General features: G+C 59.2%; 47 protein-coding genes and 1 rRNA gene (2 of these 48 cut by a window edge). 27 read left to right on the forward strand and 21 right to left on the reverse strand.

Annotated features, from left to right (window positions below; all coding sequences use genetic code 11):
- Together CFII64_RS20360 and CFII64_RS20365 are read left to right on the forward strand one after the other, a co-directional pair.
- Positions 1 to 208: the 3' portion of a collagen-like triple helix repeat-containing protein gene (locus CFII64_RS20360; protein ID WP_020292723.1), read on the forward strand. Its footprint begins 1,565 nt before the window's first position; only the last 208 of its 1,773 coding nucleotides appear in the window; the start codon falls outside the window, past its left edge; it ends in the stop codon at positions 206 to 208.
- 122 nt (positions 209 to 330) lie between these two features.
- A complete protein-coding gene (locus CFII64_RS20365; RefSeq protein ID WP_020292724.1) occupies positions 331 to 2,010 on the forward strand; it encodes a ShlB/FhaC/HecB family hemolysin secretion/activation protein in 1,680 nt (559 codons plus the stop codon).
- Positions 2,011 to 2,034: 24 nt separating this feature from the next.
- On the opposite strand, the gene CFII64_RS20370 is transcribed toward CFII64_RS20365, so the two are convergent.
- Both CFII64_RS20370 and CFII64_RS20375 read right to left on the reverse strand, forming a co-directional pair.
- Positions 2,035 to 2,439, reverse strand: coding sequence for a response regulator (locus CFII64_RS20370; protein WP_020292725.1), 405 nt, complete (start codon positions 2,437 to 2,439; stop codon positions 2,035 to 2,037).
- Between the two features lie 56 nt (positions 2,440 to 2,495).
- Positions 2,496 to 2,690, reverse strand: a complete 195-nt coding sequence (locus tag CFII64_RS20375) for a Flp family type IVb pilin (protein WP_020292726.1) — start codon at positions 2,688 to 2,690, stop codon at positions 2,496 to 2,498.
- A gap of 301 nt (positions 2,691 to 2,991) precedes the next feature.
- Here CFII64_RS20375 and cpaB point away from each other — a divergent pair, with 301 nt between their 5' ends.
- The 8 genes from cpaB to CFII64_RS20415 all read left to right on the forward strand — a co-directional run bounded on the left by cpaB (position 2,992) and on the right by CFII64_RS20415 (position 10,495).
- A complete protein-coding gene (cpaB, locus tag CFII64_RS20380; protein ID WP_020292728.1) occupies positions 2,992 to 3,951 on the forward strand; it encodes a Flp pilus assembly protein CpaB in 960 nt (319 codons plus the stop codon).
- Positions 3,952 to 4,019: 68 nt separating this feature from the next.
- Positions 4,020 to 5,219: a type II and III secretion system protein family protein gene (locus CFII64_RS20385; protein ID WP_371106460.1), complete on the forward strand. Its 1,200-nt coding sequence runs from the start codon at positions 4,020 to 4,022 to the stop codon at positions 5,217 to 5,219.
- Positions 5,216 to 6,406 (forward strand): hypothetical protein, encoded by a 1,191-nt coding sequence (locus CFII64_RS20390; RefSeq protein ID WP_020292730.1) that lies wholly within the window; start codon positions 5,216 to 5,218, stop codon positions 6,404 to 6,406. The genes CFII64_RS20385 and CFII64_RS20390 overlap by 4 nt, the downstream gene beginning before the upstream one ends.
- Positions 6,406 to 7,662, forward strand: a complete 1,257-nt coding sequence (locus CFII64_RS20395; protein ID WP_020292731.1) for a CpaF family protein — start codon at positions 6,406 to 6,408, stop codon at positions 7,660 to 7,662. The genes CFII64_RS20390 and CFII64_RS20395 overlap by 1 nt, the downstream gene beginning before the upstream one ends.
- Positions 7,663 to 7,680: 18 nt before the next feature.
- Complete coding sequence (locus CFII64_RS20400; RefSeq protein ID WP_020292732.1) at positions 7,681 to 8,562, forward strand: type II secretion system F family protein; 882 nt, start codon at positions 7,681 to 7,683, stop codon at positions 8,560 to 8,562.
- Position 8,563: 1 nt separating this feature from the next.
- A complete protein-coding gene (locus tag CFII64_RS20405; RefSeq protein WP_020292733.1) occupies positions 8,564 to 9,448 on the forward strand; it encodes a type II secretion system F family protein in 885 nt (294 codons plus the stop codon).
- A gap of 43 nt (positions 9,449 to 9,491) precedes the next feature.
- Complete coding sequence (locus CFII64_RS20410) at positions 9,492 to 10,226, forward strand: tetratricopeptide repeat protein (RefSeq protein ID WP_020292734.1); 735 nt, start codon at positions 9,492 to 9,494, stop codon at positions 10,224 to 10,226.
- Positions 10,223 to 10,495 carry a DUF3613 domain-containing protein gene (locus tag CFII64_RS20415; RefSeq protein ID WP_020292735.1) on the forward strand — a complete coding sequence of 91 codons (273 nt, stop codon included), beginning with the start codon at positions 10,223 to 10,225 and terminating at the stop codon, positions 10,493 to 10,495. The genes CFII64_RS20410 and CFII64_RS20415 overlap by 4 nt, the downstream gene beginning before the upstream one ends.
- A 301-nt stretch (positions 10,496 to 10,796) precedes the next feature.
- On the opposite strand, the gene CFII64_RS20420 is transcribed toward CFII64_RS20415, so the two are convergent.
- Complete coding sequence (locus CFII64_RS20420; RefSeq protein WP_020292736.1) at positions 10,797 to 11,567, reverse strand: response regulator transcription factor; 771 nt, start codon at positions 11,565 to 11,567, stop codon at positions 10,797 to 10,799.
- A gap of 149 nt (positions 11,568 to 11,716) precedes the next feature.
- Positions 11,717 to 12,187: a prepilin peptidase gene (locus tag CFII64_RS20425; RefSeq protein WP_020292737.1), complete on the reverse strand. Its 471-nt coding sequence runs from the start codon at positions 12,185 to 12,187 to the stop codon at positions 11,717 to 11,719.
- Between the two features lie 73 nt (positions 12,188 to 12,260).
- On the opposite strand from CFII64_RS20425, the gene CFII64_RS20430 reads away from it, so the two are divergent.
- Together CFII64_RS20430 and CFII64_RS20435 are read left to right on the forward strand one after the other, a co-directional pair.
- Positions 12,261 to 12,716, forward strand: a complete 456-nt coding sequence (locus CFII64_RS20430) for a TadE/TadG family type IV pilus assembly protein (RefSeq protein ID WP_020292738.1) — start codon at positions 12,261 to 12,263, stop codon at positions 12,714 to 12,716.
- A complete protein-coding gene (locus CFII64_RS20435) occupies positions 12,706 to 15,468 on the forward strand; it encodes a PAS domain-containing sensor histidine kinase (protein ID WP_020292739.1) in 2,763 nt (920 codons plus the stop codon). Before CFII64_RS20430 ends, CFII64_RS20435 begins: the two co-directional genes overlap by 11 nt.
- Here CFII64_RS20435 and CFII64_RS20440 read toward each other — a convergent pair.
- Entirely contained in the window at positions 15,465 to 17,384 is a 1,920-nt protein-coding gene (locus CFII64_RS20440; protein ID WP_020292740.1) for a TadG family pilus assembly protein, read from the reverse strand. The genes CFII64_RS20435 and CFII64_RS20440 overlap by 4 nt on opposite strands.
- A gap of 203 nt (positions 17,385 to 17,587) precedes the next feature.
- On the opposite strand from CFII64_RS20440, the gene rpe reads away from it, so the two are divergent.
- The 4 genes from rpe to CFII64_RS29845 all read left to right on the forward strand — a co-directional run bounded on the left by rpe (position 17,588) and on the right by CFII64_RS29845 (position 21,140).
- The gene (gene rpe, locus CFII64_RS20445; protein WP_020292741.1) at positions 17,588 to 18,262 is read left to right on the forward strand and encodes a ribulose-phosphate 3-epimerase; all 675 of its coding nucleotides are present in this window, start codon (positions 17,588 to 17,590) and stop codon (positions 18,260 to 18,262) included.
- On the forward strand, positions 18,259 to 19,077 hold the full coding sequence (locus CFII64_RS20450; protein WP_020292742.1) for a phosphoglycolate phosphatase: 819 nt from the start codon (positions 18,259 to 18,261) through the stop codon (positions 19,075 to 19,077). Before rpe ends, CFII64_RS20450 begins: the two co-directional genes overlap by 4 nt.
- Before the next feature lie 70 nt (positions 19,078 to 19,147).
- Entirely contained in the window at positions 19,148 to 20,623 is a 1,476-nt protein-coding gene (gene trpE / locus CFII64_RS20455) for an anthranilate synthase component I (protein WP_020292743.1), read from the forward strand.
- 43 nt (positions 20,624 to 20,666) lie between these two features.
- Positions 20,667 to 21,140 (forward strand): hypothetical protein, encoded by a 474-nt coding sequence (locus tag CFII64_RS29845; RefSeq protein ID WP_156883235.1) that lies wholly within the window; start codon positions 20,667 to 20,669, stop codon positions 21,138 to 21,140.
- Between the two features lie 42 nt (positions 21,141 to 21,182).
- Here CFII64_RS29845 and estP read toward each other — a convergent pair whose 3' ends face one another.
- The 4 genes from estP to CFII64_RS20475 form a co-directional block, all read right to left on the reverse strand.
- Complete coding sequence (gene estP, locus CFII64_RS20460) at positions 21,183 to 23,108, reverse strand: esterase EstP (protein WP_020292744.1); 1,926 nt, start codon at positions 23,106 to 23,108, stop codon at positions 21,183 to 21,185.
- 120 nt (positions 23,109 to 23,228) lie between these two features.
- A complete protein-coding gene (locus CFII64_RS20465; RefSeq protein WP_020292745.1) occupies positions 23,229 to 23,999 on the reverse strand; it encodes an ABC transporter substrate-binding protein in 771 nt (256 codons plus the stop codon).
- Between the two features lie 56 nt (positions 24,000 to 24,055).
- Positions 24,056 to 24,910 (reverse strand): PfkB family carbohydrate kinase, encoded by an 855-nt coding sequence (locus tag CFII64_RS20470; RefSeq protein ID WP_020292746.1) that lies wholly within the window; start codon positions 24,908 to 24,910, stop codon positions 24,056 to 24,058.
- 2 nt (positions 24,911 to 24,912) lie between these two features.
- A complete protein-coding gene (locus CFII64_RS20475; protein ID WP_020292747.1) occupies positions 24,913 to 25,926 on the reverse strand; it encodes an SIS domain-containing protein in 1,014 nt (337 codons plus the stop codon).
- Between the two features lie 251 nt (positions 25,927 to 26,177).
- Here CFII64_RS20475 and CFII64_RS20480 point away from each other — a divergent pair, with 251 nt between their 5' ends.
- Positions 26,178 to 26,960, forward strand: coding sequence for a GntR family transcriptional regulator (locus CFII64_RS20480; protein WP_020292748.1), 783 nt, complete (start codon positions 26,178 to 26,180; stop codon positions 26,958 to 26,960).
- A 51-nt stretch (positions 26,961 to 27,011) separates the two neighbouring features.
- Here the strand turns inward: CFII64_RS20480 and CFII64_RS20485 are convergent, their stop codons facing one another.
- A complete protein-coding gene (locus CFII64_RS20485) occupies positions 27,012 to 31,841 on the reverse strand; it encodes a M10 family metallopeptidase C-terminal domain-containing protein (RefSeq protein WP_020292749.1) in 4,830 nt (1,609 codons plus the stop codon).
- A 94-nt stretch (positions 31,842 to 31,935) separates the two neighbouring features.
- Positions 31,936 to 32,190, reverse strand: a complete 255-nt coding sequence (locus CFII64_RS30170; protein ID WP_195759012.1) for a hypothetical protein — start codon at positions 32,188 to 32,190, stop codon at positions 31,936 to 31,938.
- A gap of 196 nt (positions 32,191 to 32,386) precedes the next feature.
- Between CFII64_RS30170 and CFII64_RS20490 the strand changes: the two genes are divergently transcribed.
- The 4 genes from CFII64_RS20490 to CFII64_RS20505 are packed head-to-tail and all read left to right on the forward strand — an operon-like array spanning position 32,387 to position 35,652.
- On the forward strand, positions 32,387 to 32,986 hold the full coding sequence (locus CFII64_RS20490; protein WP_020292751.1) for an aminodeoxychorismate/anthranilate synthase component II: 600 nt from the start codon (positions 32,387 to 32,389) through the stop codon (positions 32,984 to 32,986).
- A 22-nt stretch (positions 32,987 to 33,008) separates the two neighbouring features.
- Complete coding sequence (gene trpD / locus CFII64_RS20495) at positions 33,009 to 34,058, forward strand: anthranilate phosphoribosyltransferase (RefSeq protein ID WP_020292752.1); 1,050 nt, start codon at positions 33,009 to 33,011, stop codon at positions 34,056 to 34,058.
- Entirely contained in the window at positions 34,055 to 34,891 is an 837-nt protein-coding gene (gene trpC, locus CFII64_RS20500; RefSeq protein WP_020292753.1) for an indole-3-glycerol phosphate synthase TrpC, read from the forward strand. Before trpD ends, trpC begins: the two co-directional genes overlap by 4 nt.
- A 47-nt stretch (positions 34,892 to 34,938) precedes the next feature.
- The gene (locus tag CFII64_RS20505; protein WP_020292754.1) at positions 34,939 to 35,652 is read left to right on the forward strand and encodes a lipoate--protein ligase family protein; all 714 of its coding nucleotides are present in this window, start codon (positions 34,939 to 34,941) and stop codon (positions 35,650 to 35,652) included.
- A gap of 86 nt (positions 35,653 to 35,738) precedes the next feature.
- Here the strand turns inward: CFII64_RS20505 and crp are convergent, their stop codons facing one another.
- The gene (gene crp, locus CFII64_RS20510) at positions 35,739 to 36,383 is read right to left on the reverse strand and encodes a cAMP-activated global transcriptional regulator CRP (protein WP_020292755.1); all 645 of its coding nucleotides are present in this window, start codon (positions 36,381 to 36,383) and stop codon (positions 35,739 to 35,741) included.
- Positions 36,384 to 36,592: 209 nt separating this feature from the next.
- Here crp and CFII64_RS20515 point away from each other — a divergent pair, with 209 nt between their 5' ends.
- Both CFII64_RS20515 and speD read left to right on the forward strand, forming a co-directional pair.
- Positions 36,593 to 37,015 (forward strand): OsmC family protein, encoded by a 423-nt coding sequence (locus tag CFII64_RS20515; RefSeq protein WP_020292756.1) that lies wholly within the window; start codon positions 36,593 to 36,595, stop codon positions 37,013 to 37,015.
- Positions 37,016 to 37,298: 283 nt separating this feature from the next.
- The gene (gene speD, locus CFII64_RS20520) at positions 37,299 to 38,093 is read left to right on the forward strand and encodes an adenosylmethionine decarboxylase (RefSeq protein ID WP_020292757.1); all 795 of its coding nucleotides are present in this window, start codon (positions 37,299 to 37,301) and stop codon (positions 38,091 to 38,093) included.
- A gap of 71 nt (positions 38,094 to 38,164) precedes the next feature.
- Here speD and CFII64_RS20525 read toward each other — a convergent pair whose 3' ends face one another.
- The 7 genes from CFII64_RS20525 to hemJ all read right to left on the reverse strand — a co-directional run bounded on the left by CFII64_RS20525 (position 38,165) and on the right by hemJ (position 43,477).
- On the reverse strand, positions 38,165 to 38,857 hold the full coding sequence (locus CFII64_RS20525; protein WP_020292758.1) for a hypothetical protein: 693 nt from the start codon (positions 38,855 to 38,857) through the stop codon (positions 38,165 to 38,167).
- Positions 38,858 to 38,996: 139 nt separating this feature from the next.
- The gene (gene coq7, locus CFII64_RS20530; RefSeq protein ID WP_020292759.1) at positions 38,997 to 39,644 is read right to left on the reverse strand and encodes a 2-polyprenyl-3-methyl-6-methoxy-1,4-benzoquinone monooxygenase; all 648 of its coding nucleotides are present in this window, start codon (positions 39,642 to 39,644) and stop codon (positions 38,997 to 38,999) included.
- Between the two features lie 126 nt (positions 39,645 to 39,770).
- Complete coding sequence (locus CFII64_RS20535) at positions 39,771 to 40,109, reverse strand: histidine triad nucleotide-binding protein (RefSeq protein ID WP_020292760.1); 339 nt, start codon at positions 40,107 to 40,109, stop codon at positions 39,771 to 39,773.
- 104 nt (positions 40,110 to 40,213) lie between these two features.
- Positions 40,214 to 41,005 carry an SDR family oxidoreductase gene (locus tag CFII64_RS20540; protein ID WP_020292761.1) on the reverse strand — a complete coding sequence of 264 codons (792 nt, stop codon included), beginning with the start codon at positions 41,003 to 41,005 and terminating at the stop codon, positions 40,214 to 40,216.
- A 57-nt stretch (positions 41,006 to 41,062) separates the two neighbouring features.
- Positions 41,063 to 41,971, reverse strand: a complete 909-nt coding sequence (locus CFII64_RS20545; RefSeq protein WP_020292762.1) for a DUF805 domain-containing protein — start codon at positions 41,969 to 41,971, stop codon at positions 41,063 to 41,065.
- 76 nt (positions 41,972 to 42,047) lie between these two features.
- Positions 42,048 to 43,016: a nitronate monooxygenase family protein gene (locus CFII64_RS20550; protein ID WP_020292763.1), complete on the reverse strand. Its 969-nt coding sequence runs from the start codon at positions 43,014 to 43,016 to the stop codon at positions 42,048 to 42,050.
- A gap of 38 nt (positions 43,017 to 43,054) precedes the next feature.
- The gene (hemJ, locus tag CFII64_RS20555; RefSeq protein WP_020292764.1) at positions 43,055 to 43,477 is read right to left on the reverse strand and encodes a protoporphyrinogen oxidase HemJ; all 423 of its coding nucleotides are present in this window, start codon (positions 43,475 to 43,477) and stop codon (positions 43,055 to 43,057) included.
- A 134-nt stretch (positions 43,478 to 43,611) separates the two neighbouring features.
- Here hemJ and argC point away from each other — a divergent pair, with 134 nt between their 5' ends.
- Complete coding sequence (argC, locus tag CFII64_RS20560; protein ID WP_020292765.1) at positions 43,612 to 44,646, forward strand: N-acetyl-gamma-glutamyl-phosphate reductase; 1,035 nt, start codon at positions 43,612 to 43,614, stop codon at positions 44,644 to 44,646.
- Positions 44,647 to 44,814: 168 nt separating this feature from the next.
- Positions 44,815 to 45,165 (forward strand): iron-sulfur cluster insertion protein ErpA, encoded by a 351-nt coding sequence (erpA, locus tag CFII64_RS20565; protein WP_020292766.1) that lies wholly within the window; start codon positions 44,815 to 44,817, stop codon positions 45,163 to 45,165.
- Between the two features lie 59 nt (positions 45,166 to 45,224).
- Here erpA and CFII64_RS20570 read toward each other — a convergent pair whose 3' ends face one another.
- A complete protein-coding gene (locus tag CFII64_RS20570; RefSeq protein ID WP_020292767.1) occupies positions 45,225 to 46,319 on the reverse strand; it encodes an anhydro-N-acetylmuramic acid kinase in 1,095 nt (364 codons plus the stop codon).
- 3 nt (positions 46,320 to 46,322) lie between these two features.
- Positions 46,323 to 47,762 (reverse strand): peptidoglycan DD-metalloendopeptidase family protein, encoded by a 1,440-nt coding sequence (locus tag CFII64_RS20575; protein WP_020292768.1) that lies wholly within the window; start codon positions 47,760 to 47,762, stop codon positions 46,323 to 46,325.
- A 211-nt stretch (positions 47,763 to 47,973) separates the two neighbouring features.
- Here CFII64_RS20575 and tyrS point away from each other — a divergent pair, with 211 nt between their 5' ends.
- Together tyrS and CFII64_RS20585 are read left to right on the forward strand one after the other, a co-directional pair.
- Positions 47,974 to 49,173, forward strand: coding sequence for a tyrosine--tRNA ligase (gene tyrS / locus CFII64_RS20580; RefSeq protein ID WP_020292769.1), 1,200 nt, complete (start codon positions 47,974 to 47,976; stop codon positions 49,171 to 49,173).
- A 511-nt stretch (positions 49,174 to 49,684) separates the two neighbouring features.
- Positions 49,685 to 49,829: ribosomal RNA gene (locus CFII64_RS20585) — 16S ribosomal RNA — on the forward strand (it continues 1,394 nt past the right edge of the window).

A 49,829-nucleotide genomic window follows, 5' to 3' on the forward strand; every position in this document is an offset into this window, starting at 1 on the left:
CAGTCTGGGCAACAATGTAGTGGCAAGCAGCAATAACCCCGTGGCCAACGCGGTGGGTACGACCGTCAGCACGCTCGGCGCGACTGTGGCGCAAGTGGGTGGTCTGGTGGATGGCGGCAGCGCAACAGGCGGAGTGGGTGGTGTGCTCGGCGGTGTCACAGGCGCGTTAGGCGGTAGTCTGGGAGGAGGGTTGTTGAACCGTAAGTAAGCAGTGCACGGCTAGCAACTTTTCAAACAGCGCCTACGCTTGTTTCAGACAGGGGAGTCGGAATGATCCCCTGTCTTTTTTTGTCTGCAACGCCGCTGAAGTTTTGGCCATGGAGTGTCCTTATGCGTGCTTGTATTCCTGTAATTGTGCTTGGCGTTTCTATCAGTTCTGGCCTGGTCAATGCAGACCAACTTCCCAGCTTTCTCAACAGCAATGACGCGGAGCGTAATCTCCCGGTTCCCAATCTGCCCGCCGATGCTTATCGACCTGTAACTCCCGCATTACAAGTTCCAACACCCGCCGCGCCGCAAACTTCGCCGTTGATGATGGGCACCAAAGTGGCAGTGCGCAAAATCCGTATTGAAGGTGGCAGCGTTTACCCACTCGATGAACTGGGCGCGGCCTTCCAGCCGATGCTGGGTCATGAAACCACGATGGGTGAATTGATCGAGGCGACACGCACCGTCACCCAGCGTTATCAAAGCGATGGCTACTTGTTGTCCTACGCGTTTCTGCCGCCCCAGGATTTCGATCAGGGCGTGGTGCGCGTGGTGTTGGTCGAAGGCTACATTCGTGATTATCAGCTGGAGGGCGATGTGGGTCGGGTGTCGGCCTATCTGGAAAAGCTGGTGGACAAGATCAAGCGCGAGCGACCGTTGACCCGCAAGACGTTCGAGCGCTACACCGCGCTGATGAGTCGGGTTCCCGGTGTGACCCTGCAAGCCAAGGCACCGCCGCCGGGCACGACCGACGGCGCCACCACCTTGATCGCCAGCGCCACGCGCAAACCTTTCACCAGCAGCCTGAGCCTGACCGAGGACAATCGCGAAGGCACCCAGGCGTTATTGGGTGTCAGCAGCAATGCGCAGACGTCCATGGCCGAGCAGTTGAGTCTCAGTGGCCTGTTCCCGCCGGGAGAGGACAAGGAGCATTACTACCGGGTCGACTACAGCCAATACCTGAATACCGAAGGCACGCAGTTGAGTCTTTGGGGCGCACGCTATCGCAGTGATCCGGGAACCAATATTGCGCTGGAGAATGGTTTGCAGCTCAAGCAGCATCGCGAGAATGACCGGTTTTCCATCGGCTTCAGCCATCCGCTGATTGCCGCACAAAGTGAATGGCTGAGCGCGGGTGCGCGGCTGTATGCGGTCAACGATAAAACCCGTTATCAAGTGGTGGGTTTCCCAGTCAGCGTCGAAACCCGCACCGATATTCGCGCCCTGGCATTCGAAGGTGACTGGCGCAAATCCACCGCTCGCCAGCTGCGTATCTTGAGCGCCGGGCTGTACCAGGGCATCGACGGCCTGGGCGCGAAAACCACTGACGATCTGTATGACCTGGATTTCTTCCGCGCGCGTTTATCCGGAGTGCAGAGCGACAAATTTTTCGAGCAGTGGCAGGGTGTCGCCTCGGCCGCGTTGTACTGGAGCGACGACAGTTTGCCGGACAGCGAACGGGCGCAATTTGGCGGGCAGAATTTCGGTCGTGGCTACCCCTCCGATCAGGCTTCCGGCGACAAGGGTTGGGGCGTGGCGTATGAGGTCAACTACAGCTTCAATCGCGACGGCAAATGGCTGCGGGTGTTGCAGCCCTATGTCGTGATGGACGCCGCACGCACCTGGTTCAACGAGCTGCCGGTGAAGGATTCGAAAATGTCCTCGTTCGCCACCGGGCTGCGTTTTGGCGATGCGCGCTACTACAACATCGCACTGGAAGCCGCCAAGCCCATGTCCGACAAAGGCCTGGACACCTTCAACCGCAAGCCGCGTTATACCCTGAGTTTCAGTTATCAGTTGTGAAGGGGAGCCTCGCTCCAACAGAATCTACAACGCCTGCTGAACCCCGGATTCCGGAAACAGGCTGTCGAGGGTTTCCAGCAGGCGCAAGTGGTAGATGGGTTTGCGGAAGAGGTCCAGTACCTGCAGGCGCAGCAGGTCGCTGACGTCTTCCATGTCGGCGTGGCCTGAGGTGACGATGACCGGGAGGTCGCGGCGTGAGCTGTGTTCACGCAGCCTTCTGATCAGCGAAAGACCGCTTTCATCCGGCATGCGCAAATCGGTGATGACCAGGGCGATGTCTGGATGCCGGGTCAACTGCTGAAGGGCAAGGTTGACCGAGGACGCCGTGAAGCAGCGAAAGCCTTCGCCTTCGAGCAGCTCGGCGAGTTCTTCGTTGGCGTCCTCTTCATCATCCACCAGAAGCAATTGTTGGCGGGTTGGGTGGGTCATCCGCAGCACCTTGCATCAGCAGCTTGCTGAATGATCATCAATAAATCGGCAGCCAGCTAAGCGACTGCTGTTCCACCCATGGCCACGAGAATCTGATTGAAGATGATCTTCACGCGAGCCCCGATGTTGGTCATGAACAGCACTGCAACCACCGCGACCATGGCCGCGACAATGGCGTATTCCAGTGCAGAAGCGGCCTCTTTGCTGCTCAGAAACAATCTGATTTTCAATATAACGTAGGTAAGAAACATCTGACTTCTCCTCGCACTGTTCCAGTGCTGGTAATACATAAGTCGTTGGGACAATCCGTCGCAAATACAGCATTGCCCCAGATGCCAAAACCCACAACCGTATCTAAGTATTAATCACAAAGTTATATATCCAAGCCGCGCCGGGCTCGATATACAGCTGTATGAAATTTCGACGGAATCATGGCGCTTTTAAAGAGCTGCGCTACCGTCAATAGCAAATGGTTGAATGTTCATAACTACCTGATTGCGAAGTTGACTCGTTGTTTGGAAGTCGTCATGCAACATCAAGGAGAAGGCCGTCATGAACAGTCGCTTTACCATGGCGCTCGCGGTGTTTTTTCTGTTGGGAGCGTTGATGGCCGGGTATTGGGGTTTGGTCGTGAGTGGGCAGCCGGCAGCGTTGCCGGTTCAGCCGCCGGTCATGGATACACCCGTTGTTTCCGCGCCTGCGCCGCCGCCCGTCGCCACTGAAGATCCGACCCGTCAGCCCGTTGTGGTGCTGGTGCGCGACGTGCCGGCCTATACGCCCATCCAGGCGGACGATCTTGTGATTGAGCGCCTGAAAGTCGCGCCGTCGGGCAGTCTCGGCGCTATGGATGACGTGGTCGGTCGCAGCGCCTGGCGCACGCTGAGCGCTGGCAGCTGGCTCAGCGAAAGCAGTTTTGAAGCGGGCGGGGCGCTGGCGCGGATGATTCGTGTCGACGAGCGCGCGCTGGCGCTGACAGTGGACGAAGTCATTGGCGCAGGCGGGCAATTGAGCCCCGGCGATTATGTCGATGTGTTGCTGTATCTGCCTCAGGATACGGCCAATCCGGACCGCTCCAGCCAGTTGGCCGTGCCGGCGCTGCGCGTGTTGAGCGTCGGCGAGGTGCTCGGCCCGACCCGCGATGGCAAGCCTGCGCAAAACCTCAGCGCCGACCAACGACTCCAGCTCGAACAGCGCAAGAACGTCGCCCGCAACGTCGTGGTCGCGGTGCCGCAATCATTGTTGAGTCGTTTGATGCTGGCAACGCAAACCGGCGTGCTGCGCCTCGCCGTACGCAGCGCCGACGAAAAAAATCTCGAGCAGTACTGGGCCAGCGATGACAGCTCGGCGGCACCTGCGGCGGTGCGGCTGGATTCGGCGCGGCGTGAGCTTTTGTCGTTCACGCAACTGAGCCAGAGCGGTCCGGCACGCGTCTCGGGTGCAGCGTCCGGCCCGCGTCCGGCGCGCGCTGTTGAAGTGATACGCGGCAACCAGACCGCGCAAAAAACTCCCTGACTGAGCAAGGATTGCCGAGCATGAGCCGTAGTTATCTGCCCGTTCTTAAACCCGCTGTGTGGGCCTTGATGATGTTGGGCAGCGGCCTGCAAGCCGCCGTGGCAGCGCCGGCTGGCTGCGCTGGGCTGGCGAGCATGCCGCCGCTGCTGGAAATCGATCAGGGCGTGCAGAAGGACATTCGCTCGCCCGTTGCCATCACGCGGCTCGCGGTGGGTGATCCAAAGATTGCCGATGTGTTCGTCAGTGGTAATGACAGCTTTCTGTTGACCGGTGTCGGCCCCGGCGCCACCAGCCTGATGGTCTGGACGGCGTGCTCGCCGTCGCCTCGACAAAGCATGGTCTTCGTTCGTGGCCAGGCGACCGTTGCTCTGATACCGCCGGGTGCGCACGCCGACGAACCCTTGCTGCCCAGCCAGGTGCAAACCGATATCCGCTTTGTCGAAGTCAGCCGCACCAAACTCAAGGAGGCCAGCACGTCGATTTTCGGCAAAGGCTCGAACAACTTTCTGTTCGGCGGTCCGGGCACGGTTCCGGGTGTCACGGTTTCGCCAGGAACGGTCAGCGGCACGCGGCCCAACATCCCGTTGAACAACAGCTCGTTCAACATCGTCTGGGGCGGCGGCAGCAGTAAAGTGCTGGGCATGCTCAATGCCATGGAAAACAGCGGCTTCGCCTACACGCTGGCGCGACCCAGCCTGGTGGCGCTGAGCGGACAAAGCGCGAGCTTTCTGGCGGGTGGCGAATTCCCGGTGCCGGTGCCCAACGGCGAGGGTAACGGGATCTCCATCGAGTACAAGGAATTCGGCGTGCGCCTGACGCTGACGCCGACTGTGGTGGGGCGCAATCGCATCCTGCTCAAGGTGGCGCCGGAGGTCAGCGAACTGGATTACAGCGCGGGCGTGACCATTGCCGGCACCACGGTGCCAGCGCTGAACATACGCCGCACCGACACCAGTATTTCCCTGGCCGACGGCGAGAGTTTCGTGGTGAGCGGCCTGATCAGCGCGCGCAATATTGCCTCGGTGGACAAGTTTCCCGGGCTGGGTGACATCCCGGTTCTGGGCGCGCTGTTTCGCAACTCAAGCATTGATCGAGAAGAGCGCGAACTGCTGATGATTGTCACGCCGCATCTGGTTCAACCCCTGGCTGCCAATGCACAGCTGCCGTCGTTGCCGGGGGAAAACCTGCGTAACTACGACCCGAATTTCCTGCAGTTGTACTTCCTGGAGAACGGCAATTTCGACCGCCGCAGCGGGTTGTCCCAATGAGCCAGAGCCTGAGCCAGACGTTTCTCGCGATCACTCGCAACTCCACCGATCTTGAGTGGCTGCAAGGCGCGCTGGCGCCGCTCGGGCAAGTGGTCAGCGCCGGTTCCGGCAGCCTGGATGACCTGCTGGCGCTGGTGGACGTGACCTTCGCCGGGGTGGTGTTCATCGGCCTGGATCGTGAGCATTTGATGGCCCAGAGCGCACTGATCGAAGGCGCTCTGGAAGCCAAGCCGATGCTGGCCATCGTTGCGCTGGGCGACGGCATGGATAACCAGCTGGTGCTTAACGCCATGCGCGCCGGGGCGCGGGATTTCGTCGCCTACGGTTCGCGTTCCAGTGAAGTGGCCGGCCTGGTCCGGCGCTTGAGCAAGCGGCTGCCGGCGGTGACCCAGAACCCGAATATTGGCGGGCTTTCGGTGCTGTACGGCGCGCAGTGCGATGGCGACGGCGCGTTGATTGCGACCCATCTGGCACTGGTGGTGCAAAAGACCGGGCAGCGCACCTTGCTGCTCGACCTCGGCCTGCCGCGTGGCGACAGCCTGGCGCTGCTCGGGCTTGAATCTTCGTTCAGCTTCGGCGATGCCTTGCGGCATCTGCGCAGACTCGATGCGACGTTGATCGACAGCGCATTCACCACCGATGGCACCGGCTTGCGCATGCTGGCCTACACCGAAGCGGATGATCGTCTGGAGCAGTCCAGTGCGGCCGAGTTGTACATGTTGCTCAGTGCCTTGCGTCAGCACTTCCAGCATGTGGTGGTCAATCTGGTGGGACAGCCGGACAGCGAAGCGCTGCGCACCCTGGTCAGCCATTGCGATCAGTTGCTGTGGTACGCCGATCAAAGCGTTCTGGAATGTCGACGCAATCTGGCGCTGCTCAACCTGTGGCGCAGCAAAGGCATGAAGCTGCATCACGCTGGATTGCTGATCGATCGGTACCTCAAGGCCGTGGCGCCCAACGCTGAAGTGCTCGCCAAAACCTTCGACCTGCCGGTCATCGCGGCCTTGCCATTCAGCCCTGAATTCCGCCTGAACGCCAAGAATCAGGGCGTGCCATTGTTCGAGTTGTCGCCGCGTGAATCCCTCTGCTCAGGGCTGCGTTCGGTGGGCGAGCATCTGGCCAGGCACTCCGCGACCCAAGGGAAAACTTCGGAAGGCTGGTTCAACCGTTTGTGGGGGAATAAATAATGCCGGAGAAACTGTTTGGGGTAACACCGGCCGACAAGGGCAACGGCCACGATGTGCAGGGTCTGAAGCTGGTGCTGCATCGTTACATCATCGATGCCATCGAGGACAGCGGACGCAACCTGCTGGAAGGCGCGCGGCCAGTGCTGGCGCAGTTCGTGACCGACAAAGTCGCCGACTACATTGCGCGAATGCGCCTGGCCATTTCCCGTTATGAAATGGAACGCCTGGCCGAAGAACTGGTGGATGAACTGACCGGTTTCGGGCCGCTGGAGGTGTTGCTGCGTGACCCGTCGATCACCGAAATTCTGGTCAACGGTCCGAATAAAGTCTTCGTCGAGCGTGATGGCGTGCTGCATCACACCGACCTGCGTTTTATCGATTCGCATCACGTCGAGCGAGTGATGCAGCGCATTCTCGCGCCTTTCGGTCGGCGTCTCGACGAGTCCTCGCCGATGGTCGATGCACGCATGCCCGATGGCAGCCGGGTCAACGCGATCATCCCGCCGATTGCCCTGGACGGGCCTTGCCTGTCGATCCGCAAGTTTCGTAAAGACATGCTCAAGAGTTCCGATCTGGTCGCCATGCAGACCATCGACCAATCGATTTTCGAGTTCTTCGAAGAGGCGGTGGGCAAGCGTTGCAACGTGTTGGTCAGCGGCGGCACCGGCACCGGCAAGACCACGCTGCTCAACGTACTCAGCCAGCTGATCACCCCGCAGCAACGTCTGGTAACCATTGAAGATGTGGCCGAATTGCAACTCAGCCACCCCCACGTGGTGCGCCTGGAAACCCGGCCGCCGAACTCCGAAGGCCATGGCGAAGTACGCGCCAGCGACCTGATCCGCAACGCGCTGCGGATGCGCCCGGACCGGATCATCCTCGGCGAGATTCGTGGCGTCGAAGTCCTCGACGTGTTGACCGCGATGAACACCGGCCACGACGGCTCGATGAGCACGGTGCACGCCAACAATGCGCAGGATGCGCTGTTGCGTCTGGAAACCCTGGTCGGGTTGACCGGGAGGCAGATTGCCGAGAAAACGCTGCGACAAATGATCTGCGCCGCGCTGGACGTGATCATTCAGCTCACGCGATTGCCCGATGGCCGACGCTGCGTCAGCGAAGTGGTCGAGGTGGTGGGGATTCGCGACGACGTCTATGTGACCAACACATTGTTCCGACTGGATCGACGCACCGGCGTTGGCTTCCTGCGCGAAGCCCTTCATCCCGCCGGGGACAAACTGCGCCAGCACTATTGAGTCGATGAGGAGGCTGCCATGAAGGCGTTGTTGCTGCTGCTGGTGTTCGCGTTGCTGCTGGCGGCGTCGGCCTGGTTGTTTTATCTGAGCCTGAGTCGCGGCGCGAACGAGCGAGTAATGTTGCGCCTGGCCCACAACCAGCTGCGACCGGTCACTGAGAACCTGGGTTGGGCACCTGTGAACCGGGCGTTTCTTCAGGCTGGTTTACCGTCGCCAGCCGGGCGCTTAACGCTGTGGCTGTCGCTCTGGCTGCCGCTGCTGCTGTGCGGTTTTCTGATCTACAACTGGATCGGCGTGGCGCTGGCGTTGCTGGTGCCGCCAATCGTGCTGCGCCTGTTTATCGCATGGCGCTATCACAAACGAGTCAAGCGCATGATCGATCAACTGCCGCAATTGCTCGATCACACGGTACGCAGTCTCAAGTCCGGGCGAACCTTGTCTGACGCGGTGCTGCATGGCATCGATGCCACCAGCCAGCCGCTCAAGGATGGCATGAGCCGGATTCAGCGCAACGTGCAACTGGGGGTCAGCCTGCCCGATGCCGCGCAGGATTTTGCCGACTTATATGAGTGTGACGAGTTTCATCTGTTCGCCCTCGGGTTGCGGGTCAACCATCGCTACGGCGGTAATGCCAGCGAGCTGATGGAAAACCTGATCAGGCTGATCCGCGAGCGCGAACAAGCGTCGCGCCAGCTGCGCGCCATGACTGGCGAAACCCGCATGACGGCCTTGGTGCTGGCGGGCTTGCCCATCGCGATGGCCAGTTACTTTCTGGCGGTAAACCCCAATTACCTGATGCACATGTGGGACGACAGCGATGGCAAGACGTTGCTGATGGCCGCGTTCACCCTGCAGGCGCTGGGTTGCCTGGCGCTGTGGCGCATGATGCGGAGTGTCTGAAATGGCGATGTTGTTCAGTGCATTAATGTTCGCGGTGGCGGCGATATTGCTGGTGTCCGGTCTTGCTCGCCAGCGGCTTGACGAGCGCCAGGTGGTGCAGCGCCTGCAGGGCAGGTTGGTGCGCGAAAGCCGGATTGGCAGTTGGTTGCGTCTGCTGGGTGACACGCCGCTGGGGCAGCGCTCGCTGAACATCGACAGCGAAACCCTGACGCTGCTCAACCGGGTGGGCTGGCGGCGGGCGAGCAAGCGCTCGTTGTTTGCGGCCTGTCAGATTGGCGTGCCGCTGGGTGCCGTCGGCTTGACGATCATGTTCGAGCTGACGCTGTTCCCGGAGGTCGGCCAGCCGCTGATCGCGCCGGTGTTTGCCCTCGGCATCGGTTATCTGCTGCCCAAACGAGTCCTCGCCGCCGCTGCCCAGCGTCGGCAGAAACAAATCGTGGTGGAAATCTCGACCTTCATTCCGTTGCTGCGGATTCTGTTTGAGTCCGGCATGGCGGTGGAACAATCGCTGCGGGTGCTCAGCAGCGAAGGCAAGGAGCTGCTGCCGGTCCTGTCTTCGGAAATTCAGTTCGTGCTGACGCGGGTCGATTCGGGGCTGGAGCTGGGCGACGAACTGATGAAGGCCGCCGAGCTGCTGGCGGTGGATGAGTTCAGCGATACCTGCGTAATTCTCAACCAGCTGATTCAGCAGGGTGGCGGCGCGATGAAATCGTTGCTGGCGCTCAAGCAATTATTGGATGACCGACGCCTCACCCGTTTGCAGGAATACATCTCGAAACTCTCGGCAAAGATGTCGGTGGTGATGATGGTGTTTCTGTTTCCCGCGCTGTTGATCGTCCTGGCTGGCCCCGGTATCACGGCAATCAGCAAGGCACTGGGTCCGTGATGACGCTTTGTGTAGCTGACGCATTTTGTGAAGGAGCGACCGAATGAAAATACTCTTCGCCGGATTTGCCGTATTGATGCTCGCCGGCTGTGCGAGCGATGGCAGCGCACCCTGGCTGATCGACATGAAAACCGCCAGCTGCGCCAAGCCAAGCTCCGATCAGGAACTGGCGCTGAACCTGGCCCAGGACATGGCCGATGAAGGCCGCCTGCACGCCAGCCTGGCCAATCTGGAAGGGCTGCCGGACAGCCTCGGCGAAGTGCGCTTGCGCAAGGCGCGGGTGTTGCGCTTGCTCGGCAGCGACCAGGCCGAACCTTTGTATCGAAGCCTGCTCGGCACTTGTCGAGCGGCGCAAGGCGAGCATGGCCTGGGACAGATCGCCGTGGCACGTGGCGATAATGGCCAGGCACTTGAGCACTTGCTCAATGCGGTCAGGTTGGCACCGACCGACGAGAAAATTCGCAATGATCTCGGGGTCGTTTACCTCAATCAATTGAAGCTGGTTCAGGCCAGATTCCAGTTCCTCACGGCGATGGAACTCAAGCAGTCAGACTCGCTGGCGGCATTGAATCTGGTGACCTTGCTGATCTATCAGGACAACTGGAAACAGGCGGCGGAACTGGTCAGCCGCACCGGCCTGACACCCCGGCAAGTCGCCGAGGCGCAAGCCCGGGCGCAACACCTGAAAGGCGCGTTGGCCAGCAATACAAGACCGACCGAGCGCTATCCGGTGGCCGTCGATTCTGAACCATCCACACACTCCAGGAGCTTGCCATGAAGCGTGAAATTCTCTGCGTGGCGTGTTTGCTCGGCGGATCGACAGGCGTCTGGGCGATCGAGCCCGGACCGTCTTCGTCGCAACAGAAACAAACCGAAGCCTGGCTGCAACTTCAACCTCAGGGCCAGGCTGCGTCAACCCATCCGCAGAACAGCACCTCCGCCGAAAAAGACCTCAGCCTGCAACGCTGGTTGAAAAGCTACAGCCACGAGATTCCGGACTTTTTCGATCAGGACAAGGGCGGGAAAGTGTCATCGGGAGGGAATTGAAGCGGCGGTATAGCCGATATATTTCCTGCGTGCGCAATATCGCCCTCCCGGCTGAAGCCGGTCCTACGGATTACGCCGATTTTCCTGGATAAATCCGATCCCACGGGATGACGCCGATTTCGAACCGTAGGAGCGAATTTATTCGCGAGGGGGGCGGAGCGGTCGATGTATTCCCTGCGTGCGCAATACCGCCCTCCCGGCTGAAGCCGGTCCTACGGATTACGCCGATTTTCCTGGATAAATCCGGTCTCACAAAAACGGCGAATCCGTTTGGGTTGAATTCGGTCGTTCGGGATTGCGCTTAATGCGTCGTCGCTCTTTGCGCTCCCGCATGGTTGGGCGATAAGGCCAGGGCGAGTTGGGTGCGGTTGTGCATGTGCGTCAGGCGCAGCACTTGCGACACGTACAGCTTTACAGTGTTTTCGGTAATGCCCAGCTCGCAGGCGATCTGGTAGTTGGTCTGGCCTTTGGCAACCAGTCGCGCGACATCCAGCTGCCGTGGCGAGAGCGGCGCGAAGAGGGCTGAAAGCTGCGCCGCACCGGCGGTGTCCTCCACCGCTTCGACCGGTTCTGCCTGGCGTCGGGTCTTGTCGAGATCCTGGTAAAGGTCGTCGATGGATGCCGCCAGGTACTGCAACTTCTCGTTCAGATGCCCCAATTGCTGAAAACTTTTATAGCGTTCTTCAAGCACCGCTTCCTGGCGCTGCACGCCATTGAGGATTTCATTCAGATCGACAGGCTTTTGATAGTAGTCCGCGATGCCCGCGCGCAGCGCTTTGATCACGTCCTGTTTGTCGGCGCAACCGGTGAGCATGATGGCTTCGAACGGACGTTTTTTACCGGCGATCAGTTTCAATTCGCCCATCATCTCGATGCCATTCAAGCCCGGCATGTCCAGATCGCAGAGCACGATGCCGATGCTGCTGTCGCCACGAAAATGTTCCAGCGCCTCACGGCTTGAGGTGCAGGGCACGCAGGCGTAACCACTGCTTTCCAGAAACTCGCTGAGTTCTTCAACGATCAGGGGTTGGTCGTCCACCACCAGGATTTTCACAGCCGAATACTTGTTCACGCATTACTCCATGCCTGCGAGATACAACTGACTTGGCTCAGCGCCATCGCCCTTTCCATAAGGACTCGCCAGGCCTTGCTCGGCCAGACTCAAGCTGTACCGTAGTCGTACTTTTGGAGTATGTACATAGCGCTATCTGAGGCTTTTGGTCAGCCGATGCAGATCGCGGTCATCAGAAACCCGGCCAGGATGTGAGGTGCGAATGGATGTTTATTTGACGAAGTAGTATTCGTTTGGATGTATCTGTTGCTAACCCATTGATCCATTTGAGTGATGAGTTTTTGACGGGTCGATATCCAGAGAACGCTGGTAACTCCAGCGCCGATAAACGTACCCAATAAAAAGCGACTGTCGGTCGCCAGTGCCAATGCCGCGAATAACTTCACATCACCGGCACCCAGCTTGCCCAGCATGTAACCGGGCAGCGTAAACAGCACCGCCAGCAGCAATGCCCAGCATCCCTCCGAGCCCTCCGCGCCGAGCCAGGTTTGCCCGGTTATCCCCATATAACCCAACGCCACGCCCACTGCGCCAAGGGTCAGCCAGTTGGAAACCTGTTGCTGTCGAGCGTCCTGTTCGGCACAGATTGCCAGCCAGAGCAGCATTGAAAGTAAATTCATCGTGTAAAAAACATCCTTTTGAGTGGATTGAATCTATGCTGTTCGAGGAAGCACTGTCAGGGTAGACGTCGACATGCAAACAGCACTCCGCAATTCCTGCGCTCGTAAACAAAAAGGCGCCGCAGCGATTGAATTCGCCATCGTGTTTATTATTTTCTTCGGCGTCTTTTATGGGCTGGTCACCTACAGCCTGCCCTTGCTGATGATGCAGTCGTTCAACGCTGCCACCAGCGAAGCGGTGCGGCGCAGCGTGGCGTTGAGTCCAACCATCAATAACTACGACAGTCTGGTGACGAGTCAGGCCAGGACGGTGCTGACCACTCAACTGTCGTGGATGCCGGGGTCGCTGGCGTTCAGCCCCTCCGATGCAACCGTCACCTACGTGGCGGGCTTGTTGACCGTGCGGATCGATTATCCCAAGAGCAAGCTCACCCAGGTATTGCCATTGCTGACCCTGCCTTTCATTGGCGAGGTGCCCAGACTCCCCGACAATCTGTCCGCCCAGGCGAGTCTGCAACTTGTCCCTTGATAAGGCTCGACTGAGCCGTTGGCTGGGTCGCGCCGAGACACCGGCGGCGAAGCCTGACGTTGCGCAATCGGTCCAGGCCGGAGCGCAGGGGGCCGACCTGCATCTGGTGCTCGATGACGAAGGCCAGGTGCTGAGCGTCAGCCCGTCCCTGCTTTTGCGCCTTGGTCTGGTGGCCGCCAGCGTGAGTCATCAGCGCCTGATCAGCTTGCTGTTGCCCAACAGTGCGTTGGTGGTTGAAGGCTCGCCGCAGGACTGGCTCGACCACATGCTGGATCTGGATTTCAATGCCGGCGACGGCCATACCTTGCACGCCCGTGGCTGGGTTCAGGCGCAGGGTGAGGCTTGGCTGTTGCAATTGCTGGACATCAGCGACTTGATGGAAGAGGCCAGCGTCGCGCGCAATCGCCAGCAGTGCCTGCGCATGGCCGGGCAGATGGCGGAAAGGATTCGTGCCTGCAGCGTCGACCGTTTGCTGACGGTGGTGACCGAACAACTGCAGGACATCGCGCAGCTCTGGCATGTGCCGTGTCTGGCCCTGGCCTTGCCTGAAAGCAACGGCGCAGGCTGGCGCGTTTATGCTCGCTACAGCGCGCACACGGCCCCGGAGTTGTGGCAGATCGGTCAGCGACTGGGTACTGATCTGGATCGCCTGGACGCCAGCAGCGCACAGACTTTGTTCTTCTCATCGGCAACCGCACTGGTTCACCTGCAAAGCGCGTTCGGTAATGCCGACGGTTTCGCCTTGCCTCACAGTCGCGATGGCGTGGCCAAGGCCTGGCTTCTGTTCGGCTTTTATCGCGCTTGGCAGCAAGCGCCTGATCTGGGCGAGCGGGAATGGCTGAACCTGTGTTCAGCGCTTGCCGGACCCGTATTGTTTCGCCTGTACGAGCAACACAATCGCCATCACGTCGAGCGCCTGGCGGTATTGCAGGATCTGCTCGGCACCGGTTGGTGGGAGCTGCTGCCCGGCGGCGATGAGTTGCAGTTGGCCCCACAACTGGCTCATACCCTGCGCCCCAACAACCTGAGTGAGCGGATCGACAGACTGGATTGGCTCGCGCTGATCCATCCGGCGGATCGCCATGAACTGTCCAGCCGCTTGACCCAACTGCGCGATGACGGCACGCCGATGCTGTTATGCGTGCGCCTGCAGCAAACCGATCCCGCGCAACAACCGGTCTGGTTCCGCATTCAGGGTCAGGCGTTGCTCAATGGTCAGGCGCGGCGCGTGCTGGGTTTCATGCTTGACGTCAGCGATATCAAGAATCAGGAAACCGAAGCTGCCGCCGCCCATGCCCGCCTGGATAATCTGATCGCCAGTTCGCCTGCGGTGATCTACGTGCAGCGCTACGATCACGGCAATCTGGAACCGACGTTCTTCAGCGACAGCCTCAAACCACTGCTGGGCTGGACGCTGGCTGACTGCATCAACGGGCAATTGAGTGACTACATTCACCCGGAGGACCGCGACATCTGGTTCGAGCGCAGCCGCCAGTTGCTGCGTGAGGGCGTGGTCAGCCGCCGTTATCGTCTGCGCGGCAAGGACGGGGTTTATCACTGGCTGCTCGATGAAGCCAAACTGCTGCGAGATGATCTAGGCATTCCGGTGGAGGCGGTAGGGTTGTGGCTGGACGTGACGGACGCTACCCAGGCCACCGAGCGGGTGCGCAAAAGCGAAGAGCGCTACCGGATTCTGGTGGAGGATTCTCCGGCGATGATCTGCCGGTATTCACCTGATCTGATACTCAGCTTTGGCAATCAGCCGCTGGCCAGTTACATGGAATGCACGCCCGAGCAATTGATCGGCATCAGCCTGGGCGACTGGTTTTCTCCCGAGCAGCGCGAAGCCTTTGTGCACCGAATCGCAGGGCTGACGCCGGAATCGCCAGTCAGCACCGCCGAGATCTGTCTGGAGTTGCCGGGACGTGAATATGCCTGGTGGGTGTGGGCCGACCGGGGCGTTTTTGATGAGGACGGCCGTTTGCTGGAGATCCAGGCGGTGGGGCGTGATAACACCGATGTGCGTCGCTCGCGGATGCAGCTCAATCAGAGCGCAAAAATGGCGACGCTGGGTGAAATGGCCACCGGTCTTGCCCATGAAATCAACCAGCCGCTCAATGTCATGCGCATGGCGGTGGTCAACGTGCTCAAGCGTCTTGGCAACGGCGATGTGGATATCGATTACCTGACCGAAAAGCTCAAACGCATCGACACTCAGGTGCAGCGGGCGGCGCGGGTGGTTGACCACATGCGCGTCTTTGGTCGACGCTCGGAAGTCGAGATGCAGCCGTTCGATCCGTTGCAGGCTGTCCAGGGCACCCTCGGGATGCTCGCCGAGAGCATGAAGGGCAAGGGCGTGGAGATTCGCAGCGGGGAGATGGACATTGCGGTGAGCGTTCTTGGCCACGTCGACCAACTGGAGCAAGTGCTGATCAATCTGATGGTCAATGCCCGCGATGCATTGTTGTCCCGGCGTGACAAGGAGCCGGATTTTGAGCCCTGGATCAGCCTCGCTGTCGAACGCGATGAAATCAGCGTGCGGCTTTTGGTGCTGGACAACGGCGGCGGCATCGACCCGCGTCTGCTGGATCGCATCTTCGAGCCCTTCTTTACCACCAAAGCCATCGGCGCCGGGACCGGGCTGGGTTTGTCGGTGAGTTACGGCATCGTCGAACAGATGTGCGGGCGCCTGAGCGTCAGCAATGTCGAAGAGGGTGCGCGTTTTTGTATCGAGTTGCCGATTGCCGATTAGATGACCAGTTCGGCAACCGGCCCGTTCTGGGTCGGATGACAACTGAGATTTGCCCCAACATTGACTTCGGCCAGACTGATGCCGAGGCTTTGCAACAGGACGTTGAGGATAGGGTCGAGCAGCGGCCCCAACAGATTGCTGACCAGGCTGCCGAGCTGGCTTATCGCAGTGGTGATCGTGCCGGTAATCAGGTTGATCAGTCCGGGTGTTACCGGGGGGTGATTGACGATCTTGATGCCGCTCAACGTGCTGCCCAGGCTGGTGACAATATTCTGGCTGCTGAACGTGTGATACGCATTGGGCGGCAGCTGAATCTCGGCCGGTTGCGGGAATACATAGTTCTGTTTCGAGTACGCAATGCTGCCGTCCGCAGCGCCAGTGCCGCCGATGTACAAGCCCAGTCCGCCGCCGCCATACGCGACCCTAGGCTGGCAAGGCTGGAGAAACGGGCACGTGACGGTGCCGATATCGATCAGCGGCAATTCCTGCATATCCACACTGGCCGTGGAGGAGTTCCAGGCGCTGGCGCTGGCCGGAGTGAGCTTACCCAGTTTGACTTTGACGGCTGCGGTGGAGGTCTCGACATTCAGCGTTTTGGTGGCATCGCTCGCGCAGGTTGAGCCGGGTATCACATGACTGTCAGCGCTGGCAGCCTCGAGGCTGAGGTCCAGGCTTAGCCCCAGCGGCGCAACTTTGATATCCAGCCCCGTCAGCGGGCCGAGCAGCCCCGAAACCGTGCCGCTGAGCCCACTGAGCAGCCCGTCCAGCGAACTCAAGTCGATGCTGATCAAGGTTCGAACGCTCGCGGTGCGCACATAGATCTGATTCGGGTCTTTGGGGTTGTTGGTCGCCAGCGCCGGATCACCCACTGCCGACAGTTGCGGCGGCTCGACTACCTTGACCTTGGCGGTAACCGACAAAACGCCCGGCACGCTGATCGGGATACTGGCGAAAGCCGCGCTGGTGCTGTTGGCGAGTTGCACGAAACCCTGGACCAGCTGGAACAGATTCAGGTTCACGTTCAGCCCGGAAGTCGCGTTGCCGGTTTGCAGGCTCAGCAGGTCTTGCAGTTTGATTTTGCTGCCGCTCGCGATGGCGTTGGCGGTCAGCAGATTGGTAATGGCCAGCTGCACTGCCGAAGCGTTTTGCGGAAGTACCTTCAGGCTCGAATTCAACAACTGGGTGATCGTGATGTTGCTGGCCAGCAGCGCAGTGTAATCACCGGCCTTGATGTTGGTATCAATCGCCAGTTGGTCGAGGTATTTGAACAGGTCAATGTCGGTGCCAAGCAAACCATTCCAGCCGGCAACGGAGATATTCAGGGTGCCGCCCAGCAGCCCGCCCCACAACTGATTCAGAACCGTCGACTTGTCCATGCTGACCGACGCCAGCGTGCTTTTGATGGTCAAGCGAGCCAGCGGCGGCAGGATCGGCGGTCCTTTGGCCACCGCTGTCGCGCTCAACGCGATAGTCAATGGCGTGCCGCCATCGAACAGTGCGCCGATCCCGGCTGCAATGCTGCGCGGCACGCTGTGGCTGGCGACCACCCGGATGGCTTCTGTCGAGTTGGAGTTGGCAGTGAATACCCGCCGACTGTTGGCATCCAGTGTCAGGGAGCCGCAGTGGGTCGCCAGCGTGCGGCCGTCGTCGCCGACCGTGAAGCCATTACGCGTGGCGCTTTGATTGGCGTAAGTGACAGCGGTGTTACCGGTCAGGCACGTGCCCTTGCGACTGGCGGCCTCCAGCGCCGCCATGTCCGCTACGCGTTGCAGCGAACGTTTTTCAAGGAACAGCCGACCGCTGTCCAGCACCACTAACATGCACAGCACTGCCAGGGACAACGTCAGCGCTGCCATCAATCCAATGGCGCCGCGCTGCCTGCCGCGTCCGGCGACAAAACTGTTCAGGGGAGACATCAAGCACTCCTTCGGCAACGCCGTCGCTAACTCACCCGCAGTCAGGGCAGTGTAGACAAGGCAGCGGCAGCGTGCTGGCGCGCAGGGACAAATTTGCAGGCGCGCGCTGGCGAAGGCGAATTTGCCGCGATCAATGGCCCAAGGCGTTCCCGAAACTCTTGGAGTACAATGCGCGCCACTGTGATTCTGCTCAAAGGTGCGTCATGCAGCCCTTTCTCATTGCTCCGTCGATTCTTTCCGCCGACTTCGCCCGTCTGGGCCAGGAAGTCGACTCTGTTCTCGCCGCTGGCGCCGACATCGTGCACTTCGATGTCATGGACAATCATTACGTCCCGAACCTGACCATCGGCCCGATGGTTTGCGCGGCATTGCGCAAATACGGCGTCACCGCGCCCATTGACGTGCACCTGATGGTCAGCCCGGTTGACCGCATCATCGGTGACTTCATCGAAGCCGGTGCCAGCTACATCACGTTCCACCCGGAAGCGACTCAGCACATCGATCGTTCGCTGCAGCTGATCAAGGAAGGCGGCTGCAAGGCGGGCCTGGTGTTCAACCCGGCGACCCCGCTGAACCTGCTGGAATACGTGATGGACAAGGTCGACATGATCCTGCTCATGAGCGTCAACCCCGGTTTCGGTGGCCAGAAGTTCATCCCTGGCACCCTCAACAAGCTGCGCGAAGCGCGGGCCTTGATCGATGCGTCGGGCCTGGACATTCGCCTGGAGATCGACGGCGGCGTCAACGTCAACAATATCCGCGAGATCGCGGCAGCCGGTGCCGATACCTTCGTGGCTGGCTCGGCGATCTTCAACACGCCGGACTACAAGCAAGTGATCGACAAAATGCGCGCAGAACTGGCGTCAGCCCGCGCATGAGCGGCTTCGAGCAGCTGTTTCCGGGCCGTCTTCCCAAGCTGATCATGTTTGATCTGGACGGAACGCTGGTCGATTCGGTGCCCGACCTGGCCGTGGCGGTCGACAAGATGCTGGTCACCCTCGGGCGTGAGCCGGTCGGTCTTGGCGCTGTCAGAAACTGGATCGGCAACGGCGCGCCGGTTCTGGTGCGTCGGGCGCTGGCCAATGATCTGGATCACAGCGCGGTCGATGATGAGCTGGCCGAGCGGGCCCTGGCGATTTTCATGGAGGCTTATGCGGACAAGCATGAGTTCACCGTGGTCTATCCCGGCGTGCGCGAAACCCTGAAATGGCTGCAGAAGAAGGGCGTGGAAATGGCCCTGATCACCAACAAGCCGGAGCGCTTCGTCGCGCCGCTGCTGGATGAAATGAAACTGGGACGGTTTTTTCGGCTGATCGTCGGCGGCGACACCTTGCCGCAACAGAAGCCCGACCCGGCGGCGTTGTTTTTTGTCATGAAAATGGCCAACGTTCCGGCCTCGCAATCGTTGTTTGTGGGTGATTCAAGCAGTGACGTGCGCGCGGCCAAGGCTGCCGGCGTGGCGTGCGTGGCGCTCAGTTACGGCTACAACCACGGTCGGCCCATCGCCGAAGAATCGCCAGCGCTGGTCATCGATGACTTGCGTCGATTGATTCCCGGTTGCCTGGATCTGGACGCTGAGATACTGTTGCCGGAAATCAAATCTGCCTCCTTTAGAGAATCCATCGTGGTGGTCACTCGCAAACTCTGGATGAAAGTCATCAAGGCCCTGGCCCGCTGGCGTTGGCGCGCCTGACTTGAATTCGCCGATTATTCGGCACCGTTTGCCTACCTGACCGTTTTACCCTCAAACCACGAGGCTGATCATGAATCGCGAAGAATTTCTGCGTTTGGCTGCTGCCGGCTATAACCGCATCCCGCTTGCCTACGAAACCCTGGCTGACTTCGACACGCCGTTGTCGATCTACCTGAAGCTTGCCGATGAGCCCAATTCCTACTTGCTGGAGTCGGTTCAAGGTGGCGAAAAATGGGGCCGTTATTCGATCATCGGCTTGCCGTGCCGCACCGTGATGCGGGTCCACGAACAGCAGATCAGCGTGACCCACGACGGCGTCGAGATCGAGCGGCTTGAGTCCGAAGATCCGCTGGCATTCGTCGAAGAATTCAAGGCTCGCTACAACGTACCGACCATCCCCGGTCTGCCGCGCTTCAATGGCGGACTGGTGGGTTACTTCGGTTACGACTGCGTGCGTTATGTGGAAAAGCGTCTGGGCAAATGCCCGAATCCTGATCCGCTGGGCGTGCCGGACATCCTGCTGATGGTGTCCGATGCGGTCGTGGTGTTCGACAACCTGGCGGGCAAGATGCACGCCATCGTATTGGTCGATCCCGCGCAACCCGACGCTTACGAAGAAGGCCGGGCGCGTCTCGAAGCCCTGATGGAAAAACTGCGTCAACCGATCACGCCACGTCGTGGTCTGGACCTGACACGGCCGCAAGCTGCCGATCCGGTGTTTCGTTCCAGCTTCACTCAGGACGACTACGAAAAGGCCGTCGACACCATCAAGGAATACATCCTTGCGGGCGACGTCATGCAAGTGGTTCCGTCGCAGCGCATGTCCATCGATTTCAAGGCTGCGCCCATCGATCTGTATCGGGCGCTGCGCTGCTTCAACCCGACGCCATATATGTACTTCTTCAACTTCGGCGACTTCCATGTCGTCGGCAGTTCGCCGGAAGTTCTGGTGCGTTGCGAAGACAACCTGATCACTGTTCGGCCTATCGCTGGCACACGCCCGCGCGGCGCCAATGAAGAAGCCGATCTGGCGCTGGAAAAAGACCTGCTGTCCGACGACAAGGAAATCGCCGAGCACTTGATGCTGATCGACCTGGGGCGCAACGACACCGGCCGCGTGTCGGAAATCGGCTCGGTCAAGCTCACCGAAAAGATGGTCATCGAGCGTTATTCCAACGTCATGCACATTGTTTCCAACGTCACCGGCCAGCTGAAAAGCGGGCTGACGGCGATGGACGCACTGCGCGCCATTCTGCCGGCTGGCACGTTATCCGGCGCGCCGAAAATCCGCGCCATGGAAATCATCGACGAACTGGAGCCGGTTAAACGCGGCGTCTACGGCGGCGCGGTAGGTTACCTGGCGTGGAACGGCAACATGGACACCGCCATCGCGATTCGTACGGCGGTGATCAAGAACGGTGAACTGCACGTGCAAGCCGGTGGCGGCATCGTCGCCGACTCGGTGCCCGTCCTGGAATGGGAAGAAACCCTCAACAAACGCCGCGCTATGTTCCGCGCCGTGGCGTTGGCTGAGCAGGAGCAGTAAACAGCACGGTACCTGCGATCTGCGCACACCGGTAGGAGGGGACTTGTCCCCGATGACTTCGGATTTGCCGACATCATTTCGCCTGACCCAACCCGGTGTCTGCGCCGATGTCTTCCCGGACAAGTCCGGTCCTACCGAACTGTGCAAACCGGTAGGAGGGGACTTGTCCCCGATGGCGTCGGGTCGACCGACATCATTTCGCCTGACCCAATCCGGTGCCTGCGCCAATGTCTTCCCGAACAAGTCCGGTCCTACCGAATTGTGCAAACCGGTAGGAGGGGACTTGTCCCCGATGACTTCGGATTTGCCGACATCATTTCGCCTGACCCAACCCGGTGCCTGCGCCAATGTCTTCCCGAACAAGTCCGGTCCTACCGAATTGTGCAAACCGGTAGGAGGGGACTTGTCCCCGATGACTTCGGATTTGCCGACATCATTTCGCCTGACCCAACCCGGTGTCTGCGCCGATGTCTTCCCGGACAAGTCCGGTCCTACCGAATCTGCGCCAAACCGGTAGGAGGGGACTTAGATATTCAGGAGTTGGCTCCCGCACTTCGAATCAAAAATCCAGGCTCACCGCCAGATTCACCCCTTGCTGCGTCACATCATCATTCTTGCGCCAGTTGTACCCGCCGCGCAGGGTCAGTTCCGGGGTCAGTTTCTGGCTGATGCCCAGGCTGGCGCGATTGAGGTCGCGCTGCGGTGTGTAGCCTTGCAAGGTGTAGTCATTGAACGGCAGGCTGTTCAGGGTCATGGTCACGTCCTGCTGATCGGTTTCGAATTCCCGTTCATGAGCCACTTCACCAAACAACCGGGTCGATGACGTCAGCTGGAATTTACCCTGCAAGCCCGCACCCAATCGTTTCGATTTGCGCGTTTGATCATCGAAGGTCAGTGCTGTCGAGCGGGTGCCTTTTTCCGAGTAGCCGTTGACTTCGATGTGCGCGTAGTCAGCGCTGACAAATGGCGACAGATGCCAGCTGCTGCCGCTGCCGGCAAGGTCAAAGCCCAGACGTGCGCTCAACGCATACAGCTCGCCGTCGGTGTCGCCTTTTTCCGCGCCTTCGCTGATGCCTAAAGCGAACTTGCGCTTGGCATTCTCATAATCCAGCGTGCCACCGGAAGCGCCGAGGTCGGCCCACCAATGATTGGCCTGGTATTGGACGAACGCGGTAGCGATGTAGCTATTGAGTTTGTAGTCCGAGTCTCGCGGACCGGCTTCAAGATTCTGTCGGTAAGCTCCGGCAACCAGCCCGGCGCGCCAGTTTTCGGCGAAGCGGTAGCTGCCGCCCAAGGTGAGGTTGTAGCCATGGCCGTCGGCATCCGCTGAATTGTCCTGCGCGTCAAAGTCCATTTTCTGACCGCCTGCCGCGACAATGGCCCGCCATTGGCCGACGCTCTGCCAATCGCCCCAATCCGCCAGCCACTGCGCGCGCAATTCATCCTGCTGGGCCCGCAACGTGCCGTTGGCCATTTCCGGCAACAAAGAAATTTCCCAAGGCGCGGCGAGCAGGGAATAGGCGTAGTCGGCAATCAGCCGTTGTCCGGTGACGGTTGGGTGCACGCCGTCGTTGAACAACAGCCTGCTCGGGTCCGGCGTCGGGCTGTTCAGGCCATACACGCTGTTCTCAGCGCAGCTGTCGCCGTTGAAGCAGGTGACCACCTGATTCTGATCGGCAGCGAGGCCAAAGCGGGCAGGATCGGCGAGCGTTTCTGACACCAGACGCGGAATATTCAGCGGGATTATTTCAGCATCGATCTGCGCCAGGCGGCTGATCAGTTGGGCGTTGAACACATCGCTGAGCAATGAAGTCACCGGCTGCAGGATGGTGCCGGAAACGGCAGGCGTCTGGCCGATGTCCGGCAGCAACCAGACCATGATGTAGCGCGCCCCGGATTGTTGCAGCACTTGGGCGCTGTCGGCCAGGCGGTTGGCGGCGGCCCGGGATTGGGCAAGACTCAGGACTCGGCCCTGCAGGAAATCATTACCGCCGCCCGTCAGGTAATACAGCGCGTTGGGATCGGCGCGAAAGTTGTTGTTGGGCAGATAACCGGCCCGGCTGCGTAAAACGTTGCCATCGTTGGTGGTGACATTGGATTGTGAAGTGATGGCGTCGTAGATCTGATCAGTACGATCCCCGCCCACCGCCCAGTTATTGCCATCGGCGACGCCCAGCGCGGCATTCACCGGAGACGTCGACGCCGACAGCTCACCGGGTGCAACATTGAGCTTCATGCCCAGCAACGTGGAAGAATTCAGGCCGAAGACTTCGCCGCTGTTGGCCTGATAGGTCGGGCCGGTGCGGTTGGTGAAACGCAACGTCGCGCCTTGCGGGCCGCCTGCGTCCGGGTACTGCCCGGCGTCGGCCAGGCTATCGCCGAAGACCACCATGGTTGAGTAGGGGGAAGGGGCGGCGAATGCGCCCGAGCAGGCCAAGGTCAGCAAACATGCCGTGAACGGCAACGAAAGCGCAGGTTTTATCATTGCTACATTCCTTTCTTGTTTTTTTCTAACGACTGCAAGGAAGGTAGCAAAGGGCGCTGCGAATGCCATTTCACGGCACGTTAACTGCTCAAAGGTCTAGGACAATGCCCTGATCGAGCTTTACTCCGGCGCGATATCCACGTCGAAGTATTTGTCGGCAAGGCGTTGATAGGTGCCGTTCTGGCGAATGGTTTGCAGCGCCTGATCGATGTCCTGTTTCAGCGCGGTATCGTTCTTGCGCAGCCCGACGCCGGTGCCGGGGCCGAACACTTCGACGGACTTGACCACGTCGCCCGCATACGCAAAGCCTTTGCCCATGGGTTTTTTCAGCATGCCTTCGGAAACGGCGATGGCGTCGTCGAAGACCGCGTCCAGGCGGCCGTTGATCAAATCCTGATAGGCCAGGTCGCTGCTTTGATAGGGCACCACTTCAACGTTTTTCGAACCCCAGATTTTCCGTGCGTAGACTTCGAACACGCTGCCTTGCTGCACGCCGATGCGTTTGCCCTTGAGGGTTTCGGCGGCGGGCCTCAACGGGCTGCCTTGCGCGGCCACCAGATGCGCCGGGGTGTCGTAGAGCGTGTCGGAAAACGCCACTTCTTTCTTGCGATCCTCGGTGATGGAAAATGCCGAAAGAATGCCGTCGAACTTGCGGCCTTTCAGAGACGCAACCAGGCCGTCGAAACTGGTCTCGACCCAGACGCAACGGCGCTTGAGTTCCGCGCAGATGCTTTCGCCCAGTTCAATATCGAAGCCGGTCAGCGAGCCATCCGGGTTTTTCGATTCAAATGGCGGGTAGGTCGGATCGACGCCAAAGCGCAGGTCGGTGCTGGCCGCCCAAGTCACGAAGGGGCAGGCCAGCAGGGTCAGACCGAGAAGGTATTTTTTCATCGACAGGTTTCCACGACAGGGTTGAGTGAGGATGCCCAAAGGCATCCGATGGGTTGTTAGCCTTGGGCCTTCAACGCTTGTTTCAATTGTTCGCAGCGCGCGGGATCAAGTGTCTGGCCGTGGCCGAAACCGCCTTCCCCGGCACAGACCTGCGCCGCGAAATCGACGCCTTGCAACAGGCATTCGGCCAGACTTGCGCCGCCTTGCCAGGCCAGCAGGAAGGCGGCAATGAAGCCGTCGCCCGCGCCCATGCTGTCGATTACTTCACAGGGCAAGCTGGCCTGTTCGCGAAAACCGTTGTCGTCCAGCGCCAATGCTCCATGGACGCCGCGGGTGATCACCACCGCTTTTGGCCCCAGTGTCCGCATCTCAGTGGCCAGTTCACGCGCAGCCTCGGCATCAAGCTCGGCGGCGGAGAAGAACGCGATGTCGACGTGGGCGATCAGCGCGCGCCAATCGTATTCATCCCAGTTGTCCGAAAAATCGAAAGACAGCACGCCGCTGGCCTGACGAATCCGCGCGAGGCTGTTCTGCAGGCCGCTGTACAAGCTGGTGTGCGCCAGCGGGAAAGCCGCGATGCCGGCCAGGGCTTGTGCATCGATGTCCAGTCGGTGACAAACCCCGGCATCGCTGCCGAGAAAAATCCGTTCGCCGTCCACACTGTCGACACAGGCCCAGGCGCTGGCGCCCGGCAGTGTCTTGCAGCGGGATATATCCACCGATTCGGCCTTGAGGACTTCCAGCAACCAGCGTCCGTGGGCGTCATCGCCGACGCAGCCCAGATAAGCGCTGCCAGCGCCGAGGCGGGCGGCGAACACCGCCACGTTCAACGCATTGCCGCCGGGGTATTCCTGGTGGCGGTGGAGGTACACGTCAACCGTGTTGTCGCCGACCGCGATCAGTGACGGCATGCTCAATACTCCGTTTTCCACATGTAGCGGCGCGTGGTCAGTGGTTGTTGATGCCAGACCGCCAGATGCGCGGCGATACGTTCAGCGGCAATGCCGACGATGTAAGGCGCAACCAGCGCACGGATTTCCGGGTCAATGCCCTGCATAGGGAAATCCTTGGCGTCGTAGATCATCACGCGTTCGGTGTAACGCTGGCAGAAGCGCACCACACGTTCCATCTGCGCCCGGCTCGGGTCTTCGCCGACAAACAGAAGCAGCGGCGTTGTAGCGTCGATGGCTTCGAACGGGCCGTGAAAAAACTCCGCTGCTTCAACCGGCAGGCAATGCAACCACTGGCTTTCCATGACCACGCAGACGCCGAACACATAAGCGGTGGTGAACATCGGGCCGGAGGCGAGGAAGTACATCAGCCGGTCGTCTTTATAGAGACGGGCTTGCTCGGTGGCGCGCTGATCATTGTTGATGGCGGCATCGGCCAAGGCGGCGGGCAGGGCTTTCAGGGAACGGGTGAGTTTGTCCAGCAACGGCCAGTCTTCGCGCTCGGCGAGAATCCCGCCGATCAGCGCCTGGAGGATCATGAAGCAGCCGAAGTACGCCTCGTCGGTGCGCCCCAGCAGGAAGCAATGCTGTACGGCCTGGGCCAGCGGCAGTTCCGCAGTCTGGGTCACGCCGACGGTCATGCAGGGTTTGTCTTTGAGGAATTGCGCGGCGGCGATGGTTTCCTGCGTGGTGCCGGACTTGGACGCCAGAATCACCAGCGTGCGTTCATCCAGTCGAGGCGGATCGATGTCCATGAATTCAGCCGGAAAATAACGGCGCACTTCCAGCGAGTGGCTGAAGCGTTCGATCCAGTATTGCAGGCCGAGCATGATGCGATTGGGTGCGCCACAGCTGACGAAATAAATGCGATCAATCTTCGGCGCCAACTCGCGGCCATAGCGCTGGGCGTCGTCAACGATGTGGATGGACTGCGCAAGAGAGGCCACGAAAGCTTCCCGGTTGAACTCGATCGCCATGCTGGCTCCTTGGTGAACTGGAGGAGGATCGAGGCTGTTCGTCGATCCTTTGTTAGACCAGAATCTATACCATGGAAAATACCATCTCAAGGGTTTATGCTCGTGGTCTAGTCACCGGGCAAAGCAATCCGGCAAGCCTTGCAAGGCCCGTGAGTAAGGGCTGAATTGCAAACCCGCGAATTCACTGGAGTTTCGCCGCCTGTAACCTTTCGGCGAATTCCGCAAAAATAAATTCTGGATGTAGACCACCAATGGCGTCGGAAAAACCCCTCGAAACGAGCTTTCCCATTCCCCAGCGCAAGCAGGTCGCGTGGCAGGCTGTGCAAGTGCTGCTGGAAATGCTCGAACGTCCGGAGTTCGGCCCTAATGAGCGCATTCCGGCGGAACGGGATCTGGCCGAACATCTGGGCATCAGTCGCATGACCCTGCGCAAGGCGATTCAGGTGCTTATCGAGCGCGGCATTCTGGAGCGGCGCGGCAATCGCGGCACCTTTGTCACGGCGCCCGGCGTCGAGCGGCCGGTCAGTCTGTCGCGCAAGGGCATTACTCAGGTGGTCGAGCAGTCCGGTTCGCGGCCGGGGAGCACGCTGTTGTATTTCGAGCAGGCGCAGGCCAGCGGTCGTGTTGCCAAACTGCTGGGCATTGCAGAAGGCGATGGGCTGTTGACCATCCGGCGTCTGCGCACGGTTGATCAGAAACCGTTTTGCATCGAAACCAGCTACATCCCGCTGGCACGCGCGCCGGATCTGCTGGCTCAGGACCTTGCCGCAGGCGCTTCGTTGTATGCGTTGCTGCTGGAGCGTTACGGGATTGAGGTGGAAAGCGATGAAGGCACGTTGAGCATCGCCAACATGAACGATCAGGAAGCGCGTTTACTGGAAGTGGCGGCCGGGACGGCGGCGCTGGTCTATCGCGGGGTGATTTTCGACAGCCAGGGTCAACCGCTGGAATACCTGGTTTCGGTCAACCATCCGCAGCGCGTGGTGTTCAAGCTGGAAAACAGCCGGGTGGATGCGTTCAACTCACAGCGCTGATCGCCGCAGGTTGGCTGCCTGCCGCCCATTGCGGGCGGCAGGCATTGCGTTTCAACCGATGATGTCGGCCGCTTGCAGCGTCTGCACGCCGGTCAGCTGGATGGCAAAATCCGCTTCGTTGTCGGCGTCGGTGTTGCCGTACAGCACGCCGTCGGCGAAGCGCAGTTCGCCAACATTATTGGCGCTGAACGCGGCGCTGCCGATGAACACGAACGCGTCATTGGCGGCGGTTTGCGGGCGGGCATCGATCGCGGAGAAGTCCAGCTTGTCGCCTTCGGCGGACTTGAAACCCTGGATGATGTCAGCCAGCAAGCCGCTGCCCATTTCCGACACGTCGTTGAAGACATAGGTGTCGGCACCCGTGCCGCCGATCAGCGTATCGACGCCCGCGCCACCGATCAGCACGTCGTTGCCGGAACCGCCCGACAGGGTGTCGTTGCCGTCGCCGCCAGCAAGCCGGTTGTCGGCGGAGCTGCCGGTCAGTGAATCGGCAAAACGGCTGCCGGTCAGGTTTTCGTTGCCCTTGAGCGTGTCCAGACCCGAGCCGCCGGTGTCCTGTTGCGCGGTGGTGGACAACTTGACCGTCACGCCCGCCGTGGCGAACAGGTAGGACACGGTATCGATGCCCGCGCGGCCGTCGATCAGGTTGTCGCCGCTGCCGGCATATAGCACGTTATCCAGCGCGTTGCCGATTCCGTTGGCCGCACCCGCGCCAGTCAGCAGCAGGTTTTCAACGTTACTGCCCAGCGTATAAGTCGTCAGCGCGCTGTACACGGTATCGACGCCGCCGGTGACGCTGTCGGCATTGGTTTCGATCACCTTGTCATTGGCATCATCGACGAAGTAACTGTCTGAGCCATCGCCGCCCTTGAGGGAGTCAGCGCCGGCCTGACCGTCCAGAATGTTGCTGGCGCTATTGCCGATAATGATGTTTTTCAGTTCATTGCCGACGCCGTCGATGGCCGACATGCCAGTCAGCGTCAGGTTTTCGGTGTTGGCGCCCAGCGTCCAGCTGACCGAGGCCAGTACGGCGTCAATTTGCGAGGCAGACGTGTTGGTTTCGGTGACGCTGTCGCCCGCGTTGTCGACCACGTAAATATCGTTGCCGTCACCACCGGTCATGGCGTCGGCACCCAGGTCGCCGTCCAGCGTGTCGTTGCCGCGACTGCCCATCAAGGTGTCGTCATCGGCCGTGCCGAAAATCGAGCCGCCTTCGTTCTGCGTGCCTTCGGTAATGTCGGCGGCGCTGTTGTTGTCGCTGCTGTCGGAGGTATAGCCCAGATCGGTGGCGATGTAGTCCGCGAGGCGCTGACCGACGATTTCCGCCGATTCTTCGTGCAAGTGCCAGACGTCATCGGGATAGACCAGCGGGTCGACTTCATGGCGCAGCGGCAGGTCGGTGTAGTCCACGGCGAGCTTCACGTCGCTGCGCTCGGTGGCCATGGCTTCCTGTGCGGCGCGCACATAGCCGACGCCTTCGACGATGCCAGCGATTTTCTCAGCCGAGAACCCCCGGGCTGCGGCAGCGTCAGTTTGATAGTGGCCGGTTTCCATCAGGTAAACGTTGAAGTCGCCAATCTGCGCATGCAGGTAGTCGAACACTTTCAGCGTCGAGGCCTTGTACAGGTCGGCGGCGGCTTGCTTGTCGGTGGCGCGGGCGATTTCCTGGGCGGCTTCTTCGCCCTGGCCCCAGATGATGCCGGTGGTAACGGTGTCGATAGCGGTCAGGGTTGCCAGTTGGGTCTTGAGCAACTCAACCGCGCGTAACAGCGCGGGGCCGGGCTGGTCGGTGTCGGTCAGCCACCAGGATAAGCGTTGTTCTTCGAGCGTCGAGGTGGAATAACCGGCCACGGTGCTGCCGCCCACCGCCAGGTCGATGCCATTGCCGTCGGCATCGGTGAACTGGCTACGCACGTCGTAATCGGTATAGCGGGCCAGGTCGCTGACCAGCGTAGACGTGCCCGACTGATCGTCATCTTCGGTCATGCGCAGCAGGCGTGCGTTGGATTGACCCAGTGTCGGCAGGTAGAGGATTTCCTGGGATTCGCGTTGCGCGAAGACGAAATCCGCATCGCTGATCTGGTCGATCAGATTGCCGCTCAGGGCGATTTCAAAACGATTGCCGTCGGCGTCAACCACGCTGGATTTGACGTAGGTTTTGTCGCCGGCGGCGTTGAGCGTCATGTACAGCGTATGGTTTTCGCCATCGCCCAAACCGAGAAAGCCAAGCGCCGACACGTCGATCTTGTCTTCGCCGGGGGTGAAGTCGTAGATCGTATCGGTCGCCGTCAGGCCGCCGCTGTCGTAGTCGCGATAGCTGTCGCTGACGGCGCTGTAGACGAAAGTGTCGTTGCCCGCGCCGCCATACAACGCGTCGCGGCCTGCGCCGCCGTTGATCAGGTCATTGCCCGCGTCGCCACGAATGGTGTCCGCGCCGCCGAGGCCTTGCATGACGTCATTGCCGGTGGTGCCGTAGAGCGACTCGCCTTTGTCGCTGCCGGTAATCACGCCGGGCGTCGGGTTGCCGACGGTGATGGCGAAGCTGTCGCTGACCGAAGCCCCGGCTGCGTCGCTGGCAGTCAGCAGCACCGAATACGTGCCGGAAGCAACGCTGGGCGTGCCGCTGAAGGTCAGGGTTTTGCTGTCGAATTTCAGCCAGTCGGGCAGCGCCGTGTTGTCAGCCAGGGTGGCGCTGTAAGTCAGCGCGTCCTTGTCCGGATCGGAAAAGCTGTTGGCCTGCACGGTGTAGGAAAACGCCGTTTGGGTATTGGTCGCCTGATCCAGCAGCGGCGTGTTCAGCACGGGCGCTTGATTCACGGTCGAGGCGCTGGAAAAGATGAAGTTGTCGGCGCTCAGGCTGCTCAGCAGATTGCCTTGCAGAGCAATCTCGAAGCGATTGCCGGTGTCGTCGATGGCGTTGGTCTTGACGTAGGTTTTGCTGCCGTCGGCGTTCAGCGACAGGTAAACAGTGTTGTTACTGCCATCGCCCAGTCCGCGCAAACCGACGGCCGACAGATCGATCCGGTCTTGGCTGACATTGAAGTCGGTGATCGTGTCGCTTTGCTTCGAGGTGCTGGTGTTGTAGTTGCGATAGCTGTCCATCCGGCTGCTATAGACGAAGGTGTCCGCCCCCGCGCCGCCGGTCAGCGTATCGGCATCGGCACCGCCATTGATGCGATCTGCTCCGGCGCCGCCATCGATACGGTCTGCGCCACCGTTGCCGTTCAGGGTGTCGATGCCATCGGTGCCGACCAGCGTGTCATTGGCGGCAGTGCCTTCGATGACGCGCTGAAAAATGAAATGGCTGGCGTCGAGCTTGCCCAGCAGGTTGCCGCTCAGGCCCAGTTCGAAGCGGTTGCCTTCGGCATCGGCGGTCAGGGACTTCACGTAAGTGCGGTCCAGCGAGGCGTTGTAGCTGATGTTCAAGGTGCCAGCCGTGCCGCTGCCCAGACCGCTGAAGCCCAGATTTGCCAGATCGATCTTGTCTTGGCTGATATCGAAGTCGGTGATCAGGTCGGCGAAGCTGGCTGTGGCGGTGCGATAGCTGTCGGTCACGAGGTCGAAGCGGAAGGTGTCCGCGCCCGCGCCGCCGGTCAGTTTGTCGGCCCCGTTGCCGCCGACCAGGATGTCGTCGCCGGCATTGCCGTTCAGCGTGTCCTTGCCGGCCAGACCGAAAAGCAGTTCGTTGGCGGCGCTGCCGCTGATCGTGTCGTTGCCCGTCGTGCCTTGCACGGCTACAACCGGCAGGGCGTCGCCGACATAGCTGCCGTCGCCATAAATCAACACCAGGCCTTTGGAGGTATGGCTGATCGTGTTGCCAACGATGCTGTTGCCATCGGTGCCCTTTTCATCGCGCTCGGCCACGCCATAGGTGGACTTGTCGCTGCCGGTGATGGTGTTGCCGCGAATCAGGTTGTCGCTGCCGTCGAAATATTTGCCGGAAACGCCCTGAGTGTCGTCGTAGGACTGAATGATGACTTCCGGCACCGGAGCGCCCAGTGAATTGTTGGTCAGCGTGTTGTCGACCACATCGACGTTGGAGCTGCCGTAGATGCGAATGCCGGCGCTGGTGTTGTCATGGATGTTCACGCCGCTGACCGTGACTTCGCTGGACAGCTTGATCAGCACGCCTTCGGCGCCGTTGCCATAGATCTCGCCGCCGGTGATGGTGATATTGGCCGGCGACGGAATGTTCTCGCTGCCGCGCTGGACGACGATGCCCGTGCTGCCGTTGCCGTAGGCGACGTTGTTGGTCAGGGTGAAATCATGGGTGCTGGTCACCACGTTGAAGCCGTGACGATCATTGTTATAGGCGATGTTGTTTTCGAACACGCTGTCGCTGAGGAAGTCGGCGACGAAACCGTCCAGACCATTGCCGTGGGAGACGCTGTTCTTGATCACCATGTTGACGGTCTGCTCATGGGGATCGAAGCCATAGCCCGAGCAATCGACAATCTCGACGCTGTCGAGGGTGACATTGGAATCCTTGCCGGCGGAACCGGGGATGTAACCGTTGAACCAGCCATCCACCTTGCCGGTAGTGGCGTCACGGTTGCCGTCCAGGGTCAGGTTGTTCATGCCGAAGTCGTGGGTTTCTTCGCCGTAGGCCGAACGGACGATGCCCGTCACCTTGGTATCGGAGCCGTCCTGAAGCTTGATGACCGTCTCGCCCATGCCTGCACCGCTGAGCGTGACGTTGCTTTTGAGCATCAGGCAGCCATCGGAAGGCTCTTCACCAGCGGAGACAATATAAGTTCCGGCCGACATCTCGACCGTTCCGCCGCCTGCCGCCGCCGCTGCGTCAATTGCCGCCTGAATCGCCGCTGTGTCATCAGTGATGCCATCGCCCAGCGCGCCGTAGTTTTTTACGTTAAAAATCATGGTGTTACTCCGGGCCGCGGGGTGTATGGGTGGGAAAGTCAAGATCACAGCGCCCGAACATATGACCGTGACATTTGAGAAAGTTGCGCGATAATCAGCTTAATTTCGGCAAATGTGCTGGCATCTGCGTCAATCGAATGACCGTCGTAATTGTGGCGGGGCTGAAGGGCTGCGACAGGCTGCTGACGTCAAAATCAGGCAGGTAAAGGGAATGGATTGCGAGGCGCGCCAGGCTTGAGTTTGCTGCCGTGATATTGCACCGCAAACCGAGCTGGGCTAATGTGCCGGGACGTAGAAACGAGACCTCCCCTGTGTTGATCGTCAGCAAACTCTTGATGCGCGTTATCAAGGCTCACGCCCGTTGGCGTTGGCGCGCCTGACTAATTCTTTTTCCGGCTCTGTCCGGAACTCCTCCTGATACGCCTTTATATCCTTGCCCTGCCGCTTCTTTGGGACAGTCCCGACCGCTAAACTGGCGGAGCGCATTTGGGCAACGAATTCGAAGGTTGAATACATAGTCAGTAAATCAATGGGTTGAAGCCAAAATGCTGCTGATGATAGATAACTACGACTCCTTTACTTACAACGTCGTGCAGTACCTCGGCGAGCTGGGTGCCGACGTCAAAGTGATCCGCAACGACGAATTGACCGTTGCGCAGATCGAAGCTTTGAACCCGGAACGCATTGTCGTATCCCCCGGCCCGTGCACCCCTAATGAAGCAGGCGTCTCGCTGGAAGTGATCAAACACTTCGCGGGCAAGCTGCCGATTCTGGGTGTCTGCCTTGGCCATCAGTCGATTGGCCAGGCATTCGGTGGTGATGTGGTGCGCGCCCGTCAGGTTATGCACGGCAAGACCAGCCCGGTGGTTCATGAAGATCACGGCGTGTTCGAAGGCTTGAACCACCCGCTGACCGTTACCCGTTACCACTCGCTGGTGGTCAAGCGCGAAACCCTGCCCGAATGCCTGGAAGTCACAGCCTGGACCGCGCTGGAAGACGGTTCGGTGGATGAAATCATGGGACTGCGCCACAAGACGCTGAACATCGAGGGCATCCAGTTCCATCCCGAGTCGATTCTCACCGAGCAGGGCCACGAGCTGTTCGCCAATTTCCTCAAGCAAACCGGCGGCACTCGTCAGGGTTAAGGATTCTTTTATGGTTAAGCCAATGGATATCAAGACGGCCCTGGGCCGCGTGGTCAACCAGCTGGATTTGAGCACTGACGAAATGAGTGACGTCATGCGCCAGATCATGACCGGGCAATGCACCGAGGCGCAGATCGGCGCTTTCATGATGGGCATGCGCATGAAGAGCGAAAGCATCGACGAGATCGTCGGTGCCGTGACCGTCATGCGCGAGCTGGCCAGCAAGGTCGAGCTGAAAACCCTCGATGGCGTCGTCGACGTGGTCGGCACTGGTGGCGATGGCGCCAATATCTTCAACGTCTCCACCGCTTCGGCATTCGTGGTGGCGGCAGCCGGTTGCACGGTCGCCAAGCACGGCAATCGTGCGGTGTCGGGCAAAAGCGGCAGCGCGGATTTGCTGGAAGCCGCCGGGGTTTATCTGAACCTCACGCCGGTGCAAGTCGCCCGATGCATCGACAGCGTCGGCATCGGTTTCATGTTCGCCCAGTCCCATCATGGCGCCATGAAGCATGCGGCGGGTCCGCGTCGGGATCTTGGCCTGCGCACCCTGTTCAATATGCTCGGCCCGCTTACGAATCCGGCTGGCGTCCGCCATCAGGTGGTCGGGGTGTTCAATCAGGCGTTGTGCCGCCCGTTGGCCGAAGTCTTGCTTCGTATGGGCAGCAAGCACGTGCTGGTGGTGCATTCTCAGGACGGCCTGGATGAATTCAGTCTGGCCGCACCGACCTTCGTGGCCGAGCTGAAGAACGGCGAAGTCACTGAATACTGGGTGCAACCCGAGGATCTGGGCATCAAGAGCCAAAGCCTGTTCGGCCTGGCGGTTGAAAGCCCGGCGGCGTCGCTGGAACTGATTCGCGATGCCTTGGGGCGTCGCAAGACCGAAAACGGTCAAAAAGCTGCGGAAATGATTGTGCTCAATGCCGGCGCGGCGCTTTATGCTGCTGATCATGCCTACACGCTTAAAGATGGCGTGGCGCTGGCTCACGATGCATTGCACACCGGCCTGGCCCGGGAAAAACTGGATGAGTTGGGTGCCTTTACCGCGGTATTCAAGCAGGAGAATGAAGGATGAGCGTGCCAACCGTTCTGGAAAATATCCTCGCCCGCAAGGCCGAGGAAGTCGCTGAGCGTCGCGGGCGTGTCAGTCTGGCCGAAGTCGAGGCGCTGGCCAAAGCCGCTGATCCGGTTCGCGGCTTCGCCAAGGCCCTGATCGAGCAGGCCAAGCGCAAGCAGCCAGCGGTGATCGCCGAAATCAAGAAGGCTTCGCCCAGCAAAGGCGTGATTCGCGAGAACTTCATTCCTGCCGACATCGCCAAAAGCTATGAGAAGGGCGGGGCGACCTGTCTGTCTGTGCTCACCGATATCGATTATTTCCAGGGTGCCGATGCGTATCTGCAACAGGCCCGCGCGGCGTGCAAACTGCCAGTGATCCGCAAGGACTTCATGATCGATCCTTACCAGATCGTCGAAGCGCGTGCGTTGGGCGCCGATTGCATCCTGTTGATCGTCTCCGCGCTGGACGACGTGAAAATGGCCGAGCTGGCAGCGGTCGCCAAGAGCGTCGGTCTGGACGTTCTGGTTGAAGTGCATGACGGCGATGAGCTGGAGCGGGCATTGAAAACCCTCGACACGCCGCTGGTCGGCATCAATAACCGCAACCTGCACACCTTCGAGGTCAATCTCGAAACCACGCTGGATTTGCTGCCGCGTATTCCCCGCGATCGTCTGGTCGTCACCGAAAGCGGCATTTTCAATCGTGCGGATGTCGAGCTGATGGAAATCAGCGATGTCTATGCCTTCCTGGTCGGCGAAGTGTTCATGCGCGCCGAACAGCCTGGCGCGGAATTGCAGCGTTTGTTCTTCCCGGAACGCGGCACCCTGATCAATGCCTCCACGGCTGACTGATCAGCGTCTGGCGGGATTTGCTTCGACAGTTGTTACAGAGGATCACCATGTCTGACCTGGTTATTGATATCTGCGTCGAAGCAGGCCTGCAGGCCGAGCAGGATTTGCTGGCTAAAGTGTGCGCTGGCGATGCCGATTACGGCCTGTTGCTGTGGCGTCCACTGGATCGCGCGTTGGTCATGCCGCGCCGCATGAGTCGTCTGCCGGGCTTCACCGAAGCCAGCGAAACGTTGGCTGACAGTGGCTGGCCGATCCTGTTGCGCGAAAGCGGCGGCGAGCCGGTGCCACAATCTTCAGCCACGGTGAACATCGCGCTGGTGTACGCCCAACCCGCCAGCGACCTTGATCGCGACCGCATCGAAATTGCCTACCGACGTTTGTGTCAGCCGATTCTCGATGTCTTGAGTGACCTGGGTGGCGCTGCATCGCTGGGCGAGGTGGAAGGCGCGTTTTGCGATGGACGTTTCAACGTCAACCTCGACGGCCGCAAAATGGTCGGCACGGCCCAGCGCTGGCGGCAGAGCCAGGGCGGCACAAGGCCGGTCGTGCTTGCCCACGGCGCACTGCTGGTGGATAACGAGCGCCAGGAAATGGCGGCGGCGGTCAATCGCTTCAATGAAATCTGCGAGCTGGAACAGCGGGTTCGGGCCGACAGTCATATTGCGTTGCGCGAGGCGTTTGCGGTTGAGGGTGTGCTGGAAAAGCTGGCGGATGTTTATGTGGCGATGCTTGCGCAGCTGGGTCACCGCGCATTCCCGTAGGACCGGCTTCAGCCGGGAGGGCATTCTCCTGAGCTCCCGGCTGAAATCGGCCCTACGGGTTGTGTGTTTGCTGCGCCCGCCCACGTTCACCGCGTCCCAAACACCACCATGGTCTTGCCTTTGACGTGGACCAGCTTCTGTTCCTCCAGTGCCTTGAGCACTCGGCCGACCATCTCCCTTGAGCAGCCTACGATCCGCCCGATTTCCTGGCGGGTGATCTTGATCTGCATACCGTCGGGATGCGTCATGGCGTCGGGTTGCTTGCACAAATCCAGCAACGTCCCCGCCACGCGGCCAGTGACGTCCAGAAACGCCAGATCGCCGACCTTGCGCGTGGTATTGCGCAGGCGCTGAGCCATCTGGCCACCGATGGCGTACAGGATGTCCGGTTCTTGCTGGGTCAATTCGCGGAATTTGCTGTAGCTGATTTCAGCCACTTCGCACTCGGTCTTGGCGCGTACCCAGGCGCTGCGCTCGGATTCTTGCCCCGCCGCTTCGAACAGCCCCAGTTCGCCGAAAAAATCACCGGTATTGAGGTAAGCGATGATCATCTCGCGGCCTTCATCGTCTTCGATGACCACCGTCACCGATCCCTTGACGATGAAAAACAGCGATTGCGCGGGGTCGCCCGCACAAATGATGTTGCTTTTGGCAGAACAGCGACGGCGCTGGGCGTGGGAGAGGAGCTTATCCAGATTCTTTATTTTGGGCGCGAGCGTGATAGCAACCATGCTTATTTTCCGAAAAAAGGTACGTCGCCGTAGGGCACTTGCATTGTTATCGGCAGCAACTCTCATTTACCGTAACCCGGACATCGAGATTCAGCGACATTTAGGAATTTTCCTACTTTTTTATTTCGAAAAGGCATTTAGGCCTGCATCCGGCCGGCGCTTGCCCCGTGCTAAGCTGGCGACCCTTTTTTAGCAGTGGAGTCCCGGCGATGAAGGCACGCATTCAATGGGCTGGTGAAGCCATGTTCCTCGGTGAATCCGGCAGCGGTCATGTGGTAGTCATGGATGGCCCGCCCGAAAGCGGCGGTCGCAACCTGGGTGTGCGGCCCATGGAAATGGTGCTGATCGGCCTGGGTGGCTGCAGCAACTTCGACGTGGTCAGCATTCTCAAGAAGTCCCGCCAGCCAATCGAGAGCTGCGAAGCTTTCCTGGACGCCGAGCGCGCCACTGAAGATCCCAAGGTCTTCACCAAGATCCATCTGCATTTCGTGGTCAAGGGTCGCGGCTTGAAAGAAGCCCAGGTCAAGCGTGCCATCGAGCTGTCAGCCGAGAAGTATTGCTCGGCGTCGATCATGCTCGGTAATGCGGGCGTCGAGATTACCCACGATTACGAAATCATCGAATTGGGCTGAAACCGGTGGTCGGCGCGACTGCGCCGAATGGCGGCAAGCCCTGTTCAGACATCCAATTATCATAAAAGCGGCGCACACTCTGGCAGACGGCTTCTGACGTCTGCATAATGCGCCACTTTTTCAGGGCGCAGGTCGCAGCGGTTTTTGCGATCGTGCCCGAACGGACAACCAAAATCGCCAACGCGAAGAGGTGTTAACCGTCCTACGCAGCTGAGCCAGGCTCATCTGACGGGCATGCTTGATCACGTGGCCTGGGCCGCACATATATAGAGAGTTTTTAACGGTGAAAAGCAAACTCAAGCTCCACGGGTTCAATAACCTGACAAAGACCTTGAGCTTCAACATTTATGACATCTGCTATGCGGAAACTCCGCAGGACCAGCAGGCGTACGTCGAGTACATCAATAGTGTGTACGACGCTGAACGCCTGACGCGGATTCTCACCGATGTTGTCGATATCATTGGCGCCAACATCCTGAATATCGCCCGTCAGGATTACGATCCGCAAGGTGCCAGCGTGACCATCCTCATCTCCGAGCAGCCGGTGACGCCTACCGAAAGCCAGATTGAAGAGTCGCCGGGCCCGCTGCCGGAAACCATTCTGGCGCACCTCGACAAGTCCCACATCACGGTCCACACCTATCCGGAAATCCACCCGGTAGATGGCATCGCGACGTTCCGCGTGGACATCGATGTTTCCACCTGTGGCGTTATTTCACCGCTCAAGGCGCTGAACTATCTGATCCACAAGTTCGAATCGGACATCGTGACGGTCGACTATCGCGTGCGTGGCTTTACGCGTGATGTCGAGGGCAAGAAGCATTTCATCGACCACGAGATCAACTCCATTCAGAACTACCTCTCCGAAGACACGCGCAACGGTTACCAGATGACCGACGTGAACGTGTACCAGGAGAACCTGTTCCACACCAAAATGCTGCTCAAGGAATTCGAACTGGATAATTACCTGTTCGGCGATGCGACCAGCAATCTTTCAACTGAGCAGCGCGATCAGGTGACTGCCAAGGTGAAACACGAAATGCTGGAAATCTTTTACGGACGCAACGTCGTCCTCTAAGTTTCAAGCAGCAAAAAAGGCGCTTCTTCGAGGCGCCTTTTTTATGGGTGTGAGATTTGCAGTCCGGCAGATTACGGGTTTCTGGATTTGAGTTGCTGAACATAGTGCTGAAGGCTGCCGGTGATGAACAGGCAGTACGCCAACAGTTCCAGTCCTTCTTCAGTGGTGGTTTTCGCCAGGCGCTGATAACCCTCTTGCAAGATGTGATGCCACAAGGTGCCCATGCCGAAGATCCGTGAGAACACCAGCACTCCAAGGCCGGCGACGATCATGGTAAAGCTGGTCTGACGCGTAAAGTTCGCCAGCGCTGAAAGGGTTTGCTGGCGGTTGTCGCGTTTGCCAACGGCTTTGAAGATGCAGATCGCAGCGGTCGCCAGGGCGGGCCATAACCAGAAGCTGTGACTAATGGGGTCGAACAAGCCATCAAGTTCGCGGATCAACATACAGGCGAAGAATCCACCCGCGAGGGCATTCAGCCCTTTTTGTGCGTCAGTGCCACGGCTGAACCAGAACAATCCGGCACAGATCGCCAGCATCAGTTCCTGACCAATCTCGGTAAAAGAGACTTCGAGCATTTGCGTGTTGGCGATAGCGATGTCGAGATAGATCAAGCCAAAGCCAGCGCACACCAGCGCGATGAACAGCAGAAAGAAGATTGCGGTTTTCTTCAGTTGCTGCAGGTCGCTCTGCAGAGTCTGATCCTGATGCCGTGCTGCGGAAGACGCCGTGGAGGCAGTTGAAGTGTTGCTGTGCGGGCTGGACATTGCGGCCTCCTGGAAAAAGTCCCGATAGGGTACGCAGTCCAGGCCAGGCTTGAAACCCAATGATAATAATAGTGATTATCGGAAATGGTAATAATTTGAAACAAAAGGCGCCCGGATAGCAGGCGCCTTCAATGGCGCGTTATATACGGTAGGTACTTTTTGTCATCACTTTGGCCAGCACGCTCATGCCAAACTTGATCGGCGCGGGAAAACGAAAACCACCGGCATCCAGCGCACTTTCCGCATGGCGCTCCTCATCGATACGCATCTGTTGCAGGATCGCGCGGGACTTTTCATCCTCGGCGGGGATCTGCTCCAGATGTTCGTTGAGGTGTTTGCAGACCTGATCTTCAGTTGCCGCCACGAAACCCAGGCTGACCTTGTCGCTGATCAGTCCTGCCACAGCGCCAATCCCGAACGACATGCCGTAAAACAGCGGGTTCAGCACACTGGTGTGGCTGCCCAGCTGATGAATGCGTTGTTCGCACCAGACCAGATGATCGATTTCTTCTTCGGCCGCGTGTTCCATGGCCGCGCGCACGTTGGGCAGCTTGGCGGTCAAGGCCTGGCCTTGATACAGCGCCTGTGCGCAGACTTCGCCGGTATGGTTGATGCGCATCAGCCCGGCGACGTGGCGGGTGTCGACGTCGCTCATCTCGGCTTCAGGTTGGACGATGGCGGGCGATGGCCGATAGGAGTAACCCTTGGATGGCAACAATGTGCGCATCGCGGCATCGGCCTGCAATAGCAGACGATCAATAGGGGAGTAGTGACGTTCGGTAGCCATGAGAACCTCCGGGAAAACCATGGCGGCAGTCTACCGCAATCAGGCGAGGGAGGTTTGAGCTGGATCAGCCCGCCGCGCGGCCATCAACGGCCTGCGGCGGACTTCAAGTGCTTGAAACTGGGCCAATCAGCCCGGCGGCCAGTGCATCTGGCGCTGACCCAGAACATGCATGTGAATGTGATAAACGGTCTGCCCGCCTAACTCATTGCAGTTCATGACGACACGAAAGCCATCGTCACAGCCCAGTTCCTTGGCGAGGCGTTTGGCGGTGAACAGGATATGACCCGCCAGGCCCTTGTCGTCTTCGGTCAGGTCATTGAGGGTGCGGATCGGCTTTTTCGGAATGACCAGAAAATGCACCGGCGCCTGGGGCGCAATGTCGTGAAAGGCCAATACCTGGTCATCTTCATAGATGATCTTGGCGGGTATTTCCCGGTTGATGATCTTGGTAAACAAAGTATCCACAGCCATTTGCTCCTTGTGGGTGGATGTTGAGTCGCTGATTGGTTGACTGAGCGAGCGCATTCGAGTGTATCGATGCCGCCTTGGCGCGCCCAGCCGTTTGTCAGTCAGCGTGGGCAGTAAGATTTGTTGATCAACCCGACGATGCTGCGGTTCAACCAGCGCGAACCGAAACGCGGGCAGAACGCCAACAGCTTGTTGCGCCAACCCGGAATGATCACGGCACGGTTTTTCGCCAGGGCGCGGACGGCATACAACGCAACTTCTTCGGGGCTCATCATGCGTTTGCTACGCTCGAGCTTTTCACTTTGCAGCTGGGCGGTGCGCATGAAGGACGTGCGGGTCGGGCCTGGGCAAAGCACGGAAACCTTTATCCCGGTCTTCTTCACTTCTTCGCGCAAGCCTTCGGAGAAATGCAGAACATAAGCCTTGCTGGCGTGATAAGCGCTCATCCACGGGCCGGGACTGAATGCCGCAACCGAAGAAACATTGAGGATCTGCCCGCCACCTTGCAGCGCCATCAGATTGCCGACGGTGTGACACAAACGGGTCAGCGCAAGGATGTTCAAGTCGATCAAGTCCTGCTCAAGCCCCCAGTCCTGCGCCAGGAACGGGCCACTGGTGCCGATGCCGGCACAATTGACCAGCAGGTCGATCTGATGAGCGCCTTCTTCTTCCAGCTCCAGAAGAAAACCGGACAGACGCAAGGGTTCGCCCAGATCGCAGGCGCGAAACAGCACCTCGACGCCAAATCGCTGAGTCAGCTCGATGGCGACGGTTTCCAGCAAGTCACGCTGACGCGCCACCAGAATCAGACTGCGCCCCCGGCGTGCCAGCGCTTCAGCCATTGCCAGGCCGATGCCGCTGGACGCGCCAGTAATCAAGGCGTAACGGGTCATGCATTTCTCCATTCAACGTGCAGCCAACCACAATTCATCATGAAACATGAAGTCGGACTATTTATTCACTTCGCTTTCTATGACGGTATCGGAGTCTTCATCGCTCGGCGTCGCGGCGTCATCGTCATAAGGCAGCGATTGCTCGTACTCGACGGTTGAGTTTTCCAGCTCCGCCTGAATAGCGCTGAAGCCACCGACGATACCTGCGGTAATGATCAGGGCGAGGAAGGCGACCCACAGCCACGCCAGAACCTTCACCGACTGGCTATTGGGCGGCGCAGGCGGGCCGTATTGATTTGCGCCTTGATTGCCCGGCATCACGATGATCAAAATCGGGAAGATGCTGTTGACGAAGGGAATCAGGTTCAACAGCAGCAGCCATCCCGACCAGCCGACGTCATGCAGGCGCTGCACGCCGATCTGGACGCTGATGACCAGGAAGGCGACAAAGGCCACGGTGGCGAGCAGTCCGCCGCCAATCAGCGAAACGCTCATGACGCCGGCGCAAAGTGCCGCGACCAATAATGCCGCAACCATCAGCACCAGGCTCCAGGCCAGATAACGCACCCGGCCGATGCGCCCCTGCACGCTGAACACCTTGAGTGTCGAATATTGCAGCGTCGCGGCGCCAACCGGTGCGCGCGGCGGCGCATACGGCGAGGCTGCATAGGCGCTGGCAGGTTCTGCATAGGCGCGTGGTTCTTCGATTTCTTCCAGGCTGAGGCTGATCGCCGGGTCCGTCTCGATGCGTGCTTCGACCCCGGCGTTGGTCAGCGCGCTGATATAGCTCAGGGCATCGGAATGCGTAAGGCCACGCTTGAGCGCAATCGGCTTGCCGCTGAACAGCTTTTCCACCGCCGAGGTTTCACTCTTGAACAGCTGCGCAAGGTTTAGCTTGGCAGTTTGCAGGTCAACGCCGGTGCGCAGCTGCCCATCGAACACAATCTTGTAGAGGGTATCGGCCATGGTTGGCTTCCTTGTCTTGAAATAAATGCGACGCGAGCGATCACGCTTCCGAGGGCGCGAGGCTTTATGTCATAAATCAGCGGGGCCAGAGGCCAGCCAGTCGAGCACTTGCACGTTGGGCATTTCGGTATTCGGCGTCCAGACGCTGGATCAACTCCTCGACACTTGGCAGATCCGAGATCCCGCCCACTCCCTGACCTGCCGACCACACGGTTTTCCAGGCCTTGGCTTCATCGCTGATGGGCTTGAGCTTCGAAGCGGAATCCACGTCGCCCTTGCCTTGCAGTGTTGCCAGGTCGAACCCGGCATTTTCCAGGCTTTGACGCATGAAGCTGGCTGGCACCCCGGAAACGGCGGCGGTGTGCACGATATCGACGGCTTTGGACGACAGCAACATGTCTTTGTAGGCTTGCGGTGCCTGGCTCTCGCGGGTCGCAATGAATCGTGTGCCCAGATACGCCAGGTCCGCCCCCAGCAATTGCGCTGCGAGGATTTCATGGCCATGGTTCAGACAACCGGCGAGCAGCAGGGTTTTGTCGAAGAACTGGCGAATTTCCGCAATCAGTGAAAAAGGGCTCCACGTTCCGGCATGTCCGCCAGCGCCGGCCGCGACCGCAATCAATCCATCGACGCCAGCTTCGGCCGCTTTTTCGGCATGCCGCCGCGTGGTGACGTCATGGAAAACCAGCCCGCCGTAACGGTGCACGGCATCCACCAGTTCCTTTACCGCGCCCAGGCTGGTAATCACAATGGGTACTTTGTGCTCGATACAAATCGCCAGATCCGCCTGCAAGCGGGGATTGCTGTGGTGGACGATCAGGTTTACCGCATACGGCGCGGGCTTTTCCAGCTGTGCCAGACCGGCTTCGATTTCTTCCAGCCAGCTTTTGAAACCGCTGCTTTCCCGCTGATTGAGGGCCGGAAAGCTGCCCACGATCCCGTTGCGGCAACAAGCCAGAACGAGATCGGGATTGGAAATCAGAAACATCGGGGCAACCACCAGCGGCAGACGCAGGCGTTGTTCAAGCGAAACTGGCAGTGACATGAACGGTTCCCGGGTGCTGTAAGAGTCTTTATTAAAGCCTAGAAAGGTTTAACCACCACCAATATGACGATGGCCAGCAAAATCACTACAGGGATTTCATTGAACCAGCGATAGAACACGTGGCTGCGGCCGTTCTCGCCACGGGCGAAGCGTTTGACCTGCGCGCCGCAGACATGGTGATAGCCGATCAGCAGCACCACCAGCGTCAGTTTGGCGTGCATCCAGCCCTGACTCATGTAGCCCGGCACCAGGCTGATCAGCCAAATGCCGAACACCAGCGTCGCGATCATCGCCGGGCCCATGATGCCCCGGTACAGCTTGCGCTCCATGGTGCAGAAGCGTTCACGGCTTACGGCGTCTTCGCTCAGGGAGTGGTAGACGAAAAGTCTCGGCAAGTAGAACAGGGCTGCAAACCAGCAGACCATTGAAACGATGTGAAAAGCTTTGATCCATAAAAGCATTTTTAGTTATTCCCAGGTTCACGGTGCGCAAATAGTAGTGGCTTGAGCGTCCATACGTCACGTTGTCGGTTGTCGCAGACGCGTTACGCCCATATTATCGACGGCTTTCCAGTTGGCACGCAGAGGGCAGGGTTATGGTCAAGGTCGGTATCGTCGGCGGCACGGGTTACACCGGAGTCGAATTGCTGCGTTTGTTGGCACAGCATCCGCAAGCTGAAGTGGTCGTCATCACTTCCCGATCCGAGGCCGGTCTGCCTGTCGCCGACATGTACCCGAATTTGCGAGGCCATTACGACGGCCTGGCGTTCAGCGTGCCGGACGTGAAAACCCTGGGTGCCTGCGACGTGGTCTTCTTCGCCACACCGCACGGGGTTGCCCACGCGTTGGCGGGCGAACTGCTCGACGCCGGGACCAAGGTCATCGACTTGTCCGCCGACTTTCGTCTGCAGGATCCTGTGGAATGGGCCAAGTGGTACGGCCAGCCCCATGGCGCGCCTGAGCTGCTTGAACAAGCGGTGTACGGTTTGCCGGAAGTCAATCGCGAGCAGATCAAACAGGCGCGCCTTATTGCTGTTCCGGGCTGCTACCCGACCGCGACTCAGCTGGGTTTCCTGCCATTGCTCGAAGCAGGCATCGCCGATAACACGCGCTTGATCGCCGACTGCAAATCCGGCGTGAGCGGCGCGGGTCGTGGTTTGAGCCTGGGCTCGCTGTATTCCGAGGCCAACGAAAGCTTCAAGGCCTACGCCGTTAAAGGCCACCGTCACTTGCCGGAAATCACCCAGGGTTTGCGTCGTGCAGCGGGTGGCGATGTCGGTCTGACGTTCGTGCCTCACTTGACGCCAATGATCCGCGGTATTCACTCCACGCTGTACGCAACGGTGACTGACAAGTCCATCGATCTGCAGGCGCTGTTCGAAAAGCGCTACGCCAACGAACCGTTCGTCGACGTGATGCCCGCCGGCAGCCACCCGGAAACCCGCAGCGTGCGCGGTGCCAACGTGTGCCGCATTGCCGTGCATCGTCCACAAGGCGGTGATCTGGTGGTGGTGCTGTCGGTTATCGACAATCTGGTCAAAGGCGCGTCGGGCCAGGCGGTGCAGAACATGAACATCCTGTTCGGTCTGGACGAGAAGCTGGGTCTTTCCCATGCGGGGATGATGCCGTAAGAGCAGCTTTTAGCTGCGAGCTTCAAGCGGCAAGAGGCAGGTGCAAGCGCTTGTGGCTTGCCGCTTGAAACTTGCCGCTGCTCCAGAATAGTTGACCGATTTTGTCGGAGAAGCGGATAATGCGCGTCATTACGCATTATGACGGCTTAGCGCCGGGAGATATCTAACATGAGCGTCGAATCCTTCACTCCAACGGCTTTGCAATTCACCCACGGTGCCGCGCACAAAGTGAAAAGCCTGGTCGATGAAGAGGGCAATGATCGCCTGAAGCTACGTGTCTTCGTGACAGGTGGCGGCTGTTCCGGTTTTCAGTATGGCTTCACCTTTGATGAAGACGTCGCGGACGATGACACCATCGTCGAGCGCGAAGGCGTAAGCCTGGTGGTTGATCCAATGAGCTTCCAGTATCTGGCGGGTGCAGAAGTGGACTACCAGGAAGGTCTGGAAGGCTCGCGCTTCGTGATCAAGAATCCGAATGCATCCACCACTTGTGGTTGCGGCTCGTCCTTCTCGATCTGACTGGCTGGCAGTACACATGAAAACGCCGCGCATATGCGCGAGCTTTCAGCCCGGGTCGATCAGGCCGGGTAAATCGCGCCCAGTACTCGCAGGCCCTTGGCGCCGGTGACCGTCGGACGGTTGGCGGGCACACCTTCCAGGCAGCAATGCGCCAGCCACGCGAAGGCCATTGCCTCAACCCAGTCCGGATCAACACCAAAGGCTTCGGTGCTGCTGACTTTGGTATTGGGCAGCAATTGCGCCAGTCGGTCTGTCAGCGCCACGTTGTGAGCGCCGCCGCCGCAGATCAGCAGTTCCTTGGTTTCGGACTGCGCGGATTGCAGGGATTCAGTGATCGTCAGCGCCGTCAGCTCCATCAACGTGGCCTGGACGTTTTCCGGCGCCAGAGTCGGCAGCTGGAACAGGTGATGGTGCAGCCAGCCAAGATTGAACACTTCGCGACCGGTACTTTTCGGGCCCTTGGTCAGGAAAAACTGATCGCTGAGCAAGGACTTGAGCAGCGCAGGATCAACTTGCCCGCTGGCACCCCAGGCGCCGTCCTGGTCATAACTCTGGCCGCGCTGGGATTGAATCCATGCATCGAGCAGCACGTTGCCGGGACCGCAATCGAATCCAGTGACCGGCGAGTCCAGCTCGATCAGGCTCAAGTTGCTGAAGCCGCCGATGTTCAGTACTGCGCGGCGATCCTTGTTGTCGTCGAACAGCGCCTCATGGAACGCAGGCACCAGCGGAGCGCCCTGGCCACCTGCCGCGATATCGCGACGGCGGAAGTCACTGACGACCGTGATCTCGGTGAGCTCTGCAAGCAGCGCCGGGTTGCCGATCTGCACGCTGAACCCGCGCGCGGGTTCGTGGCGGATGGTCTGGCCATGGCTGCCGATGGCGCGGATCTGGCCCGCAACCATGTTCTGCTCGCTGAGCAGTGTCAGTACGCCCTTGGCTGCAAGCTGTACCCACTTCTGCTCGGCAATGCCGGCGCGCGCCAGTTCATCCGGGCCGCTGGAACACAGCCCCAGCAGCTCTGCGCGCAAGTCGTCAGGCATTGGAATGTAGTGGGTCGCCAGCAGTCTCGGCCGGTCGTCTTGCTCCAGCAGGGCTATATCGATCCCATCAAGGCTGCTGCCGGACATCACACCAATATAGAAGAAGGCCATGGCTTATCGTTTGCTCGAGGCCAGCGTGGTGGCCTTTTCCTGGTCCATGCGAGCCATTAACGGCTGGCTCTGCTGCATGAACCGCTGTTTTTCGGATTTGGCGATTGGATCCGCCATCGGCAATTTCTGACCCAGTGGGTCAACGTGCACGCCATTGACCTGGAACTCATAATGCAAATGAGGTCCTGTCGACAGGCCGGTGGTACCAATATAGCCGATCACCTGACCTTGTTTGACACTGCCGCCGGTTTGTATGCCTTTGGCAAAACCCTGCATGTGGCCGTACAGCGTCCGATAGGTCTCGCCGTGCTGGATGATCACGGTATTGCCGTAGCCGCCACGGCGGCCTGCAAGCAGCACCTTGCCATCGCCGGTCGCCTTGATCGGCGTGCCGCGCGGGGCTGCATAGTCAACGCCTTTGTGGGCGCGGATCTTGTTCAGGATCGGGTGCTTGCGGCCCATGGAAAACATCGAGCTGATGCGAGCAAAGTCCACCGGAGTACGGATGAATGCCTTGCGCATGCTGTTGCCGTCAGCCGTGTAGTAATTGGTATTGCCTTGCTTGTTGGTATAGCGAACCGCGGAATAGGACTTGCCGTGGTTGGTGAAGCGGGCGGACAGAATGTTGCCGGTGCCGACCGTCTTGCCGTTCACGACTTTCTGCTCGTAGATCACGTCGAATTCGTCACCCTTGCGGATGTCCTGGGCGAAGTCGATGTCGTAACCGAAAATGTTCGCCATATCCATGGTCATGGTATGGGACAGGCCCGCGCGCTGCGCGGATTGCGAGAGCGAGCTGTTGATCACGCCATGGACATAGGCGTTACGCATGTTGGGCTTGCTGATTTCACGGCCGAAGGTATAGCCCTTGTCGGTCCGGGAAAGGCTGATGCTTTCCAGTTCGCTGATCTTGCTGTGCAGCTGCTTTAGCTGGCCTTCAGGGGAAAGCTCGAACTGCAGGATCTGGCCGTTTTTCAACTGGCTGAATTGCTTGGCCTGCTTGTCGCTGGCCAGGACCTCATGCACGGTCGTGGCCGGCAGCCCGACTTTTTCGAAGAGCGTGGAGAGGGTGTCACCTTTGGCGACTGCAACTTCCCGGTGATTCGCGTTCTTGGCGGCGACTGCAGGCGTCTTCGGCTGCGGTGCAGCCTCCTTGGCGGAGTCTGCGGTGGCGTTTTCCTGAACTTCTTCAGCGCCATTGTCGATCTGGGCAAACGGAGATTCGGTAGTGTCCTGTGTGGCTTGAACCGATTCTTGAGCGTCTTGTTGTTCTGTGAGCTGATCTGTGGGGATTTCCAGATCAAGATTCAGCGTGGTTTTTTTAGCTTCAACGTCACTTGAAGGGAATACCAGAAGAGCCAGGCTCAGCAAGGCGGCGATGCCGCTTGCAGCGAGCAGGTGGGTCTTCGGATAAAGCGGAGGCGCTTTAGGCGGTGTATTCATAGGTAATTTTGACTTTGAAAAGATGAATTGGAAAAGATGAATGACATGATGAAGATGAAATAACTGTATAAAATATAACCAAAACCTGCTCGAGGCAACCCTGCCAAACGTTTCAATTTATGATTCGGCGGCGGGTGCTGGGCAAAACTTTGTAAACGGGCCCTGATCTTGTATGGTTGGACCCCTTTAAATAGGCGATGACGGGGCTTATATGAAGTCGGTTGAAGAGCAGCTGGCGCTAATCAAGCGCGGGGCGGATGAACTCCTGGTCGAGGCTGAGCTGATTACCAAGCTCAAGCGCGGCCAGCCACTACGTATTAAAGCCGGGTTCGACCCAACGGCACCTGATCTGCATCTGGGTCACACCGTGCTTATTAATAAGCTGCGTCAGTTTCAGGATCTTGGTCACCAGGTCATCTTCCTGATCGGTGACTTCACCGGCATGATCGGTGATCCAAGCGGCAAGAGCGCAACGCGTCCGCCGCTGACTCGCGAGCAGGTGCTGGATTACGCCGAAACCTACAAGTCCCAGGTCTTCAAGATCCTCGATCCGGCGAAAACCGAGGTGGCATTCAACTCCACCTGGATGGATCAGCTGAGCCCTGCAGATTTCATTCGGCTGTCTTCGCAATACACCGTGGCGCGGATGCTCGAGCGCGACGACTTCGATAAGCGTTATAAAACCAACCAGCCCATCGCTATCCACGAATTCCTCTATCCGCTGGTCCAGGGTTACGACTCCGTTGCGTTGCGTGCAGATGTCGAGCTGGGCGGCACCGACCAGAAATTCAATCTGCTGATGGGGCGCGAGTTGCAGCGCGCTTATGGGCAGGAAGCGCAATGCATTCTGACCATGCCGTTGCTTGAAGGGCTGGACGGCGTTAAGAAGATGTCCAAGTCTCTGGGTAACTACGTAGGTATCCAGGAAGCGCCAGGCATTATGTACAGCAAGCTGGTTTCGATTCCCGATGCGCTTATGTGGCGCTACTTCGAGCTGCTGAGCTTCCGCTCCATGGAGGAAATCAACGGCTTCAAGGCGGATTGCGAAGCCGGTGCCAATCCGCGTGACATCAAGATCAAGCTTGCTGAAGAAATCGTGGCGCGTTTCCATGGCGAAGAAGCTGCAGCTTCTGCGCACCGATCGGCGGGCAATCGCATGAAAGAAGGCGAGTTGCCGGACGATCTGCCAGAGATCGCGTTGACTGCTGCTGAAGATATGCCGATCGCCGCTGTCCTTAATAAGGCAGGCTTGGTGAAGAACTCTGCAGTGGCGCGTGATCTGTTGGCGTCAGGCGGTGTGCGTATAGATGGTGAGGTAGTGGATCGCGCCTTCGTATTCAAGCTGGGCGCGACACATGTCTGTCAGGCGGGGAAGAAGGCTTTCGGGCGTATCACGCTTAATTTGGAATAAGCGTGAATTAACGGTTGACGGCCTCTCGAATCTGTCTATAATTCGCACCTCTTCCGGAGCAGATGAAACGGAAAACTCCTTGATAATCAAGTAGTTAGCCGGTTTGATTGGCGAGGAAGAGGTTTCGATGAGTTGATCGAAAGCGGTGAAAAAAGGGGATTGACAGCCGGTTGTAACGCTGTAGAATTCGCCTCCCGCTAACGAGCAACGCGAAGTTGATCGAAGCGCAAGTGGTTGAAGTTGTTAAAGAATCTTACGGGAAACTTTGAAAACTTCTGAAAATAACCACTTGACAGTAACTGGCGCTGCTGTAGAATGCGCGCCTCGGTTGAGACGAAAGAATCAACCCACCGCTCTTTAACAATTGAATCAAGCAATTCGTGTGGGTGCTTGCGCTGTCAGACTGAGATCAACTGATTATCAGCAACGTAAGTTACTCCGCGAGAAATCAAAGAAATAACCAACGATTGCTGAGCCAAGTTTAGGGTTTTCTCAAAACCCAAAGATGTTTGAACTGAAGAGTTTGATCATGGCTCAGATTGAACGCTGGCGGCAGGCCTAACACATGCAAGTCGAGCGGCAGCACGGGTACTTGTACCTGGTGGCGAGCGGCGGACGGGTGAGTAATGCCTAGGAATCTGCCTGGTAGTGGGGGA

The sequence above is a fragment of the Pseudomonas sp. CFII64 genome, from assembly GCF_000416235.1.
Classification (GTDB): Bacteria; Pseudomonadota; Gammaproteobacteria; order Pseudomonadales; family Pseudomonadaceae; genus Aquipseudomonas.

What these genes read in the sequence shown, in the direction of transcription:
- CFII64_RS20505 (WP_020292754.1), top strand. Translation starts at nt 34,939, where the DNA reads ATGTCTGACCTGGTTATTGATATCTGCGTCGAAGCAGGCCTGCAGGCC.
- CFII64_RS20410 (WP_020292734.1), top strand. Translation starts at nt 9,492, where the DNA reads ATGAAAATACTCTTCGCCGGATTTGCCGTATTGATGCTCGCCGGCTGT.
- CFII64_RS20490 (WP_020292751.1), top strand. Translation starts at nt 32,387, where the DNA reads ATGCTGCTGATGATAGATAACTACGACTCCTTTACTTACAACGTCGTG.
- CFII64_RS20550 (WP_020292763.1), bottom strand. Translation starts at nt 43,016, where the DNA reads ATGTCACTGCCAGTTTCGCTTGAACAACGCCTGCGTCTGCCGCTGGTG.
- CFII64_RS20425 (WP_020292737.1), bottom strand. Translation starts at nt 12,187, where the DNA reads ATGAATTTACTTTCAATGCTGCTCTGGCTGGCAATCTGTGCCGAACAG.
- estP (WP_020292744.1), bottom strand. Translation starts at nt 23,108, where the DNA reads ATGATAAAACCTGCGCTTTCGTTGCCGTTCACGGCATGTTTGCTGACC.
- CFII64_RS20575 (WP_020292768.1), bottom strand. Translation starts at nt 47,762, where the DNA reads ATGAATACACCGCCTAAAGCGCCTCCGCTTTATCCGAAGACCCACCTG.
- CFII64_RS20405 (WP_020292733.1), top strand. Translation starts at nt 8,564, where the DNA reads ATGGCGATGTTGTTCAGTGCATTAATGTTCGCGGTGGCGGCGATATTG.
- CFII64_RS20440 (WP_020292740.1), bottom strand. Translation starts at nt 17,384, where the DNA reads ATGTCTCCCCTGAACAGTTTTGTCGCCGGACGCGGCAGGCAGCGCGGC.
- crp (WP_020292755.1), bottom strand. Translation starts at nt 36,383, where the DNA reads ATGGTTGCTATCACGCTCGCGCCCAAAATAAAGAATCTGGATAAGCTC.
- argC (WP_020292765.1), top strand. Translation starts at nt 43,612, where the DNA reads ATGGTCAAGGTCGGTATCGTCGGCGGCACGGGTTACACCGGAGTCGAA.
- cpaB (WP_020292728.1), top strand. Translation starts at nt 2,992, where the DNA reads ATGAACAGTCGCTTTACCATGGCGCTCGCGGTGTTTTTTCTGTTGGGA.
- trpE (WP_020292743.1), top strand. Translation starts at nt 19,148, where the DNA reads ATGAATCGCGAAGAATTTCTGCGTTTGGCTGCTGCCGGCTATAACCGC.
- CFII64_RS20485 (WP_020292749.1), bottom strand. Translation starts at nt 31,841, where the DNA reads ATGATTTTTAACGTAAAAAACTACGGCGCGCTGGGCGATGGCATCACT.
- CFII64_RS20480 (WP_020292748.1), top strand. Translation starts at nt 26,178, where the DNA reads ATGGCGTCGGAAAAACCCCTCGAAACGAGCTTTCCCATTCCCCAGCGC.
- CFII64_RS20525 (WP_020292758.1), bottom strand. Translation starts at nt 38,857, where the DNA reads ATGTCCAGCCCGCACAGCAACACTTCAACTGCCTCCACGGCGTCTTCC.
- CFII64_RS20540 (WP_020292761.1), bottom strand. Translation starts at nt 41,005, where the DNA reads ATGACCCGTTACGCCTTGATTACTGGCGCGTCCAGCGGCATCGGCCTG.
- CFII64_RS20395 (WP_020292731.1), top strand. Translation starts at nt 6,406, where the DNA reads ATGCCGGAGAAACTGTTTGGGGTAACACCGGCCGACAAGGGCAACGGC.
- CFII64_RS20465 (WP_020292745.1), bottom strand. Translation starts at nt 23,999, where the DNA reads ATGAAAAAATACCTTCTCGGTCTGACCCTGCTGGCCTGCCCCTTCGTG.
- tyrS (WP_020292769.1), top strand. Translation starts at nt 47,974, where the DNA reads ATGAAGTCGGTTGAAGAGCAGCTGGCGCTAATCAAGCGCGGGGCGGAT.
- CFII64_RS20415 (WP_020292735.1), top strand. Translation starts at nt 10,223, where the DNA reads ATGAAGCGTGAAATTCTCTGCGTGGCGTGTTTGCTCGGCGGATCGACA.
- CFII64_RS20370 (WP_020292725.1), bottom strand. Translation starts at nt 2,439, where the DNA reads ATGACCCACCCAACCCGCCAACAATTGCTTCTGGTGGATGATGAAGAG.
- rpe (WP_020292741.1), top strand. Translation starts at nt 17,588, where the DNA reads ATGCAGCCCTTTCTCATTGCTCCGTCGATTCTTTCCGCCGACTTCGCC.
- trpC (WP_020292753.1), top strand. Translation starts at nt 34,055, where the DNA reads ATGAGCGTGCCAACCGTTCTGGAAAATATCCTCGCCCGCAAGGCCGAG.
- CFII64_RS20470 (WP_020292746.1), bottom strand. Translation starts at nt 24,910, where the DNA reads ATGCCGTCACTGATCGCGGTCGGCGACAACACGGTTGACGTGTACCTC.
- erpA (WP_020292766.1), top strand. Translation starts at nt 44,815, where the DNA reads ATGAGCGTCGAATCCTTCACTCCAACGGCTTTGCAATTCACCCACGGT.
- CFII64_RS20430 (WP_020292738.1), top strand. Translation starts at nt 12,261, where the DNA reads ATGCAAACAGCACTCCGCAATTCCTGCGCTCGTAAACAAAAAGGCGCC.
- hemJ (WP_020292764.1), bottom strand. Translation starts at nt 43,477, where the DNA reads ATGCTTTTATGGATCAAAGCTTTTCACATCGTTTCAATGGTCTGCTGG.
- CFII64_RS20450 (WP_020292742.1), top strand. Translation starts at nt 18,259, where the DNA reads ATGAGCGGCTTCGAGCAGCTGTTTCCGGGCCGTCTTCCCAAGCTGATC.
- CFII64_RS20515 (WP_020292756.1), top strand. Translation starts at nt 36,593, where the DNA reads ATGAAGGCACGCATTCAATGGGCTGGTGAAGCCATGTTCCTCGGTGAA.
- CFII64_RS20475 (WP_020292747.1), bottom strand. Translation starts at nt 25,926, where the DNA reads ATGGCGATCGAGTTCAACCGGGAAGCTTTCGTGGCCTCTCTTGCGCAG.
- CFII64_RS20390 (WP_020292730.1), top strand. Translation starts at nt 5,216, where the DNA reads ATGAGCCAGAGCCTGAGCCAGACGTTTCTCGCGATCACTCGCAACTCC.
- CFII64_RS20365 (WP_020292724.1), top strand. Translation starts at nt 331, where the DNA reads ATGCGTGCTTGTATTCCTGTAATTGTGCTTGGCGTTTCTATCAGTTCT.
- CFII64_RS20570 (WP_020292767.1), bottom strand. Translation starts at nt 46,319, where the DNA reads ATGGCCTTCTTCTATATTGGTGTGATGTCCGGCAGCAGCCTTGATGGG.
- CFII64_RS20400 (WP_020292732.1), top strand. Translation starts at nt 7,681, where the DNA reads ATGAAGGCGTTGTTGCTGCTGCTGGTGTTCGCGTTGCTGCTGGCGGCG.
- CFII64_RS20375 (WP_020292726.1), bottom strand. Translation starts at nt 2,690, where the DNA reads ATGTTTCTTACCTACGTTATATTGAAAATCAGATTGTTTCTGAGCAGC.
- CFII64_RS20545 (WP_020292762.1), bottom strand. Translation starts at nt 41,971, where the DNA reads ATGGCCGATACCCTCTACAAGATTGTGTTCGATGGGCAGCTGCGCACC.
- coq7 (WP_020292759.1), bottom strand. Translation starts at nt 39,644, where the DNA reads ATGGCTACCGAACGTCACTACTCCCCTATTGATCGTCTGCTATTGCAG.
- trpD (WP_020292752.1), top strand. Translation starts at nt 33,009, where the DNA reads ATGGATATCAAGACGGCCCTGGGCCGCGTGGTCAACCAGCTGGATTTG.
- CFII64_RS20385 (WP_371106460.1), top strand. Translation starts at nt 4,020, where the DNA reads ATGATGTTGGGCAGCGGCCTGCAAGCCGCCGTGGCAGCGCCGGCTGGC.